General features: G+C 45.6%; 55 protein-coding genes (1 of these 55 only partly in view). 46 read left to right on the forward strand and 9 right to left on the reverse strand.

The window, feature by feature from the left end; translation table 11 throughout:
* The 8 genes from HI950_RS21240 to HI950_RS21275 form a co-directional block, all read left to right on the forward strand.
* A protein-coding gene (locus HI950_RS21240) for a type 2 periplasmic-binding domain-containing protein (protein ID WP_169086240.1) crosses the window boundary here: on the forward strand, positions 1-976 show its 3' portion. The gene continues 725 nt to the left of window position 1, outside the view; only the last 976 of its 1701 coding nucleotides appear in the window; the start codon falls outside the window, past its left edge; it ends in the stop codon at positions 974-976.
* A 97-nt stretch (positions 977-1073) separates the two neighbouring features.
* Complete coding sequence (locus tag HI950_RS21245; RefSeq protein ID WP_169086238.1) at positions 1074-2048, forward strand: ABC transporter permease; 975 nt, start codon at positions 1074-1076, stop codon at positions 2046-2048.
* A gap of 24 nt (positions 2049-2072) precedes the next feature.
* Entirely contained in the window at positions 2073-3008 is a 936-nt protein-coding gene (locus HI950_RS21250; protein ID WP_223285419.1) for a carbohydrate ABC transporter permease, read from the forward strand.
* Between the two features lie 21 nt (positions 3009-3029).
* Entirely contained in the window at positions 3030-4049 is a 1020-nt protein-coding gene (locus HI950_RS21255) for an endo-1,4-beta-xylanase (RefSeq protein ID WP_169086235.1), read from the forward strand.
* Between the two features lie 42 nt (positions 4050-4091).
* The gene (locus HI950_RS21260; RefSeq protein WP_169086233.1) at positions 4092-6134 is read left to right on the forward strand and encodes an alpha-glucuronidase family glycosyl hydrolase; all 2043 of its coding nucleotides are present in this window, start codon (positions 4092-4094) and stop codon (positions 6132-6134) included.
* Between the two features lie 108 nt (positions 6135-6242).
* Positions 6243-6419 (forward strand): hypothetical protein, encoded by a 177-nt coding sequence (locus tag HI950_RS21265; RefSeq protein ID WP_169086231.1) that lies wholly within the window; start codon positions 6243-6245, stop codon positions 6417-6419.
* Positions 6420-6469: 50 nt separating this feature from the next.
* Positions 6470-6619: a hypothetical protein gene (locus tag HI950_RS37055; protein ID WP_411268120.1), complete on the forward strand. Its 150-nt coding sequence runs from the start codon at positions 6470-6472 to the stop codon at positions 6617-6619.
* A gap of 55 nt (positions 6620-6674) precedes the next feature.
* Positions 6675-7118, forward strand: coding sequence for a hypothetical protein (locus HI950_RS21275; protein ID WP_169086620.1), 444 nt, complete (start codon positions 6675-6677; stop codon positions 7116-7118).
* 122 nt (positions 7119-7240) lie between these two features.
* Here the strand turns inward: HI950_RS21275 and HI950_RS21280 are convergent, their stop codons facing one another.
* Positions 7241-8437, reverse strand: coding sequence for an outer membrane protein assembly factor BamB family protein (locus HI950_RS21280; protein WP_317618422.1), 1197 nt, complete (start codon positions 8435-8437; stop codon positions 7241-7243).
* A 6-nt stretch (positions 8438-8443) separates the two neighbouring features.
* Positions 8444-8584, reverse strand: coding sequence for a hypothetical protein (locus tag HI950_RS21285; RefSeq protein WP_169086227.1), 141 nt, complete (start codon positions 8582-8584; stop codon positions 8444-8446).
* Positions 8585-8965: 381 nt separating this feature from the next.
* Between HI950_RS21285 and HI950_RS21290 the strand changes: the two genes are divergently transcribed.
* The 6 genes from HI950_RS21290 (at position 8966) to HI950_RS21315 (ending at position 13904) form a co-directional block, all read left to right on the forward strand.
* Positions 8966-9745 carry an SDR family oxidoreductase gene (locus HI950_RS21290; protein WP_169086225.1) on the forward strand — a complete coding sequence of 260 codons (780 nt, stop codon included), beginning with the start codon at positions 8966-8968 and terminating at the stop codon, positions 9743-9745.
* A 26-nt stretch (positions 9746-9771) separates the two neighbouring features.
* Positions 9772-10203, forward strand: coding sequence for an HIT family protein (locus HI950_RS21295; RefSeq protein ID WP_169086223.1), 432 nt, complete (start codon positions 9772-9774; stop codon positions 10201-10203).
* 323 nt (positions 10204-10526) lie between these two features.
* Complete coding sequence (locus HI950_RS21300; protein WP_169086221.1) at positions 10527-11663, forward strand: winged helix-turn-helix domain-containing protein; 1137 nt, start codon at positions 10527-10529, stop codon at positions 11661-11663.
* A gap of 61 nt (positions 11664-11724) precedes the next feature.
* A complete protein-coding gene (locus HI950_RS21305) occupies positions 11725-12987 on the forward strand; it encodes an MFS transporter (protein ID WP_169086219.1) in 1263 nt (420 codons plus the stop codon).
* Positions 12988-13004: 17 nt separating this feature from the next.
* On the forward strand, positions 13005-13289 hold the full coding sequence (locus tag HI950_RS21310; protein ID WP_169086217.1) for an HIT domain-containing protein: 285 nt from the start codon (positions 13005-13007) through the stop codon (positions 13287-13289).
* Between the two features lie 15 nt (positions 13290-13304).
* Positions 13305-13904 (forward strand): TetR/AcrR family transcriptional regulator, encoded by a 600-nt coding sequence (locus HI950_RS21315; RefSeq protein WP_169086215.1) that lies wholly within the window; start codon positions 13305-13307, stop codon positions 13902-13904.
* A gap of 113 nt (positions 13905-14017) precedes the next feature.
* Here the strand turns inward: HI950_RS21315 and HI950_RS21320 are convergent, their stop codons facing one another.
* Both HI950_RS21320 and HI950_RS21325 read right to left on the reverse strand, forming a co-directional pair.
* Positions 14018-14884, reverse strand: a complete 867-nt coding sequence (locus HI950_RS21320) for an NmrA family NAD(P)-binding protein (RefSeq protein ID WP_169086213.1) — start codon at positions 14882-14884, stop codon at positions 14018-14020.
* A gap of 27 nt (positions 14885-14911) precedes the next feature.
* Positions 14912-15310, reverse strand: a complete 399-nt coding sequence (locus HI950_RS21325; RefSeq protein ID WP_169086211.1) for a nuclear transport factor 2 family protein — start codon at positions 15308-15310, stop codon at positions 14912-14914.
* A gap of 499 nt (positions 15311-15809) precedes the next feature.
* Between HI950_RS21325 and HI950_RS21330 the strand changes: the two genes are divergently transcribed.
* From HI950_RS21330 to HI950_RS21345, 4 genes are all read left to right on the forward strand, one after another.
* Positions 15810-19307 carry an S-layer homology domain-containing protein gene (locus HI950_RS21330; protein WP_187768138.1) on the forward strand — a complete coding sequence of 1166 codons (3498 nt, stop codon included), beginning with the start codon at positions 15810-15812 and terminating at the stop codon, positions 19305-19307.
* A 212-nt stretch (positions 19308-19519) separates the two neighbouring features.
* A complete protein-coding gene (locus HI950_RS21335; RefSeq protein ID WP_169086207.1) occupies positions 19520-20263 on the forward strand; it encodes a glycerophosphodiester phosphodiesterase in 744 nt (247 codons plus the stop codon).
* A gap of 393 nt (positions 20264-20656) precedes the next feature.
* A complete protein-coding gene (locus tag HI950_RS21340; protein ID WP_169086205.1) occupies positions 20657-21166 on the forward strand; it encodes a hypothetical protein in 510 nt (169 codons plus the stop codon).
* A gap of 304 nt (positions 21167-21470) precedes the next feature.
* A complete protein-coding gene (locus HI950_RS21345) occupies positions 21471-22250 on the forward strand; it encodes an alpha/beta fold hydrolase (RefSeq protein ID WP_169086203.1) in 780 nt (259 codons plus the stop codon).
* A gap of 167 nt (positions 22251-22417) precedes the next feature.
* On the opposite strand, the gene HI950_RS21350 is transcribed toward HI950_RS21345, so the two are convergent.
* Positions 22418-22948 carry a hypothetical protein gene (locus tag HI950_RS21350; protein WP_223285421.1) on the reverse strand — a complete coding sequence of 177 codons (531 nt, stop codon included), beginning with the start codon at positions 22946-22948 and terminating at the stop codon, positions 22418-22420.
* A 247-nt stretch (positions 22949-23195) separates the two neighbouring features.
* Here HI950_RS21350 and HI950_RS21355 point away from each other — a divergent pair, with 247 nt between their 5' ends.
* From HI950_RS21355 to paiA, 13 genes are all read left to right on the forward strand, one after another.
* Complete coding sequence (locus HI950_RS21355) at positions 23196-24119, forward strand: ArsR/SmtB family transcription factor (protein WP_169086199.1); 924 nt, start codon at positions 23196-23198, stop codon at positions 24117-24119.
* A gap of 202 nt (positions 24120-24321) precedes the next feature.
* Positions 24322-25284: a glycoside hydrolase family 43 protein gene (locus HI950_RS21360; RefSeq protein WP_411268116.1), complete on the forward strand. Its 963-nt coding sequence runs from the start codon at positions 24322-24324 to the stop codon at positions 25282-25284.
* 327 nt (positions 25285-25611) lie between these two features.
* Complete coding sequence (locus tag HI950_RS21365) at positions 25612-27354, forward strand: type 2 periplasmic-binding domain-containing protein (protein WP_169086197.1); 1743 nt, start codon at positions 25612-25614, stop codon at positions 27352-27354.
* A 117-nt stretch (positions 27355-27471) separates the two neighbouring features.
* Positions 27472-28443: an ABC transporter permease gene (locus HI950_RS21370; RefSeq protein ID WP_169086195.1), complete on the forward strand. Its 972-nt coding sequence runs from the start codon at positions 27472-27474 to the stop codon at positions 28441-28443.
* A gap of 19 nt (positions 28444-28462) precedes the next feature.
* Positions 28463-29395, forward strand: a complete 933-nt coding sequence (locus HI950_RS21375) for a carbohydrate ABC transporter permease (RefSeq protein ID WP_169086193.1) — start codon at positions 28463-28465, stop codon at positions 29393-29395.
* A gap of 109 nt (positions 29396-29504) precedes the next feature.
* The gene (locus tag HI950_RS21380; protein WP_169086191.1) at positions 29505-31280 is read left to right on the forward strand and encodes a glycoside hydrolase family 2 protein; all 1776 of its coding nucleotides are present in this window, start codon (positions 29505-29507) and stop codon (positions 31278-31280) included.
* Positions 31281-31305: 25 nt separating this feature from the next.
* Positions 31306-32574 (forward strand): family 43 glycosylhydrolase, encoded by a 1269-nt coding sequence (locus HI950_RS21385; protein ID WP_169086189.1) that lies wholly within the window; start codon positions 31306-31308, stop codon positions 32572-32574.
* 497 nt (positions 32575-33071) lie between these two features.
* Positions 33072-34910 (forward strand): family 43 glycosylhydrolase, encoded by a 1839-nt coding sequence (locus HI950_RS21390; RefSeq protein ID WP_187768139.1) that lies wholly within the window; start codon positions 33072-33074, stop codon positions 34908-34910.
* 244 nt (positions 34911-35154) lie between these two features.
* Positions 35155-35829 carry a response regulator transcription factor gene (locus HI950_RS21395; RefSeq protein WP_169086187.1) on the forward strand — a complete coding sequence of 225 codons (675 nt, stop codon included), beginning with the start codon at positions 35155-35157 and terminating at the stop codon, positions 35827-35829.
* Positions 35826-37208, forward strand: coding sequence for a sensor histidine kinase (locus HI950_RS21400; protein WP_169086185.1), 1383 nt, complete (start codon positions 35826-35828; stop codon positions 37206-37208). Before HI950_RS21395 ends, HI950_RS21400 begins: the two co-directional genes overlap by 4 nt.
* Before the next feature lie 292 nt (positions 37209-37500).
* On the forward strand, positions 37501-38442 hold the full coding sequence (locus tag HI950_RS21405) for an alpha/beta fold hydrolase (RefSeq protein WP_169086183.1): 942 nt from the start codon (positions 37501-37503) through the stop codon (positions 38440-38442).
* Between the two features lie 257 nt (positions 38443-38699).
* Positions 38700-39152 carry a MarR family winged helix-turn-helix transcriptional regulator gene (locus HI950_RS21410; RefSeq protein ID WP_169086614.1) on the forward strand — a complete coding sequence of 151 codons (453 nt, stop codon included), beginning with the start codon at positions 38700-38702 and terminating at the stop codon, positions 39150-39152.
* Positions 39153-39176: 24 nt separating this feature from the next.
* Complete coding sequence (gene paiA, locus HI950_RS21415; protein WP_169086181.1) at positions 39177-39695, forward strand: spermidine/spermine N(1)-acetyltransferase; 519 nt, start codon at positions 39177-39179, stop codon at positions 39693-39695.
* A gap of 119 nt (positions 39696-39814) precedes the next feature.
* Here paiA and HI950_RS21420 read toward each other — a convergent pair whose 3' ends face one another.
* A complete protein-coding gene (locus tag HI950_RS21420; protein WP_169086179.1) occupies positions 39815-40519 on the reverse strand; it encodes a MerR family DNA-binding transcriptional regulator in 705 nt (234 codons plus the stop codon).
* Between the two features lie 166 nt (positions 40520-40685).
* Between HI950_RS21420 and HI950_RS21425 the strand changes: the two genes are divergently transcribed.
* Complete coding sequence (locus tag HI950_RS21425) at positions 40686-41537, forward strand: RCC1 domain-containing protein (protein WP_169086177.1); 852 nt, start codon at positions 40686-40688, stop codon at positions 41535-41537.
* Between the two features lie 332 nt (positions 41538-41869).
* Here HI950_RS21425 and HI950_RS21430 read toward each other — a convergent pair whose 3' ends face one another.
* Positions 41870-42028 carry a hypothetical protein gene (locus tag HI950_RS21430; protein WP_169086175.1) on the reverse strand — a complete coding sequence of 53 codons (159 nt, stop codon included), beginning with the start codon at positions 42026-42028 and terminating at the stop codon, positions 41870-41872.
* Positions 42029-42542: 514 nt separating this feature from the next.
* On the opposite strand from HI950_RS21430, the gene HI950_RS21435 reads away from it, so the two are divergent.
* The 9 genes from HI950_RS21435 to HI950_RS21475 all read left to right on the forward strand — a co-directional run bounded on the left by HI950_RS21435 (position 42543) and on the right by HI950_RS21475 (position 48075).
* Positions 42543-42818: a hypothetical protein gene (locus HI950_RS21435; RefSeq protein ID WP_187768140.1), complete on the forward strand. Its 276-nt coding sequence runs from the start codon at positions 42543-42545 to the stop codon at positions 42816-42818.
* A gap of 433 nt (positions 42819-43251) precedes the next feature.
* Positions 43252-43581: a PadR family transcriptional regulator gene (locus tag HI950_RS21440; protein WP_169086171.1), complete on the forward strand. Its 330-nt coding sequence runs from the start codon at positions 43252-43254 to the stop codon at positions 43579-43581.
* A gap of 14 nt (positions 43582-43595) precedes the next feature.
* Positions 43596-44459, forward strand: coding sequence for a pentapeptide repeat-containing protein (locus HI950_RS21445; protein WP_169086169.1), 864 nt, complete (start codon positions 43596-43598; stop codon positions 44457-44459).
* A gap of 300 nt (positions 44460-44759) precedes the next feature.
* Positions 44760-45068, forward strand: a complete 309-nt coding sequence (locus HI950_RS21450; protein ID WP_317618423.1) for a PadR family transcriptional regulator — start codon at positions 44760-44762, stop codon at positions 45066-45068.
* A complete protein-coding gene (locus tag HI950_RS21455) occupies positions 45065-45412 on the forward strand; it encodes a DUF1048 domain-containing protein (RefSeq protein ID WP_169086167.1) in 348 nt (115 codons plus the stop codon). Before HI950_RS21450 ends, HI950_RS21455 begins: the two co-directional genes overlap by 4 nt.
* 9 nt (positions 45413-45421) lie before the next feature.
* A complete protein-coding gene (locus HI950_RS21460; RefSeq protein ID WP_169086165.1) occupies positions 45422-45772 on the forward strand; it encodes a DUF1048 domain-containing protein in 351 nt (116 codons plus the stop codon).
* Between the two features lie 15 nt (positions 45773-45787).
* On the forward strand, positions 45788-46546 hold the full coding sequence (locus HI950_RS21465) for an ABC transporter ATP-binding protein (protein ID WP_169086163.1): 759 nt from the start codon (positions 45788-45790) through the stop codon (positions 46544-46546).
* Positions 46547-47314: an ABC transporter permease gene (locus HI950_RS21470; protein WP_169086161.1), complete on the forward strand. Its 768-nt coding sequence runs from the start codon at positions 46547-46549 to the stop codon at positions 47312-47314. It begins immediately after the preceding gene.
* Between the two features lie 266 nt (positions 47315-47580).
* Positions 47581-48075, forward strand: a complete 495-nt coding sequence (locus HI950_RS21475; RefSeq protein WP_169086159.1) for an NUDIX domain-containing protein — start codon at positions 47581-47583, stop codon at positions 48073-48075.
* A gap of 982 nt (positions 48076-49057) precedes the next feature.
* Here the strand turns inward: HI950_RS21475 and HI950_RS21480 are convergent.
* The gene (locus HI950_RS21480; protein ID WP_169086157.1) at positions 49058-50230 is read right to left on the reverse strand and encodes an MFS transporter; all 1173 of its coding nucleotides are present in this window, start codon (positions 50228-50230) and stop codon (positions 49058-49060) included.
* A 273-nt stretch (positions 50231-50503) separates the two neighbouring features.
* Between HI950_RS21480 and HI950_RS21485 the strand changes: the two genes are divergently transcribed.
* The 4 genes from HI950_RS21485 (at position 50504) to HI950_RS21500 (ending at position 53952) form a co-directional block, all read left to right on the forward strand.
* Positions 50504-51094: a TetR/AcrR family transcriptional regulator gene (locus tag HI950_RS21485; protein WP_169086155.1), complete on the forward strand. Its 591-nt coding sequence runs from the start codon at positions 50504-50506 to the stop codon at positions 51092-51094.
* An 886-nt stretch (positions 51095-51980) separates the two neighbouring features.
* Positions 51981-52556, forward strand: a complete 576-nt coding sequence (locus HI950_RS21490; RefSeq protein ID WP_053435337.1) for a dihydrofolate reductase family protein — start codon at positions 51981-51983, stop codon at positions 52554-52556.
* 212 nt (positions 52557-52768) lie between these two features.
* The gene (locus tag HI950_RS21495) at positions 52769-53266 is read left to right on the forward strand and encodes a DUF1579 family protein (protein WP_169086153.1); all 498 of its coding nucleotides are present in this window, start codon (positions 52769-52771) and stop codon (positions 53264-53266) included.
* A 233-nt stretch (positions 53267-53499) separates the two neighbouring features.
* Complete coding sequence (locus HI950_RS21500) at positions 53500-53952, forward strand: DinB family protein (RefSeq protein WP_317618419.1); 453 nt, start codon at positions 53500-53502, stop codon at positions 53950-53952.
* A gap of 247 nt (positions 53953-54199) precedes the next feature.
* Here HI950_RS21500 and HI950_RS21505 read toward each other — a convergent pair whose 3' ends face one another.
* Positions 54200-54613 (reverse strand): hypothetical protein, encoded by a 414-nt coding sequence (locus HI950_RS21505; RefSeq protein WP_169086151.1) that lies wholly within the window; start codon positions 54611-54613, stop codon positions 54200-54202.
* A 127-nt stretch (positions 54614-54740) separates the two neighbouring features.
* On the opposite strand from HI950_RS21505, the gene HI950_RS21510 reads away from it, so the two are divergent.
* Entirely contained in the window at positions 54741-55184 is a 444-nt protein-coding gene (locus HI950_RS21510; protein WP_169086149.1) for a cell wall hydrolase, read from the forward strand.
* The last annotated feature ends 325 nt before the right edge of the window (positions 55185-55509 follow it).

Genomic DNA, 55509 nt, shown 5'->3' on the forward strand with positions numbered 1-55509 from the left:
AGGCTATCCGAATGACGGCAATGTCATCGTCGATATGACGACCTTCGACGCAAAGACGTATGCAGCGGATGACAATACAAAGCGCTGGCTGCAAAAATTGAATGAAATCAATGCCGCAGGCCTGTTCGATAAAGCGTCCTTCGTAGACAACTACGATCAATATTTGGCGAAATTGACTTCTCATAAAGTAGTCGGCTTCTTCGATTACGGCTGGCAGTTCTCGAATGCGCAAAATGCGCTTAAGGACGCCGCTAAGCAAGATCCAACGCAAGACGATTTTGTTTATTTCCCGCTGCCCGTTACGTTTGATGGACAGAAGGATCAGTACCTAGACCCTCCAGGCTTCGTTAAAAACCGCGGAATGGGCATTACCGTCAGCGCGAAGGACCCTGCTCGCATCATTCAATATTTGGATAATCTATTGACCGACGAAAACCAAATTTTGCAAAAATGGGGCATTAAGGGCGAAACGTACGAAGTGGATGACAAGGGCCGGATGTATCGTACGGCTGAGCAAATCGCGAAGATCGACGAAGCGTTTAACGAAAAATTCGGCTTCAAATATTATTCATGGAACTGGCCGCTGTACGGCAACGGCTCCTCGCTTCCGGACGGCAACTCCGTTGCTCCTGGCTTGCAGCCTGAAGTGTTCCAAATGAGCCTGACGGATGCGGATAAAGAAATTTTGGGCAAATACGGCGTGAAAACCTATTCCGAAATGTTCGCGGCGCCAGATGACCGTCCTTGGTACCCTTCTTGGGGCATTCCGAAGGAGCAAGGCTCCGAGCAGCAAATTTGGGAAACGAAGAAAGATGAAATTACGAAAAAATATTTCCCTAAGCTTGTCCTCTCGAAACCAGCCGATTTTGAAAAGGTATGGACCGAGTATACAGACGCTTTCGGCAAGCTTGATACGGCTGCCTACGAGAAATGGACGACAGAAGAAGTGAAGAAGCTGATCGAAGCGGCAAAATAATCGATACTTAGGTTATGGCGAAAGGCCGGATTAATGCTAGCATTAGCCGGCCTTTCCTTCTACACAGCCCGATTCAGTCCGGAAGGAGAGAGATAAGATGGACAGTAAACCAACAATGTCGACGTCAAATCTGGCGTTGCCAAAGAAGCCGACAGGACTGAAGTATTTTGCGAAAAAGCTGGTTGAGCAGCGCGTGCTTGTGCTCATGTCTGTACCGTTTCTAGCATGGTTGTTTATTTTTAAATACATGCCTCTATGGGGGTGGACGATCGCCTTCCAAGACTATAAGCCAGCCAAAAGCTTTAGCGAGCAGAAATGGGTCGGATTTGACCATTTTCAGTTTTTGTTTCAGGATGAACGGTTTATCCGCGTCTTAAGAAATACGCTTGCGATGAGCGGAATCAATCTGATTCTAGGCTTCGTTACGGCGATTACGCTCGCATTGCTTCTAAATGAGGTGCGCAAGGTCGCTTTTAAACGAGTTGTTCAGACGGTAAGCTATTTGCCGCATTTTATCTCTTGGGTCGTTGCGGCCAGCATTATTCAGACGACATTATCGCCTGATGGCATCATTAACCAATTGCTCATTTGGGGCGGCTTTGTCGAGAAGGGCGAGGAAATATTGTTTCTCGGCATTCCAGAATATTTCTGGGGCATTTTTGGAGCAAGCTCGGTGTGGAAAGATGTGGGCTGGAATACGATCGTCTATTTGGCGGCAATGACCATGATTGACCCCGCGCAGTATGAAGCGGCAGAGATGGACGGAGCAGGACGCATTAAACGGATGTGGTATGTTACACTGCCAGGCATCAAGCCGGTTATTATCGTATTGCTGATTATGAATATCGGGTATTTGCTGGAATCGGGTTTCGAGCCGCAGTATTTGCTGGGCAACGGCATGAACATCGACTATTCGGAAAACCTTGACATATTTGTTCTGAAATACGGCATTGCGCAGGGCAATTACTCGCTCTCGATTGCGGCGGGCATGTTCAAAACGATCATCAGCTTTATCTTATTGTTCGCAGCGAACAATCTTGCGAAGCGAATGGGCGAGTCCAGACTGTTTTAGAAGGAGGGGTACAACATGGATAATATGGCAGCAGAAGCTTTGTCCAGAAAGTCCAGCCGAGTTCGCTCGTCACGCGGCGATCTGATTTTTGACATATGCAATTATATCTTTCTCACCTTGCTCATGATCGTAACCTTATATCCGTTCTTGAACACGGCCGCCGTTTCGCTGAACAACGCGACCGATTCGATTAAGGGCGGCATTTATTTGCTGCCAAGGATATGGACATTAGACAACTACGCCTATGTGCTAAAGGAATCGACGATTTTCCATGCGACGCTGATCTCGATTCTTCGTACCGTGATCGGAACGGTAGCTACCGTTTTTTGCTCAGCGATGGTCGCCTATACGATTACCAGGCAGGAGTATGTACTCCGTAAGTTCGTTACCATTGCGTTTATTTTGACGATGTATTTTAACGGCGGGCTCATTCCGAACTTTCTCTTAATCCGCGATTTAGGGCTGCTGAGCAATTTTTGGGTTTATATTTTCCCGGGCTTGATCGGCGTGTTTAACTTGATCATCATTCGTTCCTTTATCGAAGGGCTGCCGGAGAGCATTTTGGAATCTGCAAGAATTGACGGAGCGGGCGATTTTAAAATGTTTTACAGCATCGTGCTGCCGCTATGCGTTCCGGTCCTTGCAACCGTTGCTTTGTTCTCGGCTGTCTATCAATGGAATCAATGGTTTGACGTATTCCTGTACAATTCATCGAATATCGAGCTTAGCACGCTGCAATACGAGCTGCAGAAAATTTTGCAAAACTCGAACGCGTCCTTGACGACGAAGACCGCCGGCGATGCGTTCGCCAATGCCAATAACTCGGGAGCCAATACGGTGACGCCGTTCGCGATCCGCGCAACGATGACCATCGTGGCATCCCTGCCGATCATTATGGTGTATCCGTTCTTGCAGAAATATTTTGTAAAAGGAATGACGGTAGGCGGCGTGAAGGGTTAATCGAATATAGGGGGAAGAGTCATGAGCAGAATGGAAGACGGCAATATTCCTAAGCTTTACGAAGCATTTAGTGATTCATTCGATATAGGCGCCGCAGTTAATCCGCGTACGATCATTCAGGCTGGCGATTTAATTGCAAAACACTTCAACAGCCTGACCGCCGAAAATGAAATGAAATTCGTAAGCGTACATCCGGCAGAGGATACGTATACGTTTGAAGCGGCAGACAAAATCGCTGCTTTCGCAAGAGAGAACAATAAGAAATTGAGAGGGCATACGCTCGTTTGGCATAATCAGACTTCGGATTGGTTATTTCAAGAAGCGGATGGCAGCCCCGTTAGCCGTGAAAAGCTGTTGGACCGTTTGAAATCACATATTGATACGGTTGTGAAGCGTTATAAAGAGGACATCTATGCTTGGGATGTCGTTAATGAGGTCATTTCGGACGAAGGCTCGGGCCTGCTGCGCCCTTCGAAGTGGCTGGATATCGCGGGACCGGAGTTTATCGCCAAAGCGTTCGAATTCGCGCATGAAGCAGATCCGAAAGCCCAGCTTTTCTACAATGATTATAACGAGTCCAACCCGCTGAAGCGCGATAAAATCTATCAGTTGGTCAAAAACCTGCTTGAACAGGGGGTGCCGGTCCATGGCGTCGGCCTCCAAGCCCATTGGAGCCTGTATAGTCCAGGCTTGGATGAGATCAGGGCAGCTATCGAGAAATATGCGTCACTTGGCCTGAGATTGCAATTAACAGAGCTAGATATATCCATGTTCCGTCATGACGATTTGCGTTCGGATGTCGTCAGCCCGACAGATGAGATGCTGGAGCTGCAGGAGCGGCGGTATGAAGCGGTATTTCATTTGCTGTCGGAGTATCGGAATCATATTGATGCCGTCACCTTCTGGGGTGCAGCGGATGATTATACGTGGCTGAGCGACTTTCCTGTTCGCGGACGGAAAAACTGGCCGCTGCTGTTCAATGAGAGCCATGAGCCCAAGGGCTCGTTCTGGCGTGTCATCAAGCAGACCTCGCTGTCTTAAGGCAGCTAAGTTAAGTCAGCGTACAAGGAGGCACTATGTTTAATGAATAGTCATGCGTATAAGGCTTGGCTGAATGATTCGCCGCTTGAGGATGAACTGCTGAAAGCTAAGTATTCAGCTCTAGTTGGACAGCTTGTCTTTGACGGTGAACCGTCCGGCGTATTGAATACGGCAATAAAGGAGCTTCGCAGCGGCATCCAAGCTCGCATCGGCATAACGCCAGCCCTCAACAAAAGGAAGGAACCGGGCGGCTTCCTTCAGATCATCGTTTGTACGGATGAAGAGCGTTTAGAGGAATGGCGGCTGGGGGAAGAGGGATTTAAGCTCCGGTATACGCAAGGTGCCGCTCATGGCTATTTGACGCTTACCGGCGGCTCGACAGTCGGAGTCTTGTACGGCGTTTTCCATCTGCTGCGTCTCATAGGCGCAGGCAAGCCTGTTGAGGAGCTGAACGCGGAAGAGTGTCCAAGAAACCGGCTGCGAATGATTAATCAGTGGGATAATGCGGACGGTTCGATTGAGAGAGGCTACGCAGGCCGTTCTATTTTTTATGAAAATGGGAGCATCACTACCGATTTGCAGCGGATAAAGGATTACGCGCGAATGCTAGCTTCGGTCGGACTTAACGCCATCTCCATTAACAATGTGAACGTCCATGAGATCGAGACGAGATTCATTACCGATGAGCTGCTGCCGTCTGTAGCGGGCGTTGCGGACATTTTCCGCGAATACGGGATTAAGCTGTATCTGAGCGTTAATTTTGCAGCACCCTTGCAGATTGGAGGCTTGCCCACGGCAGACCCGCTTGACGCGGGTGTGCAAAGCTGGTGGAAGGAAACGGCAAAGCGGATCTATTCGTTCATACCTGACTTCGGCGGCTTTGTCGTTAAGGCAGACTCTGAGCATCGACCTGGGCCATTCGCTTATGGACGTGACCATGCGGATGGGGCAAACATGCTTGCTGACTCGCTTGCAGCACATGATGGGATCGTCATTTGGCGCTGCTTCGTTTATGACTGCATGCAGGATTGGCGTGATCGGAAGACGGATCGTGCTCGCGCGGCATTCGACCATTTTAAACCGTTGGATGGGCGCTTTAGGAGCAATGTGCTGCTGCAGATCAAAAATGGGCCAATGGACTTCCAGGTTCGAGAGCCCGTTTCCCCCTTGTTCGGCGCGATGAAAAAAACGAATCAGATGATGGAGTTTCAAATCACCCAAGAGTATACCGGGCAGCAGAAGCATTTGTGCTACTTGGTGCCGCAATGGAAGCAGGTGCTGGAATTTGATACCTTTGCGGAAGGCTCAGGGACGGAAGTGAAACGAATCGTCGATGGAACGATATACGGGATGAATAATAGCGGAATTGCTGCGGTTTCGAATATTGGGAATGATGAGAGCTGGACAGGACATATTCTCGCGCAGGCTAACCTTTACGGATATGGCCGGCTCGTCTGGAATCCAAATCTAACAGCCGAGGAGATTTCGACCGAGTGGACGATTGCAACGTTCGGAAGCGATCCTCTAGTCGTATCCACAATCAAGGGGCTGCTGCTGGAATCGTGGCCGATCTATGAAGGGTACACCGCACCGCTTGGCGTCGGCTGGATGGTGGCGCCTAACCATCATTATGGGCCTGATGTAGACGGCTACGAATATTCAAGATGGGGAACCTATCATTTTGCGGACCGGGACGGTATCGGCGTTGACCGGACTCAGGAGAGCGGAACGGGATATACATCGCAGTATGAGGAACCGAATCGTTCGCTGTATGACCGCATTGAAACTTGTCCGGACGAGCTGCTTCTCTTTTTTCACCATGTACCCTATACCCATCAGCTTCATTCTGGAAAGACGGTTATTCAGCACATCTACGATACTCATTTTTGGGGCGCCGAGGAAGCAGAACGAATGCTACAGGAGTGGGCGGGTTTAGCCGACAAAATCGATGAAGCAAGGTTTGTTCATATCGCTAATCGGTTGTCTGAGCAGGCTAAGCATGCCACGCAGTGGCGCGATATCATTAATACGTATTTTTACCGAAAGTCCGGCATTGCTGATGCGTTTGGCCGCACGATCTATTAAAACTTTAACAGCCCTTTACCGTATGACGGTAGAGGGCTGTTTGTCTTTGGCAACATGCAACCTTCACAGATTTGTAAACGTTTGTAAACATGAGGTGATGGTATGTTAATGGCGAGGGTGAGGACTGCTCTCCTATTGGCTATATGTTTGACGGCAGCTGCGGGCTGTACGTCAAAATCGGAACAGCCGCTTCCTGCATCGGGAAGCAATCCTGCGAGTACGATGGACCCAAATGCTGGTGAAAGGATTGATGCCGATCAGGTTACGGTAGGAAGCTATTCGTAGAAAACGTTAAAGAAGGCACAGCGGATGCTGTTCATGTTGTCTCGTACACGATTGAGGGTGATCCGATCTTTGAGGATTTAATGTTCGATGGAGAAAGTATTGAATATACATCTGATCATACGCATGGCGCGTTTGGAAGCCCGATGAAGCGGGTCACTTTCTGCAAGGCAATTTATACCGTAGTCTGGAAATTTTTCTAATGTAAGGAGTGGGATTTTGAATTTAAACAGAGGGTTAGGCAGGTTGGCCATAGTCATGAAAATGATTATGGTCTCTGCAATATTTGTTCTGGTAAGTGCTTGCAGCGAGGCTGTGAAAATCGAGCAAATAGAAGCTTTCGCCATAGAAACCTTAGAGGAAAATGAAGAGGGGATTCATGAACGAACAGGATATAAAAAGTCGAATTCCATTTCGCATATTGTAGAAGGCAAAAATTTTATTAGATCTGAAATTAAATCGATTGAGGACTTTTATGATAAAGAAGGCAACTATATTAAAACAGAAATCATACATTCCAAAGGAGGCAGAACGCATGTCACTGAGGTTGAAGATGGAGATACCCGGAAAAAAGAGCTGCATGAGCCTTCGACTATTTTGATTCCTGATGAAAACATAGAGCGTTTTCGATCTTATAAACTGAATGACGATGAAAAACAGCAGGTTAAAGCGCATGTGTTAGCTTTTATGGATAAGCTGTAGGTTCGAAAAAGTCATAAAGCGTGCTTAGGCCCATATGGAGTTCAGCGATCAAATAGATCACCGACTGCTCCCCCATTGGGGGAGGCCGGTGGAAACAGAGGCAGCTATTTGTGATTGCTCGATTACTTCAATGCCGCAGGCAATCGCACGCCAGTCAGCTTTCCGTTCGTCTGTATGATAAGCGAGCCACCTTCCTTAAGCGTCGGACCATAATTGCGAGCGCCCGTTTTCACCCGGAATAGCGGCTTGCCTGAATCAAAATCGATCGCGTGCAGGATGCCGTCGGTTTGGGCAAGATAGACACCCTTTCCATAGATGTCCGTCATAGAGGAAGGGTTGTCCCCGGCCCAGCTCATTTGCTGTCCGTTGGCTGTCTTGATGCCAGTAAGCGTACCATTACCGGAGCTAGCGAACAAAATGCGGCCGCGATGGACTTTTTGAGCAGGGTAGCCATACGAATTTGAGGCGGGCTCATAATAGTTACGCAGAGGTTTGTCATTAGGTTTGTAATTTGAAAAATCATACCTCGCTATAATGCCATTCTGATGGACATAAAAATCATTTCCGTCCAAATAGCACGGTCCGCCGGTCTGATATTCAACGCCGGGACCTTCCTGTACGCTCCAACGATAAACACGGCTGCCTTTTAATTCACCTGTTTTCAGATTGATCACGGACACCGTGACGCTGCGCTCTGGACCTTCAATTATCGGACTATAATTATCTTTAACGGAGTATACCAGCCCGCCTTCGATCTTGAGCGGTGTGTTTTGGCGAAAAATACCCCAAAGCTTCTTTCCTGTTTTCTTATCGATGGCGTTAAGTTGAACGGAGGTAAGTGCGCCTTGCACGGTATAGGTGCGGAATACGACATCACCCGCATCGATGAGCCCCGCGTGTCCATATTCGGATTGCAGCTCGGTGTTTGTCCAAAGCTGTTTTCCCGTCTTCGGATTAAATGCATACATAGCCTTTCCTTTCAGGATATACAACGTATCGCCCACAACCTCGATAGCGTCTGGACTCGGCAGCTTGATACTCGACAGCCACTTTCGTTTCCCGTTCGATGCAGAGAGAGCATAGATGCTCCCGTCATTTGCAGCACCATAAATAGTCCCCTCCTGATAAATAATGCTAGGCAGCAGACTAGCTCCGTAAGTCCAAACGGTCTTGCCTGTTTGAACGTTCAAAGCAATCAGCCTCTTGCCGCTTAATGAGAAAACTTTGCCCTCACCTGTCACTGTAAAATTCGTATTAGCGTAAACCTCCCATGTATCGACCTTAGCAGACCAAGCGGGCTGGACATATGGCGACTGAATCTCTGGTTACCCTCCAGCAAAGGATACGACGGCTTTCTCTGCATACACTTGGTTCATTCCATTGTTGTTTGCTGTCCGCCCTGTTTGGAGAGCTATGACCAGGGCGGAAGCGGCAAGTAGGGTTCGAGACATCCATTTTATTTGCATAAATGACCCTCCTTTTATTCCCATAAATTTGCTTTATTTCCTTATAGACGATTAGTCCAAGAAAAGGTTGCAATGGTTCGCTGGAGCTCTTCGTGTTGAGGCTGCCGCTTTTCTTGTAGAGGGGATGCTACTCGACAATTCCAATTTTTAGATTCGGATAGTTTGTTCTCAGCTCAGCGATCTGGTTTTCCAGTACGGCTTTGTCAAAGCTGGCTCCAAAAATATGCTGATCCGGCAAATAATCAGGGCATATTTTAAGTGTTCATTCCTGTCTGCCCACTTATCTTGCTTGACGTATAAAAGGTTAAGGTAGGAGAAGTGTAGAAATGATAGGGATCGGAACAAATCAAGCAAATAGTCAATAACTGGAGGGGAACAGCAATGATCTCATTGAAAAATAAAATAGCGATCGTTACAGGGGCTAGCCGATCAGCGGGAATTGGAACAGCGATATGCCGTTCATTAGCACGTTTGGGATCTGATATCTTTTTTACGCATTGGCATGCTTTTGATGAATCGGAAGGCAATGGCGGGGAGAAGGATTGGCCGGAGCAGCTGCGCTATGAATTAGAAGGCTTAGGCGTAAGGGCCAGCCATATGGAGGCGGATTTTGCAAATCCCGAGACTCCTGCTCTTCTTATGGAGCAAGTCGAAAGCTCATTAGGCAGCGCTTCGATTTTGATCAACAATGCCACCTATTGCGTACCAACAAATTTTCGGAGTTTAGACATTGATCTGCTGGATCAGCATTATGTCGTGAACAATCGCGGACCGATTTTGCTTAGTACGGAATTTGCAAAAAGATTTGAGAAAAACCACGCCAAAGGAACAGCAGGAAGAATTATTTTTATGGTTTCAAAAGGGCCGGACCCGGATAACTTAGCGTACATCGCAACGAAGGGTGCGCTGATCGGTTTGATCGAGCCGCTCTCCGTAGGCTTGGCGCCGCTCCAAATTACCGTTAACGGATTTGATCCAGGGCCAACCGATTCAGGCTGGATGGATGAAGAGATGAAAGCAGGCTTTCTGCCTATGTTCCCGATGGGACGAATCGGATTGCCGGAAGATGCAGCGAGAGCGATCAGCTTCTTGGCGAGCGATGAATCGCAGTGGATAACGGGTCAAGTGATAAAATCCGAAGGCGGATTTTTAGGGAAATAGCTTTCATATATAAGGAGGAGAAGGAGATGGAGGACCAGCAATGCTTAGGGTGTAAACTTGCAAATAAAAGAGTGGAAACGCATATCGTTTATGAGAACGAGCTGGTTACTTGCTTTCTTGATCATGCCCCGCTGAGTGAAGGGCATATCCTCATTCTACCTAAACATCATTATCATGATGTCGATGACCTGGACGAAATAACCGCATTTGAAATAATGAAGACATCTGCTATGTTGTCGAGAGTACTGAAGTCGCAGTTCCAGCCTGATGGGATTACGGTTATTCAAAATGGCGGTATATTCAATGATTTGAACCATTATCACATGCATATTTTTCCGCGCTATGAGTCGGATGGTTTTGGGTGGGTAGAACCAGCGGACACGGCAAATGCGAAGGGGCGTTTAAGCGTTACTCAGGAGCAGATGATTACGTTCGTTAATCGGCAATTGTCTGTTTAGCTTCCTCAATCCTATTGGACGGAGGTAAATAGAGGCATAGATCTAGTTTTTAGACTTATTGATATAAATTTCAGTTTTTAAAATGAAATAGATCTAGTTATTAAAGCTAATGTCCGATTAATCGGGCATTAGCAGGCGTATTCAGGGCCAACGGCTGAAATAGATCTACATAGTAGATTTATTTTTTTGAAAACCGAGCAAAAGAGGAAATTAGGTCTAATTTATAGACTAATCCAAGTGCCGCGGCGTCCGCGCTTTATGCACAGTCAAGTGCTTCGGCAAGCAAAGCTAGAGTTAAAGATTGAGGTGAAAATTTAAAGCTTATGGAATGGGATGCTGGTGCGTACACGGTCACATGGAAAGGACAACAAGTCGTGCTGCTTCCCAAGGAATATGCACTGCTGCACTACTTGTATGTTAACGCGGGGCAGACGCTTTCGCGCGAGCAGCTGCTTGATGCAGTCTGGACGATGGGATCACCGGTGGACCGGACTGTTGACGATCACGTCTACCGGCTTAGGCGGAAGCTGGCGAGATGGTCGCCTGCCATTCAGATCGATACGATGCGCGGAATTGGTTACCGGTTAAAGCTGGCGAAAGAGAACTTGGGCGCTAATCCTCTGCTTAAGCTACCATCTTTCTCAGAGGATCTCAAGGGGATAGCCGGCACTTATTTGCGATATGGAAGAGGGGATGCTCTACTCACGCTTGCCCGCAATAAGGATGTGCTAGGCTTTGAGGTCGATCCGACTTTTCAAATGCTGATTCGCGTAATGGAAGGAGATGTACGCTTTATGGTGCGGGAAGAGGAGGGCTCCTTTGTCGATCGGGCCTTCCTTCTGCTGTACTTGAATCAGCTCATCGATCCGCAGAGCAACCGCGAGTTTGTAGAAAAGGCGCTGCGCCACAATTTGCTTCCATCGTTATGGCACAACGAGCTTGCGACGATGTCGATTATCAGCATGCTGATGGTTTGGGGAGAGCTCGAGGTAGCGAAGGTGAAGCTTGATTCACTCCGTGCAGAGGTTGAGCGCAATAACTGGGAAGGGCTTATCCCCTATACGGCAAATCTCCAGTTGGAATTTGTACTGCGTGCTGAACGATGGACCGAGGTCGATGCGGCGATAGAAGCGGTCGAGGAACGGCTAATACAGTATCCCTATCAACGTGAGGAAGGCCAATATCGGATATTGAAAGGATTATTTGTGTACCGTTCGGATCCAAAATTAGGTCTAGCGCTGATCGAACAGGGACTGGCGCTGCTGAAGCAGTCGCAGTTTGTCCCGAATTTGTTGAACGGCTATCATACGCTTCTTACTATATCCAAGCAGTATGGGTGGGGAGGAATAGACCGGGATATTTACGAAAAGGAATGGGGCAGGTTAACCGCTCAGATTGGGATTGATGAAATAAGCAGCCAAGTCAGGAAGCAGCTTCAGCAACATCTGGGCTCCCTCTGATATTGCTCTGATAATGGTTCGGTAAAGTTGTGTTTATCAACGCATACCGGAGGTTATCAAGATGAAGCAACAACAAATGCATGATCCAATTTGGCGTCCGCTGCGGGCAAAAAATTTTCGCCAGCTGTTTATTGGGCAGCTGCTGTCCGACTTTGCGAATTGGCTCGATTTTATTGCGCTTAGCGTATTGGTTGTTTACGCATGGGGTCATGGCTCTTTGGCTCTGGCTGCATTATCGATCTGTATCGGTCTGCCTTATGTCATCGTGGGTCCGTGGATGAGCGTGCGTCTGCGTCATTTGCCTGGCAAAAGCCTGCTAATTACATGTGATCTATTGCGCGCCGTTTTTGTGTTGTGTATGGCATGGGCGCCGTCTCTGCCAATTCTGCTCATACTAGTGCTGCTGAAAAACAGTATGAGCGCCATTTTTGACCCCGTTAGACAAAGCGCTGTAAAAAGGATCGTCGATACTTCATTGCTTGCTCAGGCCTCTTCTCTAAGCCAAATGTCGGTTAACCTGACGAAAATTTTAGGGCCGATGGCAGGAGGTGCGCTTATGGCAGCTCTCGGAACGTCGGTTCCTTTCTATACGAGTGCTGTGCTGTATGCATTGTCGGCAGTCATGCTTAGCGCAATGCCCTCTTGGAGCGGGCAACGGCAACAGACAGGGAAGCCAACCAGCGGATTGCGCGGAGCTTGGGAGCATCTGATGCGCAAACCGCTTCTCAAAGCCGCAATTATGTATGCCGCGACTTTATTTTTTCTTATTTTTTTGTATGACGGGTTGTTTGTTCTGCTGGCAAAGGAAGCGGGAATGGATGAAACGAGGTTCGGATTGCTTATTGGCGCAGTAGGCGCAGGCAGCGTAGCTGGCGCATTAATGGCTGGACAATGGCAAGGATGGAGACAGCGTCCGCTTGCTCATATGACGACGGCGGGCATTGCCTCCGGTTTTCTCATCATTGTGGTAGGCTTCACCGGCATGGGATTTTTCCATGCGGGGCTCGCTTTGTGGCTGCCATTATGCGCAGCGCTTGGGTATTGCAGCGCGCAAAGCGCTGTGCCTTTTGGCTATGTGTTGCAAATGGAGACGACGGATGATACGGTCGGTCCGGTATCTGCGTTAGCCAATGCGCTACAGACGAGCTCGATGCTCATCGCTCCTGTGCTTGGCGCGGTGATGGCATCATGGTGGAGTGCTGGCAGCGTATTCCTTGGCGTTGGCATCGCGACAACTGGCGTGGCGGCAATCTATCGTTTTCACAAAAGGCAGCCTGCCAATGAGCTGCTTCAGGTCAAAGAGTTGCAAAGAGATAGCTTTTAACGAGTGGGTGCGCGTGTATGCCAGAACATTTTTATTGCGAAGAGGTGTTAAGCGGTCGACCTGTGGTAAAGAAGGTAATGGAGACGGAGCATGCGCTGGCCTACCACCATACCCGTCCATTCTATCCTGTGCACATTGTAACGATACCGAAAAAACATATTTCATCGCTGGTTACTTTAGAGGATCATGATAACGACCTGCTTCTTGAGATGATGGATATAGTCAAAAAAGTAGCGTCTCAGCTTGAGCCGAATTCTACCGTCGTTGCGGCTCTTCGTTATTTGTCCTATGATAAAATATAAAAAGGGGCGCTGAGGGTGGCAAGAACAAAAGCATTTGATACAAATGAAGTACTGCATAAAGCCATGAGCGTCTTTGGTAGCCGAGGCTATGAAGGCGCAACGCTGCCGGACTTAATAACCGGGCTCGGCATTGCCCGCCAGAGTTTATATGACACATACGGCACTAAGCGCGATCTATTCCTTACGGCTGTAAAATACTATATGGATCGAAAAAATCGCGACCTGCAGGAACTGATGGATCAGCCGGGAACGGTCATAGACAAAGTGGAGCAGGCTTTCACTACGATGATCAGGGTTCTCGCGGATCCAAATTTGCGCCGGGAGTGCTTCATTATCAGCAGCGCAATTGAGCAGGCGCCTCACGACGAGGAGCTGGCCGCCTACATGCACGAGAATACCGAACAGGTGGAGCAGGCCTTTTATAAGATGCTGGAGAGCGGGATGGAACAGGGTGAGCTAAGTCTGGATTTGAATATCAGAGACCTGTCCCGGTTTCTGGCGCATGAGCGAATAGCCTTGGTATTCGCGGCGAAACTGGGAATGGATGAACAGAAACTAGTCAGCATCATGCAGATTGTGCTATCCGTCATGAAGCCGGGTAAAGGGAAATTCTAATAGAAGTTGTACCAAAGAAAGGGCTGTCCCCTGGTCATCTGTGATGACGGTTGGGACAGCCCTTCTGTATACTTGCATATGAAATAAGGATTGGTGAGACCTGGTTCTGGCTGTTAAGTCGCTTGGAACCAGGTCCTATTTTCCTGAATGAAATCCTCAAGTGAACGCGGCTCTCGTCCGGTTACACGCAGCACAGTGTCTGTAACCTGATCTTCGGATCCTTCCACACGGATACGGTGATCCAACCTAGCTAGAAAAGCTGCATACGGTGCAGGTACTCCTGCAGCAGTCAGCGACTCCACTAGTTGATCTTCTGTAATGGTGAGATGCTGTACGGTTAGGCCAGTAAGCTTGTGGATCAAAGCCGCTACTTCAGCATAGCTAAGTGATTGAGGTCCGGTAATCAAGTGATCCCTGTTATGCGGTACCTTGTCGGTTAGCGCATGAAAGCCAACCGCGGAAATATCTTCTGCATCCACGAAGCCCACTTTGCCTTCACCGGTAGCTGTAAAGATTTGCCCTTGCTGACGTATGGTATGCCCGTGTCCGCCTTCGGTGAAATTTTGCATGAAATAAGAAGGACGCAGCACGGCCCATTCAGGCGCGTGCTCTCGCAGGTACTGATGTACAGTGCCGAAAACCAGTCCATGCTCCGACACCGATGCGCTGGACAGCAGAACGAATCGTCTAATGGAAGCGTCCAGTGCTCTACGAATGAAAGGAATCATGACTTCTTCGGGATGTAAATCCGGCGGCGCAACGAGATAAATTGCGCTAATGCTTTGCAAAGCTGTTTCGTGGGTGGAGTCATCATACCAGTCAAAGAGCACATGGTCAGCTTGTGCTTCGTTCATCTTGGATGAGCTACGTCCTGCACTTCGGATGAGATAGCCTTGGCTTATTAAAAGTTGAGCGATACGGGAGGAAGTTTTTCCTTGTCCCCCGGTGAGCAAAATGCGATTTGATGGTTCGGTATACATGAGAACATCTCCTCCATAATTAATGGATTACATCAGAGCTAACGGATTCCAGTAGTCCTGATACCGCATAATCTTGCCATCTTTAAGCTCTACGACAGAAATATATTGCTGTTCATAGGGCTTACCATCCGCAAGGATGGTGCCATTTCCTTCGAACTGTGCAAAGAACATCGGTGAGTCAGCCGAAACATGAACAATCGGTGTCGTGATAGAAGTAATCTCAAGCATTTTTTCTAACATCTCAAGGTGCTGCTGAAGTGCTGCTTTGCCTTCCAATCGTTTTGGCAGCGGTTTTGGGGCATAGGGAAATTCAAAAATTACATCCTCATCAAACAATTCCAGCATGGCATCATAATCTTTGCGAATAAAACGATCTACGAAAAGTTGCATAATTTGTTCGGCTTGTTCGGAAGAAACGGTACTCATTCAGATGCCTCGCTTTCTTTGGTGGAATAGACCTCTTTAGAGAAAAGTCGTAAGGTATAGACCTACTATATATATTCCGGATCGTTTAGTCAAATATATTCGGACTAATTGGTCTTGAATGTTGAACGAAATTTATAAAGCTCATCTCAGCGTTCGTCGTTTCCCGCAATCACCTTGCTTTGCAACGGTTTTCCTGCGATTGATATCTTTTGCAAAGGGCTGTGACTATGAGAATTTCGATTGATAGCGCATAACGCACAAAAACCCCTTATCCAGTTCGACAGAGGGTTTTGCCTATAGGCCGATAACATTACAGCCATGAATGTAAAAAGCCCTAAGGGCTTTTTAAAAATGAGATAAAGTAATGTTGTTCCAATTATACTATTAATATCATTTATCTTAGATGATTAGCCGATAAATACTGTTGTGCAATATAATTTATATCCACCTACTAGGAATTATTAATCATCTGAAAATTAGATCATCTAAGGAGAAAAGTATGAAGAAAAATTTTAAATTGAAATCATTATCCATCCTATCTACGGCTGCTTTACTCAGCGCCCTGGTACCACATGCATCCGCAGCGGTATCTTTGACCGATATTTCAAACAGCTATGCCAAAGATGCCATTATTGAGCTGGTAGAAAAAGGGATTATTAATGGTACCGGTGACGGTAAATTTGACCCGACAAGTAATATCCAACGACAGGACTTTGCTATTATACTGGCAAGGGCTCTTAATCTGGACCTTAGCAATCCTCCAGAACTACCTACTTTCAAAGATGTCTCAAAAAACAGTTATGCCTTTGCTGCTGTAGAAGCCGCTGTTAAAGCAGGCCTGTTTAAAGGCATGGGTAATGGAACTTTTGGAACCAATCAAAACATCACCCGTGAGCAAATGGCCGTCATTTTCGTGAACGCACTAGGTGTTGACAGTACAGGAAAAGGTCAGAATTTAACGTTTTCTGATGCAGGCTCAATCGCAAGCTGGGCCAAAGACGCAGTTGGTGCTGCCGTTGAATTCGGACTTATGAAGGGAAATCCCGATGGCACTTTCAGCCCAGTTAGTCAAGCAAGTCGTCAGGATGTAGCTTTGGTCGCTTCTAAATTTTTGGTCGAAAAGACTAAGGTCGATGAACAAAAATCCGTGCCATCTGCGACACCAACGCCAACTCCGACACCAACGCCAACTCCGACACCAACTACACCATCAACTGGCGGTCCGACGGGTGGGGGAGAAGACCAAGCAGCAGCAAACCTGGTGAGAGCCGAAATTGCAGCTTTGCCCGTAAAAGCGGATATAACTCTAGTGAATAAAGCAGCTGTAACTAAAGCACGTACGGATTTTGACGCTTTAACCGGAGCTCAAAAGACGTTGGTAGGAGATATCGCTAGATTGACGGATGCGGAAGCAGCTATTGTTGAACTAGAGGCTCAAGCAGCAGCAGACCTAGCAGCAGCAAACCTGGTGAAAACCGAAATCGCAGCCTTGCCCGCAAAAACGAATATAACTTTTTTGGACACAGGAGCTGTAAGTTCAGCACGTGGTCATTATGATGCTTTAACCGCTACCCAGAAGACGTTGGTAGGAGATATCGCTAGATTGACGGATGCGGAAGCAGCTATTATTGAACTAGAGGCTCAAGCAGCAGCAGACCAAGCAGCAGCAAACCTGGTGAAAGCAGAAATCGCAGCATTGCCCGTAAAAGGGAATATAACTCTTTTGGACAAAGCAGCTGTAAGTACAGCACGTGGTCATTATGATGCTTTAACCGCTACCCAGAAGACGTTGGTAGGGGATATCACTAAGTTGACGGATGCGGAGGCAGCTATTGCTGAGCTGGAGGCTCAAGCAGCAGCAGACCAAGCAGCAGCAAACCTGGTGAAAACCGAAATCGCAGCCTTGCCCGCAAAAGCGAATATAACTCTAGTGGACAAAGCAGCTGTAACTAAAGCACGTACGGATTTTGAAACGTTAACTGGAGCGCAGAAGACGTTGGTAGGAGATATCACTAAGTTGACGGATGCGGAGGCAGCTATTGTTGAGCTAGAGGCTCAAGCAGCAGCAGACCAAGCAGCAGCAAACCTGGTGAAAGCCGCAATCGCAGCCTTGCCCGTAAAAGCGGATATAACTCTAGTGGACAAAGCAGCTGTAACTAAAGCACGTACGGATTTTGAAACGTTAACTGGAGCCCAGAAGACGTTGGTAGGAGATATCACTAAGTTGACGGATGCGGAGGCAGCTATTGCTGAGCTGGAGGCTCAAGCAGCAGCAGACCAAGCAGCAGCAAACCTGGTGAAAACCGAAATCGCAGCCTTGCCCGCAAAAGCGAATATAACTCTAGTGGACAAAGCAGCTGTAACTAAAGCACGTACGGATTTTGAAACGTTAACTGGAGCGCAGAAGACGTTGGTAGGAGATATCACTAAGTTGACGGATGCGGAGGCAGCTATTGTTGAGCTAGAGGCTCAAGCAGCAGCAGACCAAGCAGCAGCAAACCTGGTGAAAACCGAAATCGCAGCCTTGCCCGTAAAAGCGGATATAACTCTTTTGGACAAAGCAGCTGTAACTAAAGCACGTACGGATTTTGACGCTTTAACCGGAGCTCAAAAGACGTTGGTTGGAGATATAACTAAGTTGACGGATGCGGAAGCAGCTATTGTTGAACTAGAGGCTCAAGCAGCAGCAGACCAAGCAGCAGCAAACCTGGTGAAAGCCGAAATCGCAGCCTTGCCCGTAAAAGCGAATATAACTCTTTTGGACAAAGCAGCTGTAACTAAAGCACGTACGGATTTTGACGCTTTAACTGGATCGCAGAAGACGTTGGTTGGAGATATCGCTAGATTGACGGATGCGGAAGCAGCTATTATTGAACTAGAGGCTCAAGCAGCAGCAGACCTAGCAGCAGCAAACCTGGTGAAAGCCGAAATCGCAGCCTTGCCCGTAAAAGCGGATATAACTCTTTTGGACAAAGCAGCTGTAACTAAAGCACGTAGTCATTATGATGCTTTAACCGCTACCCAGAAGACATTGGTAGGGGATATCACTAGATTGGCCGATGCAGAGGCAGTTATTGTTGATTTGGAAGTAGTAGCAATTGCTATAGGGAATTTAAATGTAACGTACAATGGAACCGATGATAAAGTCACATTGCCAGTCATTCAAGATGGTGCCGCTGTTACTTGGTCGTTAAAAGATTCATCGCAATCATCCATTGTAGATGTTTCGAATGGGAGTATTATACACGCAGGATTAACAGCTGATACTGACATAGTACTCATAGCGACAATTACCTCAGGAACCATTTCTGACAAAAAGGAATTTGCAATTAATGTCAAAAAACAAATTAGTGAAATTACAAGTAACGTCATAACAACTTTTGACTTCTCAACCGTCTATGCTACCCAAGCCAGACAAGAAAGCAAAATAATAACCTCAACAGATTTCAAAAGTAACCCTAAGCATTTCACTATAAGTGATGGGACTATTACAATACCCGTTGCTCTGAACTGGAATATTCCGTTGAATGGATTTACCACAGGACAGGTTGTAGGCTCGGCGATAGATAGTTTTATCCAAGACTACTGTAATGCACATGGAATCAACCTAGGGAACCGGACAGTAGGTGGATACGGGTTTGGAGATACATTCTTTATTTCTACCTTCAAAACCGGATCAGCTGCTTCAATTACATTAGGTGGGAATGACTGGTCATTCTTCTTTCAAAATAACCAATACACCGGGACGGACGAAGATCTCAGCAAGAACCGTACTTTCATCATTAGTGATGGTGTGAAAACAGCAACTGTTTTGTTAGAATGGCAGTATACCGACATGGCTGACTTGGTTAGTGATCTAAATTATCAACTAAATTCTGCAGCAGTGTCTGCCACTGCAGAATTAGTAAACGAGAATCAATTCAAACTTGTCTCAAACTCTGCAGATATAACGTTATCCATTACTGGCACAGATAAAAGTGAGTTCTTCGGCAATTAGGAACTTAATTACAGAAAAAACAAGAGCAGATCCTTATTATTGGATCTGCTTTTGTTTATCTGGAACGATTTCATTGATGCTGCTTAGGGGGTAAGTTAATGGAGGGACATTGGCTTGATTTCAAGTTGCTCAAACCAAAAATTTGGAAAGGGTTTCTTCGTTTTTTACCGAACATATAATCTCTGTGATTATAAACAAGGGGTGAAACGGCAATGACATTTCCTCTGATTACGGCACATACCGGCTGCATGGGCGAGCCGGATAATACGGCGGGCTCCGCTCTGGCAGGAATCGCGCTTGGCGCAGACATTGTCGAGGATGACATTCGCGTTACGCGGGACGGCGTTCCCGTGCTGTTCCATGACGAATTTGTATCGCTGAAGGACGGTAAGCGGCTTGGCATCTCTTCTTCAACTTACGAAGAGCTTTGCCAATTGGAGATTATTCCGGCGCATGCCCGAAGCAGCATGACGATCCGTCTCGTAACGCTCGACGAGCTGCTCGCGGTCGTTCGCGACGCCGGCTGCCGTGTGAATCTGGATATCAAAGTAAACGATGCCATCGCGCCAGCGGCGGCAGCCGTGCGAAAATACGGGCTGGAAGAGCGGGCATTTCTGAGCGGCTGCGGCGCGAACCGGGCGCTTCTGGCGGAAGCCGAGGCACCATGGCTTCCGAGACTGCTCAATGCCGACGCGGAATTGTTCCTTAACCTGGCTTATTCGGAGGCGGTCAAGCAGACCGTCGATGCCGCGATGGCCACATCCTGCTTCGGCATCAACATCCATCACCGCCTGATTCGGGAAGAGCTGCTCGCCTCTGCGGGCGACTGCGGACTGTTGATCTATGCGTGGACGGTCGACGAGCCGGACCTGATGGCGGCTTTGGCTGCGATGGGCGTCCGCTCCATCACGACCCGCCGCGTAGATCTGGCAATGGGGCTTAAGGCGGGCCGTTGAAGGGAATACGGCGATCCAAGATTGATTTTCGGCCTGCAAACGAAAGACGAGCGCCACCTTTTCGACTTCCTTAGGCGTTCCGGCATAGAAGCAATGATTAGTGTGCAAAAGGCTATCCTATTAGGTCATAAAGTGACCGGAAGGTCAGTCCTGCTCGTCTAATTAAGCTAACGGCGTGTTTGCGTGGCGGCATCCCGCCTTTTTGTTTCAATAATTTGGATTGTTTTATAGGATTGAGGTAAAAAAGAGGCTATGAAATGAATCCTATAATGATCGATTTTCCAGATGAGTTTGATCGTTCTCTGGAATTTTCCAAAAGCAGGTCGGTTCCTCGCAGGCTCAATCATGAATATGAGGAGCAGCAATTGCGCCGAAAACAAAGGGAGGAAACTAATGGATTCGATTATTATTACACCAAAAGTCGGAATAGGTCCTTTTAAACTAGGAATGAGCGAATATGAGGTGAAAGAAACATTTAATGCTCATGATCATTGGCGTAGAACAAATAATGCATATAACCATAGTATTCTTGAAGAGTTATTTATAAAATTCGAGTATGATTCGAATAATACAGTGAAATTTATCGAGATGGTGAATCCTTCATATGCTGGCGTTTTCCATATTCCCTGTCTTTATAACGGTATAGATGTATTCACAACGAAAGCGAGCGATTTGGTTAGTGAAATCAATAAAGAAACCAGCTATAACAGAGATTCCGAATCGGAAATGGGATTTATGTATGTTTTTCCAGAACTCCAATTGGCTTTTTGGAGAGAAAATGTAATAACTGAGGATCTCATGAACTCCGAGGACTTTTTACAAATGAGTCAAGAAAATCAGGAACTTGAGAAGAGGTATTTCTACTTCACTACAGTTTCTATTGCAGTACCAGGATACCGATAACCGCAGGATTTAACATCGATGTAAGCTGAGCAAGTCGTTGTTATGAACTAGCGGGTTATGATAGTTGAATAAATACGATGAAACGGCAGCCGACATAAGGTCTGTCGTTTTCCCACCTAAAGGGCAAGTTATATTCAAAGTAGCAATCCATAAGAAACGCAAAAAGTGTAATAAGCATATAATAAGTTTGTACAATTGAAAACTCAACTTGAAAGGAAGTTCGATCAATGGGAACACCGCAGCATGTTGGCGATTCTAGAAGAGTTAAGTTTACGCAGGTTCGAGGAATTTAAAAGGAGGTAACATGAAAACAACCCGATCAAAAGACGGCACTACCTTAGCGTACGATGTCTACGGAAGTGGGCCAGCACTCCTATACATTACGGGAGCGAGCTGCTATCGCTCATTTAAGCCGATAGTGCAAGATGCCAAGGTATTCGCTACTGAGTTCACGGTTTATAGCTATGACCGCCGTGGACGCGGTGATAGTGGCAACACACTTCCTTATTCTATAGAACGTGAAATTGAAGATATCGAAGCCATGATTAATAAAGCCGGCGGCATGGCTTATTTGTATGGCCATTCTTCTGGTGCCGTGTTAGCACTTGAGGCTGCGCTGCTACTGGGCAGCAAAGTACAAAAAGTAGTTATGTATGATGCGTCATATGTGCACGATGAAAAAGAAAAGGCCGAATATAAACATTTAAGCCAAACCATACATAAACTACTCGATGATGGCAAAAATGCAAAAGCAATGAGCACCTTTTTGAAGGGTATTGGCATGCCAAAAGTATTTGTTTTGTTGTTGCCGCTATTTCCTGGCTGGCGAACGATGAAAGCACTCTCTCCGACACTTGCGTATGATATTGCTCTAACTCAGGACATGCCACCCGTTGAACGGGCTACTAGGGTTTCCGTACCAACGCAAATCATCGTTGGCGAAAAAAGCCCCGCCGCAATACATGATGTCGGCCGTCAACTAACGAAGGCAATTCCAAGCGCAAAGTTCGCACATCTTCCAGGACAAGACCACATGGTTAATGCGAAAAGCCTGCTGCCTCTTCTTTCGGACTTTCTCAAGTAATTTGCTATTGATTAATATTTCTGATGCTTTCGATCATTGATAATAGAGGCAGGATAACGCAACAATGGTTCTTAAAATCCGTAACTACTAAACCTATTTTATGGTAAAATGGAGCGAGAAAGGCCATCCTACAAAGAATGGCCGTTCACAAACTTGTTGGCTATTTACTACCTCGATTTCTTTCTGTTCTTGCTAATCCATTTATTCAAAGCAGTTCCGCCTCCACCGACAGCGTGCTGCTGCCTGGTTCCTGCACTTTCAATTGCAGAGTTAGTCCCGCTCGTACTATATCTTCCGCCTCCGCTTGCCACCTGGGTAGCCGAGGCGTTCGCCGCATTTCTGGGAAGCTTGACGATCTGATCATTAAAGACAATGACAATTTCTTTGCCGCAACGACGCGTTCCGGGCCAGGTATTGCCATGATAAAGTCCGCCATTGGCGCCTTTCAACCATTTGTTCTTGGCTGTTCCTCCTGCCCCGACGCTCTGTTGCTGCTGCGTATTCGGGGATTTAATAGCGGCGTTGTTGCCAGCAGCGCTGCTGCGGCCTGCACCGCTTGCAATTTGCGTCGTGTTGGGGGCGTTGGTAAATTGATGGTTTACGACGAACACCAGTCTGTCCATTCCAGTGATCGGCGTTCTTGCGATCATGCGTTTATTACCATTTTTAATAATAATCGTGATCCGGTCTGATTTCATAACCACATGCATCCTCCCCATCGGGTTTTCTTAAGTATATGTCTATATCAAGAATCCGTAAGGGACATCTGTCGGGTAGTTAAATAAGATGTGATGCCAATAGGCGAAAAAAAGGGAACAAACGCAGGCGCACAAATTAGTGTTCTAATATTATTCGCTATCATTATTGTTTTATTACAAAAAAAAAGTATAATTACACATAATATAAAGATTTTTTTGTAGAAATAAGATAAGAAGGTGGCTATTCTTGCTGGAACTCTCGATAAATGATTCTGATCGGTTGGTAAAGGTGGCACACGCACTCGGTACTCATACGAGAGTGGACATAATTAAGCTGCTGTTGACGAAACCCAATATCAATATCGTGGAAATTGCTGAAAAGCTTGGTATTCCCGTATCTACCGCGGCAAACAATGTCAAAGTGCTTGAAGAGGCTGAACTTATTGTAACAGAGCTCCAACCCGCGACAAGAGGAGCAATGAAGGTGTGCAGCCGGAATTTCGATGATGTTCGCATCATTTTGAATCCAAACGGCTTTGAACAAAATACGAGCAAGGTTCTGGAAGTCGAGATGCCTATTGGTCATTTCATTAATTTTGACATTGTCCCCACCTGTGGAATGGCAAATACGGTTGGAGTGGTATTCCAAGAAGATCATCCGGACAGTTTCTATCATCCGGACAGCAGAACGGCGGAGCTTATTTGGTTCCGTAAAGGCTGGATTGAGTATCGCTTTCCGAGAAATCATCCTGCAGGGACTAGGATTCGGTCCCTTGAATTCTCTTTGGAATTGTGCTCCGAGGCTCCCAATTATAATAACGATTGGCCCTCTGAAATTACGGTTTGGGTTAATGACGTGGAAGTTGGATCATGGATATCACCCGGGGATTTCGGTGGACGCCGAGGTAAGCTTAATCCCTCTTGGTGGTATGGGAATGGTACTCAATATGGAATGCTTAAAACCTGGTCGGTTGACATCAACCGGAGTTTGATTGATAAAGAGGAATGTTCGGCTACTACGTTGAATGACCTCCAACTGGCGGACAAACCCTTCATAACCTTCAGGATCGGAATCAAGGCCGATGCCAAGCATCAGGGCGGCATAAATTTGTTTGGAAAGGGATTCGGCGATTACCCGCAAGGCATTCTAATGCGCTTGGTGTACGATTAATTCTGCAATAAAAAGTTCCAGATGTATGGTTACATACATCTGGAACTTTTTTATTGCTTTAAAAGCAAAAATATAAATGAAAACGTTGACATCTCAGTCGAAAACAATTATTCTTTTGAATGTAAACATAAAAACTGTAATAAAACAAATTGTTTGGTTCTTTTTAATTAAAGAGCAGGAGAATTATTAAAGGAGGGCAATTGTGAGTCAATTCAGAAATCCTATACTCCCCGCAGGAGCAGATCCATGGATTATTAAGCATGAGGACGGCCATTATTACATGACGGTTACGTTAAGAAATCATATTGCACTGTGGCGATCCCGGACAATGACGGGACTAGCGGCTGAGAAGCCGACAATCATATGGAATCCTGCCCCTTCAGGACCATATTCGTATAATCTATGGGCACCGGAGCTTCATTATATTGAAGGTCAATGGTACATCTATTATACGGCGAACGATGGCGGCGGCGACGATACGAGAAGGATATGTGTGCTTCAGCTCCTGGGAGATGATCCGTTAAGCGGCGAATGGATCTTTAAAGGGGCAATTAATACGGAACATCCGGGATTGGATGGAACAGTGCTCCCGCATAAGGGTGAATTGTATTTTTTCTACTCTGGATATGGCTATTTTCCCGATTATGGCTCCGCTATATATGCAGCCCGCATGGTCAATCCTTGGACATTGACAGGACCGAATGTGCTTATTACAGCGCCGACGGAAACCTGGGAGAAGCAAGGTGGGATGGCGATTAACGAGGGACCTGTGTTTTTGCGGCGCAACGGAACCATATATCTTATTTTTTCGGCGAGTGCGACCTGGTCTGATGATTACTGTTTGGGGATGGCAATGATTTCCGAGTCCGATGATCTTCTGAAGGCATCAGCCTGGGTCAAGCATGAGGGACCGGTTTTTGCCAAAAATCCCGAACAGGGTGTATACGCCCCCGGACATAATAGCTTTACCATTTCACCGGACGGTACGGAGGATTGGATTGTCTACCACGCATATCCGTACTCCGAGGCTGAGCAAAAACGCTCAGACGGTTCGCCGCGCAGCATGCGGATTCAACGCTTCGGGTGGACAGAGGAAGGTGCGCCGGATTTTGGTGTACCATTGTCAACAGAGACGAGTATTCCTGCTCCGTCGGGTGAATGCTAAGCGGCTTTTTTTCTGCTGAGAGCGCCTTAACAGGATCATTATATTTATAAAAAACATGAAATGAAAGCGTTGACAAAATTGATTTGTTTGCATATACTTCAACCAATTGTACAATTTTTTTGTATAAAAACAAAAATTTAATTTATATCACGAGATCGAAGTGAGGGGCACACGTCAAATGAAGGGAGTGAAAATGCGGCTTAAAGCTTTAGAGAAAACCTTCAATTGGCGATGACATGAAGCTATTCTGAGCTATTGCTTGGTCGCGGCGAAGGGGCTAGAAGACGGTTTCAATTAAATTGTTTTGTAACATAAAGGAGGAGAAATATGAGTAATACGGCAAAACGATTTTTAAACATCCTGGCTTCATCGATACTGGTCGTTTCGGTTCTATCCGCTTGCACTAACAATGCCGGTAATAGCGCGAACAATGAACCTACCAATAATGGAAATGCTACCAAGGTCAATGAAAGCAGCAATGCCCCAGTTACTGATATAAGCAGTGATATACGTGGGAATACAGAACCAACGCAAGAGCAGATTGATATGGTAAATAATACGTTGAATGATACATATCTAGGTGATGTTTTTGATGAAGTAATTCCAAATGATTATTCTGCTTATCCCTTTAAAGATGTAACGTTGGATGTGTGGTTGCCTGCTAATTCCGATATACCGGACATGAACAATCATGCTGTCCAGAAGCAAGTGGAAAAATTAACAGGAATTAAAGTGAATTTTATTACGCCGCCGGTGGGGCAGGAAGCGGATGCCTTCACTTTAATGATTTCGTCCGGTGAATTGCCTGACATCATCATTGAACCTAATCGTTATCCAGGAGGACTGGAAGCAGGTGTACAAGACGGTGCCTTTCTGGATATGTCGGATTTAATGGAAAAACACGCACCGAATTATACAGCTTGGCGTAATTCGGATGATACGAGAAGAAAAACGACTGTCACCGATGATGGTAAGCTGCTTGGCTTTTTCGGCATCGCACCTTATTCGGAGTGGACCTGGTTCGGGATGTTAATCAAGCAAGAAGCGTTGGACAAAACAGGAATGGAAGTTCCAACCACCATGGATGAGTGGCATGCATTCTTAACCAAGGCGAAGGAAGTCGGCTATTCTGAGCCGCTCAACTATGGATCAAACTACGGTCAAGTATTTACCGGAATCATTAACGGCGCTTATGGCGTATGGGATTGGACCTTCCTGGATGAGAACGGGAAAGCTGCATGGGGACCGGCACAGCCGAAAGCCAAGGAATACCTGGCAACCATGCAACAATGGAACAAAGAAGGATTGCTTAATCGTGACTGGGCAACCGCAGACTTTAATCAAAGAATGTCCAGCGCAATCTCTAGTAAAACGGCTGCAATGATGGATTCTCCGGATACGATGTGGAGCTTCTGGAAACAGCAAAATAATATTGACTTTGTAGGCGCTTTGAATCCTGTGTTGAATGAAGGAGACAAATCGGCCACCACGTATAAGAATTTTAAAAGAACAGGTAACATTGCTGCCATCACAACCCAGGCCGAAAATGTAGAAGCAGCTATGGCATGGCTGGATTTCAACTATACGAAGAAGGGCTGGGAACTTTTAAACTATGGTGAATACGGATCTGTACATTTGATTGATGACAAGGGCATGCCTTACTACCCTGCAAATAGTAATATGTACAACGACCCGGAAGGCCGGCCTGTATCTGTAGCTCTTAATAATTACCGTAGACACAGTTGGCCGAATATCCGCGATGAGCATAATTCCAATCCATTGATTGTTGCAGAAGGAAGCTACTCTGGAGATATCCGTAAGTTATGGACCGAAAGCATGGATACAAGCATGGCTATGCCTCCGATTTCATTTACAAAAGAAGAAGCGTCGCGGGAGGCGGAGCTTGGGAATCAGCTGTCAACGCTTAGAGGCGAATATTTTGCCAAAATTATTATGGGCGAAATGCCGGTAGATGCATATGACAAGTTCCTAACAGAAGCCAAAAAAATAGGCTTGGACGAGTTCCTCAGCATTCATCAGTCGGCGTTGGATCGGTATAACAATAGATAGGTTCCATACAATCTGTGCAAGCGCAAGAACGGGGGGACCCAGAAGGTCATGACCTTCTGGCCCTAGTTATCATTTGCACATCAATTTGGAACACGAAGAAAAGCAGGTGATCGGATCATGGAGATCCTCCAAAAGAATACGAAAATGGACAGCGTTAAGGTCACCCCAAGACCCAATAACAAGAAAATAAGGATTGTCAAAGACTTTAAAAAGAACTGGTTTGCTTACATGCTTGCCATCCCGGTGGTCGCCTGGTTCCTTATCTTTTGTTATGGGCCTATGTGGGGCGTTCTGATAGCCTTTAAGGATTTTAAACCGCTGTTAGGATTTGCCGAAAGTGATTGGGTAGGCTTCAAGCATTTTATCGATTTTTTTCAGGGTCCCTATTTTTGGCGTGTAGTCAAGAATACGCTTCTTCTTAATCTGTGGGGCCTCGCATTCGGCTTCACGGCTCCAATTTTATTAGCGTTGCTGTTAAATGAAATTCGTGCCGGCATATTTAAAAAGACCGTACAAACCATTACTTATATGCCTCATTTCATTTCCCTTGTAGTTGTCTGCGGTATCATCCATATCTTTACTGCGGATGAAGGAGTAGTCACACAAATTCTTCAATTCATTACGGGGAAGGAATATACTTCACTCCTTGGTTATTCCTCATTCTTTAGAGGGATCTATACCTTTTCCGGCATATGGCAAAATATAGGCTGGGACAGTATTATTTATCTGGCAGCGATGAGTACAATCAACCCTGCATTATATGAAGCGGCCGAAATTGACGGTGTCGGACGTATTAATAAGATGTGGTATATTACACTGCCGCAGATCAGTCCTGTCATCATCATTTTATTTATTTTTGCTGTCGGCGGCATGATGGCTTCCGGACATGAGAAGATCATTCTGCTTTATAATCCTTTGACCTATGAAACAGCTGATAATATAGCATCCTATGTTTATCGTAGAGGCTTGAGGGAAGCCAGTTTAAGCTTTTCCACTGCGGTCGGATTATTCAGTGCCTTGGTTAATTTTGCGCTTCTATGGATGACCAATAGGATAGCCAGACGCACTTCGGAAGTTAGCCTATGGTAAGAAAGAAGGAAGGCGGGCTATGATACAACATACACTTATTAAAAAGAGAAGATGGAAAGCGAAACCTATCGGGGATAGAGTATTTGATTTCTTGATTTATACGGTTTTAACGGCAATCACTTTGACCAGTATTTATCCTTTGCTGCATATATTGTTTGCTTCCGTAAGTAATCCTAATGCTTTAATGTCGCACAGTGGTATATTGCTGAAACCATTGGGATTCACATTGGACGGTTATAAACTGGTTTTTAAAGATAACAGTCTATTGGTCGGATATAAGAACACGATTATATATGTAGGTTTGGGAACATTCATAAATATGCTCATGACTATTATGGGCGCATTCGTATTGTCGAGAAGAGAATTGTACTTCAAAAATTTCATCATGATCCTGATTACGATTACGATGTTTTTTGGCGGGGGATTGATTCCTTGGTTCTTATTGATGAAGGATATTGGCTTATACAATAATATGTGGGCTATGATTCTGCCAACCGCTTTGAGTACGTGGAATATCATTATATTAAGAACGAGTTTTCAAGGGCTTCCGGTAGAGTTGGAGGAAGCGGCTACCATCGATGGCGCAAGCCAGGCTAATATTTTGTTCCGAGTTATTTTGCCGCTTTCCAAAGCCACCCTAGCCGTTATTTTCTTGTTTTATTTGGTTGGCAATTGGAATGCATGGTTCAACGCGATGGTGCTATTGAGAGACCGGGAACTATTCCCGCTGCAGTTATTGATGAGGGAAATATTAGTGGCCAACGATGCTACTGCTACCACAATAGGCAGTGCCGGTGGCGTAGTCATTGACAGTGCCGAGAGCTCCACCGCTTTCCGTGAGCTGGTAAAATATTGTGCAATTGTAGTATCTACGTTGCCTATTTTGTTGGTATACCCTTTCCTGCAAAAATATTTTGTTAAGGGCGTATATGTTGGCTCCATTAAAGGGTAGTCGCATGATCGAATTCATCTATCGATGATATTTAATAGAGATAGGCCTAGTCATAAGTCATAGGCGATAAAGAGAATATAAATTTCTGATATTGGAGAGAAAAACAACAATGATGAGACCAAACGACGCTGTAATACCACGCTCGGAATATCCAAGACCTCAGTTCCTTCGCAAGGAATGGTTAAGCATAAATGGGGAATGGGATTTTTGTTTCGATGATACAGACACAGGTGAGGAAGAACGATGGTATCTTGAAGGTGCAAATGCTCCCTTCATACAAAAAATCAATGTACCCTTTGCCTTTCAAAGCAAGCTGAGCGGCATAGAAGATCCTTCTTTTCACGATGTGGTATGGTACCGCAGAACCTTCGAGACTCCTGATGGATGGAATGGGAAGCGGATTGTCCTTCATTTCGGCGCTGTCGACTATTTGGCCAAAGTCTGGGTTAACGGGCAATTGGCGGCAGTGCATGAGGGAGGACATACGCCATTCCAGGCAGACATTACCACTGCGCTGGTGGGAGGCAGGAATACTATTGTGCTGCGAGCGGAGGACTTCAGCCGTGACGTGACCTTGCCACGGGGGAAACAGTACTGGCTGGAGAAGTCGGCAAGCATCTTCTATACCCGTACGACCGGAATATGGCAAAGCGTCTGGCTGGAGCCGGTGGCTCCAGCACATTTGTCGAAGACCATAATTACGCCGGACATTGACCGGAACGAAATTCAAATTCGGACGTTTCTAGGGGGATTTAAGTCCTCCGACGATCTCAAGCTGGAAATCGTGATATCGCATAAAGGTGAGCTTATTGCCAAAGAGCAGATTGCGATCAGAAATGCTGAGCAAATTCGAACAATAGGCTTGAGCGATTTCGCGGAGCACGGTTTAGGACGTCTATGGAGTCCGGAGCATCCGAATTTGTATGACATCGAATTCCGGCTTGTTCGGGGGGGAGATGTTATCGACGAGGTTTCGAGCTATTTCGGCATGCGAAAGGTATCGGTTGAAGATGGGATGCTGTGCTTGAATAACCGTCCTTACTTCCAGCGGCTGGTATTGGATCAGGGATATTTTCCCGAAGGGATTCTTACTGCGCCTACGGATGATGATCTGAAACGTGATGTTGAACTGACGAAGCAGCTAGGATTTAACGGGGTAAGAAAGCACCAGAAGACCGAAGATCCCCGGTTCTTATATTGGTGCGATACACTTGGCTTGCTCGTATGGAGCGAAGCGGCCAATGCTTATGAATACTCCGAGGAATATGTTCGACGCTTCACCAAAGAATGGCAGGAGATCATCGAGCGTGACTACAATCATCCGTGTATCGTGACATGGGTCCCGCTGAACGAGAGCTGGGGCATTCCCAATGCCCAAATCGATAAACGCCAGCAACAGCATGGGTTGGCGATGTACCATTTGACAAAGTCTTTGGATGACACCAGACCCGTTATATACAACGATGGATGGGAACAAATGACCACAGATCTGGCAACCATCCACGATTATGAGAGCCGTCAAGAGGTGCTGGAGAAGCGATATGCGTCAGCAGATTCTGCGGTTCGCGCGATGCCTGCCAACCGAAGGTTATTCGTTGGTGGTGCTTCTTATCAAGGTCAGCCCATACTGGTATCCGAGTTCGGCGGTATTGCATTCAAGAAAAGCGAGTGGGAAGGCTGGGGATACTCAGGGGCGGTAAACGAGGAGGATTTCTTAATCAAGCTTAAGGCTGTCGTTGATCCGATGTTTTCCTCACCGGTGATCCAGGGATACTGCTACACGCAGCTGACGGATGTCGAACAAGAAATCAATGGCCTGCTTACGTATGACAGGCAGCCCAAAGCGCCGATTGAAGCCATTCGCAATATCATGACGGGTAAATAAACCACCTGTAAAGGACTAATCAGACATGGCACATATAGGTTCAAGCATAGACAACTTTTATAACGTAGTGATGCAGGACGGAGCTGATCCTTGGGTTTATAAGCACACGGACGGTTATTACTATTTTACAAAAACGACTGGCAGTGACGTGACCATATGGAAGTCTCGCCAGCTCACCACAATGGAGGCCGCTCCTAAAAGCGTGATTAACACAGGCGGTTATAATATATGGGCTCCTGAGCTTCATTACATAGACGGCGCTTGGTTTATTTATTATGCCAAGGACGACGGAGATAACGTCAATCACCGCATGTACGTAATGAGGAACGATTCGGCAGATCCTACTCGGGGAACATGGGAGTATAAAGGTCAGATTACGGATTCGACAGACAAATGGGCTATTGACGGTACTGTCATGCAAGTAAACGGTCATTTGTATTTTATTTGGTCCGGTTGGGAGGGAGATATCAATGTGAGGCAGAATTTGTATATCGCCTACATGAGTAATCCTTGGACAATTGACTCAAATCGAGTGGAAATCTCTAGACCGACCTACAACTGGGAGATAAACCATTCTCCTCACGTTAATGAAGGTCCTCAGGTTATCATAAGGAATGATGTCATTAATCTGGTATACTCGGCAAGCGGAAGCTGGACCGACGACTATTGTCTCGGGCTGATTACCGCAAGCACGACCAGTGATCTGTTGAATCCTGCTTCATGGAGCAAGCGGAATTATCCTGTGTTTCAGTCAGGCAACGGGCTATACGCGCCAGGGCACCATTCGTTTACCAAGTCTCCAGATGGCAGCGAGGACTGGATCATTTACCATGTCGCCAAATATAGTCATGCGGGCTGGAATCGTGAAGTTCGTCTACAGCCATTCACATGGCATGCTGACGATACCCCAAATCTTGGTGTTCCGGCCGATCCGAACGAACCGATAGCTTTGCCATCGGGCGAAGCGGCTGGTATCCGTTATGGTGCTGAGTATAGTCAATTCAATATTGCAGAAAATTACGTGGAATTTTCAGTTGAAGCAGCTGCTGCCGGCGAATACATTTTATTGGCGCGCACTGCGGATGGTACTGACGTTGGAAAATCTTCTTATCTCTTACTTAGTGTAAATCCAGGTCCGCCCAACCGTCTCTGTATCGCTAATAAGGGATGGGAGAACTGGGGCCTGTCCACCGCCAGAATTCAATTAAAGGCTGGATGGAACAAGATTCGGTTTTCAAAGGGTGAAGGACATGGAGAGATAGATTGCCTTGACATCAAGCCGGCAGTAACTTGATCACGTAAGTATATCCTGAGGCCTAGTTGCTTCGGAAGAGGAAATCAGTCGATTCTGCGGCATCAACCAAGCGATTTAGAACGTCGAGTATAAAGCGGGTACTACAATACGCATCGTACCGACGTACAGCCGGAAATCAACGAGCTTCTGATGGAGGATCACAAGCCGAAAGTTCCATTGAATACGACTAAATCCATTAATTTAGCTTTAATGAACTGATACAGCATTAGATTCGGACTGCGCGGGCTGCGCAGTCCGACTTGTACGGCCAGATATAAGGTAGTTCGAACCCTTCTGGAACCGAAGGCAGTTTAATGAGCAGTTCCTGTGAGCTGAGATGGCTTGAAAAGCTGTAAGAGTTTCTTTCCGCGGAAGATGTTAGTTTCAGCGCGCGCTCAAGCGCCGAATGGAATTTGACCACCCAGTAAGAGATTTATCGTCGCTGTGATTTCATTAAAGCGTTTTTGAAAGCGCTTAAAAAGCAGAGAGGAAGATAAATGATGAGCGTGAAGATCAAACGGTTAGGAATCGGAGGGATCGCGCTGCTACTGCTCATGCTAATAATTCCGTACAATTCCGCGGATGCCTCTACCCATCAGGGCAATTTCTACAATGTGCTCATGCAGGACGGAGCGGACCCATGGGTGTACAAACACGTAGACGGCCAATATTACTTCACCAAGACAACCGGCGGCAATGTAACGATATGGAAAAGCTCCACCCTCACTGGAATCGATGCGGGATCGTCCCGAGTTATCGAGACAGGTTGCTGCGGCATCTGGGCGCCGGAAATCCACTATATTAACAACGCCTGGTACATCTATTATGCCAAGGACGACGGCGACAACGTCAATCACCGGATGTACGTGCTCGAGAATACATCCCCCGATCCGATGCAGGGCACATGGGTCGACAAAGGTCAAATTACCGATCCGACTAATAAATGGGCGATTGATGGCACCGTGTTGCAGGTGGGCGGCCAAATGTATTTCATCTGGTCCGGCTGGGAGGGCGATACAAATGTGAGACAGAATCTGTATATCGCCAGCATGAGCAATCCGTGGACGATCGATTCGAACCGGACGGAAATCGCAAGACCGGTCTATGGCTGGGAGACGAACCATTCGCCGAACGTCAACGAAGGTCCTCAGGTAATCGTGCGAGGGGATATCATCAGTCTTGTCTATTCTGCGAGCGGAAGTTGGACCAACGACTATTGCCTCGGACTGATTACTGCGAACGTAAACAGCGACCTGCTGAATGCCTCTTCCTGGAGTAAGCGCAACCAACCGATCTTCCAGTCCGCGAACGGTCTCTACGGACCCGGACATCATTCTTTCACGACATCACCTGACGGTAAGGAAGACTGGATCGTCTACCATGTCGCCAAGTACAACAATGCCGGCTGGAATCGGGAGATTCGCGCTCAGCGATTCGGCTGGCATAGAGACAATACGCCGAACCTTGGAGCACCCGAACCGTCAAACATTCAAATAGCTGTCCCTTCCGGTGAATCGAAGAGAGTCCGCTACGAGGGCGAAGAAGGCAGTTTCGGCGGGGGGGCGTATGCAGCCTCGAGCCCGAATGGGTCTGGAGGCAGCAAGGCAGGGCACATTGATACGGCCAGCAGCTATGTAGAATATACGGTCTACGCAGCGTCGGCAGATGAGTATATCCTCTCGGGGCGTACAGCGAACGGAACAGCCGGTGGAGGTTGGTCGACGCTCACTCTCACAATCAACGGCGTTACTTCACCATTCCACGTCACCAACAAGGGTTGGGAGAACTGGGGCACCTCTACGAAACGAATCCTACTAAATGCAGGCTGGAACACGGTCCGATTCAGTAAAGGTAATGGCTTTGCCGAACTGGACTTCTTCGACCTGATGCCGGCGTATCCCGCTGCGCTTACGGGCTCCGTCTATAAACTGGTGAACCCGAGCAGCGGCAAGGCGTTGGATGTCGACGGCGGCTCGACGGCGAACGGAGCCAACGTGCAGCTGTGGGAGGATAACAACACCACGGCGCAGGAATGGAGAATCACTAGCCTCGGTGACGGTGCCTACACGCTCGTCAATACGATAAGTGGTAAGGCGCTCGACGTTGCCGGCGGCGGTACGGCTGACGGCACGAACGTGCAAATCTGGGAGGACTTCGACGGAAGTCCCGCTCAGCGCTGGACAATCATCCGGAACGGGAACGGCTATAAGCTAGTCAATCCTAACAGTGGCAAAGCGCTGGACATCGCAGGCGGAAGTAAGGCAGACGGCACAAACGTGCAGATCTGGCAGGACAACAATAATGCTGCGCAGGAATGGCTTTTGATTCGCAAATAAAAAAAAGTGATGAACCTCCCTGTTCTTCCGGACGGGAGGTTTTAACATTTGCAGAGCAATTTACTGGGATCGCCGCCGTATTGCGAAATATTATCCTATACCCATTTCAGGGCTTGAAAAATGCCAACAGCCCGTAATTCCCAGCAAAAGGTTATAAACTATTCACGTTATTTTATGTTGCAAATCTATTTATAGTATAATGGTTGCTACTAGATGGGATGAAAAACAGGGAAAGAGGGAACGGATGCATACGATACTGGTTGTAGACGACGATGCTAACATTCGTGAACTCGTCTGTTTGTTTCTACGCAACGACGGATTCGCTACAGTCGAAGCCGCGGACGGCAAGGAAGCACTGGCCGTCTATGCCTCGATGCATGTCGATCTTGTCGTGCTTGATATTATGATGCCGAATATGGATGGTTGGACGTTATGCAAGGAGCTTCGAAGAGGCAAACCTGATCTTCCGCTACTCATGCTGACGGCTAGAGGCGAAACATGGGAGAAGGTGAAAGGCTTCCAACTTGGGACGGATGATTATTTGACGAAACCATTCGATCCGTTGGAGTTGGCGGCTCGCGTTAAGGCATTACTGAAAAGATACCGGATTGGCTCCACGCAGACGATCCGGCTAGGCAACGTCATTCTTGATCGGCATATCTATAAAGTGATGAGCGGGACGGAGTCGCTCACATTGCCACTTAAAGAGTTTGAATTACTTTATAAGCTAGCTGGAACACCCGGACAAATCTATACGCGCGAGCAGCTGATCGATCAAATTTGGGGGATCGATTACGCAGGAGATGATCGAACGATAGACGTACATATTAAACGTCTTCGCGAACGGTTCGCGACTACACCCGATTTCCGTATCGAAACGGTGCGTGGACTTGGCTATCGGCTTGAGGTGTACGAATGATCAAATCCTTATATACACGCGTTGTCTTGACCTTTCTAGTCGCCGTAATCGGGGGCACTATCATTGCATTTTTTGTGGCAACTTGGGTGTTTAATGAAAAATTGAATGAAAACTTGCATAGCGCCCTACTTAACTTTGGCCAGGACGTCGTCCGAATTTACGAGACAATTCCGCCCAGTGAAGCGGATTCTTTCGTAAGTGGAATGAATCAGCTCGATTCCTATCATATTCGAATTTACGAAGAAACGGGTCAGTTCAAGTCTTACGGAACGCTTAACAGACACCATATTGCCACTGTGACTATGGAACAAATAAAGAAGGTACTAAATGGAGAGGTTGTTCAAGTCAATACGAAGGGTATTGCAAATATCCTATTAGGGTTGCCGTTGAAAACGGAAATGGGAACGAAAGCGATGTTTGTGGAGCCGCTCGCCCCCCCTTCCTCCACTTTTCTAAAAAAATGGGTATATACATTTTTGACATATTCGTTGATAACAGGAAGCCTATTGATTTTGATTGCCGCCATGTTCCTAGTAAGACCAATCAAAAAGCTGACAAATGCGACTAGACGTATAGCAGCTGGAGATTTCAACGTCAAGCTGAATATTAAGCAAACGGGTGAGTTAGGCACTTTGGCTCGCAGCTTCGAAGAAATGACGCGCGATCTGCAGCAACTTGAGCAAATGCGCCGGGAATTCGTAACGAACGTGTCGCACGAAGTTCAGTCGCCGCTCACCTCGATATCCGGTTATGCAATAGCGCTCAAGCAAGCAGACATCGCACATAACGAGCGAAGCCGTTATCTCGATATTATCATTGCTGAAGCGGAACGCATGTCCAAGATAAGCGATAGCCTGCTAAAGTTGAGCATGCTTGAATCGCAATCACAGCAGATGCGACTGGTCACGCTCCGTCTTGATGAACAGATAAGGCGAGTAATCGTTGCGATGCAGCCGCAATGGTCGGCTCGTAACGTCCGCTTCGAGCTCAATTTGAAGGCAGTTAACCTATCGGCTGATCATGACCAGCTAAATCAGGTATGGACCAATATATTCGGCAATAGCATTAAATTTTCCATGGATGGCAGCATTATTAACGTCAGTATCAAACAAGATATCAAAAATGTGACAGTCCGAATATCCGACACTGGCATTGGTATTTCACTAGAAGATCAGAATCGTATATTCGAGCGTTTTTTTAAGGCCGATCGTTCCCACAGCCGTAAATATGAAGGCAGCGGTATGGGGCTTGCCATCGTTAAACAGATCGTATCGCTTCATCAGGGTGACATCCGAGTGGAAAGCGAACCCGGCCGAGGAACAACCTTCATTGTCACCTTGCCAATTAAAACGCCGACAGAGTATTTAGATTCCTACTAAATCATTCAAAATGTCTAAACGCTGTCCCCTTATTTTCCATGCTACGGCATCATGTGTAAGCTTCCTTGCATGTGACACCGTAGCATTTTTTTTGCCTGTTCATGCTCCGTTCATATTGCCGTCATAGGGAGTACATCTTCGTCGGATAAGCTTATTTTAGCTAAGATAGCACAATAAACAGATGAAGACAGGAGAAGATACGAATGAAACAAAAAGAGGTAATGAATAGTAGGAGAGGCACGAGAACAGGTATAAAACAATTTTCAACAGTCGCTTTAATCGTGGTAAATAAATGATGAAAAAAATACTAAATTTTATACTTAAATCGTTAGCAGTATTAGTTATAGCAATAGGAGTTTTTATAGTCATTGTTTTTATAGTTAATTTGATCAGCAACAAGTCGGAGCAAGGGAAAATACAACCCTATGGGCAGCTAGTACCTGTAGACGGGAAAAATATGAATGTTTTGATTCAAGGAAAAGGCGAAGAAACAATCGTGCTACTGCCAGGTTATGGAACAGCAGCACCAGCACTCGATTTTAAGCCGCTAGTGGAAGAGCTATCTCCCTTTTACAAAGTAGTCGTGATTGAGCCTTTTGGTTATGGATTAAGTGATAGAACCGAAAAGGAACGAAGCACAGAAAATATTGTAAATGAAACTCATGAAGCTTTACAAAGTCTTAAAATTGATCGATATATTCTAATGGGCCACTCTATTTTTGGTATTTACGGACTAGATTATGTGAATAAATATGGAAACGAAGTGAGTGCATTGGTAGGGATCGATAGCAGTGTTCCTACGCAAGGGGGTATGGATGTTGAATTTCCAATAAAAACGTTTAAAATTCTCAAAAAATCGGGTTTCGGTAGATTGATAATGAAACTAAGTGCTGATCCATACGCCACACTACCGTTTGATGATGAAACAAAAAAACAAATGAGAATTATTGCTCTCAAAAACATGTATAATTCTAGCCTTTTGAATGAATTGGAAAACATTAGTAATAATTTCAAGGCAGCTAAAAACTTAACATTCCCAAAAAATCTTCCTGTTATTTTCTTTATACAAGCGAATAATACGGACAATGAAGGTTGGATACCACTGCATGAAGAGCAAGTGAAAAATTCTGTGCAGGGAAAAGTAATGACATTTGAAGGTGGGCATTATTTACACCATACCAGATCAAAAGAGATCGTTGAAAACTTCAGGGAATTTATGAAAGAAATAAAATAAGATATGATGTTTTTTAAAAGAAGACGTTAAAAATGAGTGTGCTGAAATGCACCACCACTGTTTTTTATTTATGTAAAAACCGTCCTTTGAGGCGGTTTTTCACTGTTTGTATATAACCTTCCAATGTTCAGATTTTTTAAGCTAACGGGCAGGTTAGTATGGAAAAACCTACAGGAATTTTTGTTGTAAATACAACAAAAATGAGGTACTATTTTTTTACCACGTTTGAAAAATACAATATTAGTGGGGTTGCAAATATGAAGGAAATTCTACGTGAGGTTGGAATGATTTCTAGGTCATTGGACTCTATAAGCAATATAGAATTCAAAAAATATGACCTTACAAAAGGACAGTACTTATACCTCGTGCGAATATGTGAAAATCCAGGAATTATTCAAGAAAAGTTAGCTGAAATGATAAAGGTAGACCGAACAACAGCAGCTCGTGCCATAAAGAAATTGGAGATTAATGGGTTTATTGTAAAGGATGATGATCACTATAACCAAAAAATTAAAAAACTATTCCCTTCAGAGAAAGGGAAGACTGTTTACCCTTTTATAAAAAGGGAAAACGATTATTCCAATATGGTCGCACTATCTGGATTCTCCGAAAGTGAATTAGAAACGATTTTTAACCTGCTGCAAAGAGTCAGAAAAAATGTAGAAAAAGACTGGGAGTTTGTAAAAAAGGGAAACAAGAGAGATTATTGATTTAGTAAAAGGAGGACAAATAAAATGACTATAAGTATAAAAAAGTGCAAATTTGAAGATCTAGGATTACTTCAAGAAATTAGTGTTGAAACATTTAATGAGACATTTATGAATCAAAATTCATCTGAAAATATGAAAGCCTACTTGGAAAAAGCATTTCACTTAAAACAATTAGAAAAAGAATTATCAAATATCTCTTCGGAATTCTATTTTATTTATTCTAATGAGGAAATTGCCGGGTATTTAAAGGTAAACACCAATGATGCTCAATCTGAAATAATGGGCCATGATTCGCTTGAAATCGAGAGGATTTATATAAGGAAAAAACTTCATAAACAGGGGCTTGGTAAATATCTATTAAATAAAGCTATAGAAATAGCGATAGAACGGAATAAAGAGAAGATCTGGCTAGGGGTTTGGGAAAAAAATGAGAGCGCAATTACCTTTTATAAAAAAATGGAGTTTGTTCAAACAGGAGCCCACTCTTTCTATATGGGCGATGAAGAACAAATAGATTTTATAATGACCAAAACACTCATATAACATTTCTCTGAAATGATATTCAGCTAACGGGCAGGATTGCGGAATGATAGTTGAGTAAACAACTTACGCTGCAAGATGGAAGCACGATTAAATTCGCTGAAAAATTGGGCAGGATAGCTTTACTTTGCAAAATTGTCTATGTATCTCATCATTTCTGATATGCCCTTCAATTGATTTGCCAATTGCTCATTTAGCTTCTGCAGAGTTACCTGGAAAGAGCGTTCAATAGCAGTTAAATCTTGTGTCTCCAAGGCTTCAAGTAACGGTTTCATTCTCTCGATAGAATAGACTGTCTTCCTTAAACTGCTGATAATAATAATTTTTTTTAATTCTTGCTGTGTAAAGACCCTGTATCCGTTTTCCGGATTCCTTTCAGAGCGTATTAGCCTCTCCTTTTCCCAATGTCGAATAGCGGATGGATTAACACCAGCTATAGCGGCAACCTCCCCGATTCTCATCTCTTCCGTAATCAGTATGTTTCTATAACTAGAGAAATCGGTTTTTCGAATCAGCCTTATGACCTCTTCGATTCGTTGCTTTTCTGTTTGAATGTTGTATTGCTGTAAATTGACTACCCATAGAGCCTGTTCTCTGTGGCCTTTCTTTAATAACCTCATGACATCGTAGACGATAGGAATATCGTATCCCTTAATTAAAGCACGTAAGGCAACGAATGCTTGTACATGGAACGATGTGTAACATCTTCTTTTACTTGCTGTTCGAGGTACGTCGGGTACCAAGTCGAGTTCTTCATATCGTCGCAAGGTGGTCGTGCTAACGCTAAGTTTCTTGGCAATCTGCTTCGGCGTATAACTTATTTCCATTGTCGATCACCTTTCCTTTAAGTTAAACCTTAAACTTCTACAACAATATTAAACGAAATATTGGGTTTCTGCGCAAGGGTTCAAGGAATACGAAACGAAATCTTGCATGAATGTTGTATGATCAAATATGAGCGGACGGAAAGAAAAGAATACGAGGAGGAATGACATGGTGAAAAGGTGGCCTAAAGATACCATAGCGGCGGGTTATCGTCATACCGTCGGGCTTAAATTGGACGGCACGGTAACAGCTGTGGGTGATAATAAATATGGCCAATGTGATGTAAGCGGCTGGCGCGATATTGTGGCGGTTGCGGCGGGTAATGCTCATACGGGTAATGCTCATACAATCGGGCTTAAATCGGACGGCACGGTGGCGGCTGTGGGTTGGAATAAGCATGACCAATGCGATGTAAGCGGCTGGCGCGATATTGTGGCGGTTGAGGCGGGTTGGCGTCGTACCGTCGGGCTTAAATCGGATGGCACGGTGGTGGCTGTGGGTCGAAATAATGAAGGCGAATGCAATGTAAGCGGCTGGCGTGATATGGTGGCGGTAGCGGCGGGTGACTGGCATACCGTCGGGCTTAAATCGGACGGCACGGCGATGATTGTGGGTAATAATCGGTATGGCCAATGCAATGTAAGCGGCTGGCGCGACATAGTGGCGGCAGCGGCGGGTTACCTTCATACCGTCGGGCTTAAATCGGACGGCACGGTGGCGGCTGTGGGTTTGAATAAGCATGACCAATGCGATGTAAGCGGCTGGCGCGGTATTGTGGCGATAGCGGCGGGTAGTAATCATACCATCGGGCTTAAATCGGACGGCACGGTGGCGGCTGTGGGTTGGAATGAGCATGGCCAATGCAATGTAAGTGGCTGGCGCGATATTGTAGCTGTTGCGGCGGGTTGCGCTCATACTCTCGGCCTTAAATCGGACGGCACGGTGGTTGCTGTGGGTGATAATGAATATGGCCAATGCGATGTAAGCGGCTGGCGCGGCATCCAACTGCCCGGCTATTAGTTTTCAATATTAATAATACATATAATGAAAGCCATGCGCCGATTTCCCTCGCATGGCTTATATTTTCTCGTCCAAGGCTACCGCTGTTTTTATTTTTGGGTCAGTCTAATACTTATTTCACGAAATCTGACGGTTTTCTAATTTAAAAAACAGCTTGGATCTGCATATCTAGTCTAATACTTTATTTTCTTTTTCCAAGCGGTTTTCCTTAGCAAATTAAAAAGCCCATGCTATCAAGGCATGAGCTTTATCAACGATATTTCACTGGCATCCTTTGCTAGGCAAATGTTTTCTTTTTAGGATAGGCGTGTGTTATTTACTATCGGTCTCATTTAAAAGACTAGAAAAAAATTAAGCGATACAACAGCAACAGAAGCATGAAGCAACACATTCATCCACCTCTTATGGGATACCTTTAAATCTTGAACCAACATAACGATCGACCATACGAAAATAATTAAAAAAGCGATTTGAACTAGAAAACTAGGCATTTTATAGTACCTCCCAACACTATTCTTAGTTCAATATATTATGAACATGCGGGATTTGTGTTTCTTTCTCTCTACTATTTTAGCTAACGTTTATTTTGATTTATTCACGTTTTTTTTTGTTTCGTATCCATTTTTCCAACCATGATGACATCGCACACATTGCATAACATTTATGAGAATCTTTAAATCTTAAAGATTGTTTTATTAGTTACTACGTGTATCCAGGAAAGGTATCCACAAGAAGCACGGAACTATAAGATTTTGTTTAATCAAAGATGAACGGCTGAACTAAACACCGAAAGGGCTGCCATGTGGTAGCCCTTCATTACGCTAACGGGCAGGATAACGCAACTTTCCAAGATAAGGGGGCGTTAAAAGAATATACGACGGCGGAGGTGTAAATGTTCTGAAACAAAAGCGATTGATTATTTTAAGCCTCTTGTTATTTTGCACAATGTATATTTTGTTTTCTGTTTGGATTGCACGGGACGTCCGAAATATTCTTCGGGTGGGGATGCAAAACGAAGTGGAATATAACAATATCATGCATTCAGATGTCTATAAAGGTATTAATCCATTACAACGGCATTTAACTTCCTCTAATTATACTTACAAACCTAAATCCCATGGAATTGGGACTCCATTTTCTTTACATTTTTTTGGTTATGCAAAAGTTTGGGTAAAACAGCGGTACACTCCAGGAGACTTTGGCTTTGAAGAACCTGTTACTTTGACGATAAAATTGAAGAAAGGTCAATGGTATGCAACAAATGTTCACACTGAACCTTGAAAGAGGGCGGATAACGAGAGTTGAGGATCTTGACTGGAGGATAAATCCTTTTAAAGGTTACGCTAACGGGTACGATAGTTGAATAACAAACATTAATGAGCAGGCGCTGCGGCGGCCTGCTCATTGTATTAAGCTAACGGGCAGGATAGCGTGGGAATTAGCATTTTAATATGTATCACTAAGGTCAAACCGAATGGAAAATGAACTTGGGACATGTCGGATGAAAAGGAAACGATTTAGAGTGACACTGCATTATCAAAGGACAAGAACATACTTCCAAGAAGCTCCGCGCATAGCGCGGCTTTTTTATTTTTGTGATTCCTCATTGAGGACGGCCAAAGAGCTTTCACTTATAGGCAAAGTAATTAATTAGAAATACTACCTTGACGGTCATGGTAATTTGTCGTATTATACAAACATGGAGGTTGATTACATGAGCGAGAACAAAATTACATCCGACCTGCTGCGAGGACATACCGATACGATGATTTTACGGCTCTTATCCGAAGCTGACCGCTACGGCTACGAGATCGTAAAACTGATTGCCGAGCGCTCGGATGGCGAGTATGAATTAAAGGAAGCCACGATGTACTCGAGCGTCCGGAGGCTTGAGGCCGACGGTGATATCGAGTGGTATTGGGGCGATGAATCACAGGGTGGTCGTCGTAAATATTTTAGGATTACCGGAAAGGGTATGACTGCTTACGCCCGCAACAAAAGCAATTGGGAGTACGCAAAGCGCGTGCTTGAAAACTTATTATAAGGAGAGATGATGTTATGAATCAGAAATTGACGAATTATTTGAACGGCGTATTTACGCCATACGATGGAGTAAAAAGCGTCACCGAATTAAAGGCCGACCTGCACTCCGATTTACAGGAGCGGTTCCGTGAACTCAAAGCTGAGGGCAAGGACGATGAAACAGCGTTTAAGATAACCATTGAAAGTATCGGTGACATTGAGCAAACGGTACGGGAGGTCGCTAACCTCTCCCGCTCACTGGAGCGGCAGGTGGTGACGAACTTTAGCGCGAGTAACCTGTCGAAGAGCGACTTTGTGGGCGTTACCGCGCATAAGGGAAAATTTACATCAAGCGCGCTGCGAGGCTCCGACTTCACGAACGCGGACTTGACCGGCAGCTCGTTTGCCAGCAGCGACGTGCGAGATGCCCGTTTCGACGGCGCAAACCTGACCGACTGCAACCTGTCCGTCCTTGACCTTACGAATGCGAGCTTCAATAAATCCATCCTTGTGCGTACCAACTTCAGCAAGTCGGGACTATTCGGAACAACATTTATTGATGCAAAACTGACCGACGTCAACCTGACTATGACCGATCTCAGAAAAACCGTCTTTGAAAACTGTATTTTCGATGGGGTGGACTTCACAAATGCCGATCTGACAGGGCTGCGTCTTGACGGCCAAACCTTCATCGGCGTCAAGTTCGACAAAGCGGCGTTGAACGAAGTTTCATTCAAGGGCGCGACACTCAAGAATGCGTCTTTCCAAGGGTCTTTGTTGTCCAAGAAGTACTACCGTGCCATCAAAACCGTCTGCTTTGACGGCGCGATGATGGATAAGTTGACCTATGCTGCGCTCAAAGGCATAGAGGCCGATTTGTCAAAGGTTACGGTTATATAAGAAGGGAAATATGCCAAACAAATCAATTCAAGTAAAAGGACTGCAAAAATCCTAGATTTGAACGCAGGGCAAATTATAAAAAATATCGTGATTGTGGCCACAGTCCCATTGCTTGCCGGCTAGCAACTTGCGTTTTAGTTGAAATTCATTATCACAACAACAAATTAGAACAACCGCAATTGACAAACCAACTACTACGTGTTACTTTATAGAGGTAGTAAGTAATACTGGATATCAGTCTTACTGAATATCGGTCATACAGAATAGCAAGGGGTGATTGTGCTGGAAAACCTAACGGAAATGCTCAAAGGGGCGCTTGAGGGCTGTGTCCTTGAAATTATAAGCCGCAAAGAAACCTACGGCTACGAAATCACGCGGCGGCTGAACGCCCTCGGCTTCACAGATGTTGTGGAGGGAACGGTATACACCATCCTGATCCGGCTTGAAAAAAACAAGTTGGTGGAGATCACCAAGAAGCCCTCCGACATGGGACCGCCGCGAAAGTTTTTCGCGATCAACGACGCGGGGCGCAAGGAACTACGGAAGTTCTGGGAAAAATGGGAGTTCGTATCATCAAAAATTAATGAGTTAAAGGAGAAACAAAAATGAATTTTTGGGAAAAAATCACCGGCAGCGACATGACTAAAGAATTGAAAAGTTTTGAATCGCGAGCCAAAAAGCTGCCGGCTGATTATCAAGCGGCATGGAAAAAAATTAATGCCAATCTTTGGTCGCACTCAGATTTCACCGGTCGCAACCTCATGCCAATTCTTGACGGTGTGCTTGGCCTGCTCGAAGAAACAGCGGCGGACGGTCAGAGTGTCCAAGAGGTTTTGGGTGACGATATCAAAGGCTTCTGTTCAGCGCTGGCCGGCGAAGAAGGGGCAAAGTCTTTTCGCGACAAGTGGCGCGAGCAACTCAACAATAATATCGCTAAAAAATTAGGTAAATAGGAGGATAAAATGAGAATACGAGATATCATCGAAGGCAAAAAAGAGTGGCGAGCGCACGTGGCGCGTGTCAAAGCGCTCCCGCAAGATTATCAGATTGTTTATAAAGAGATTCAAAAATATCTCTTTAAGGTCGGCCCTGTTGAGCTAACAAACGGGACGGGTTTGCTCTCGGGGATTATCGATCTTTTTGAAGAGGGCGCGGCCTTGGGGAAAGGCGTGCTCGAAGTGACGGGCAGTGACGTTGCCGCTTTCTGCGACGATCTAATCAAAGATTCAAAAACTTATGCTGACATCTATCAAGAATCTGTTGACCAAAAAGTTAACAAGGCCATGAAAAAGGTTACGGATAAAAAAAAGTAAAAGGGGGATATCGGGATGGAAAAAGCAATTGAAGTAAAAGGACTGCAAAAATCCTACAAGCAGCTTCAAGTCCTAAAAGGCGTGGATTTCGAGGTGGAAAAGGGCAGTATTTTCGCCCTTCTCGGCTCCAACGGGGCGGGCAAGACAACGGTTGTCAAAATCCTCACCACGCTGCTCAAACAAGACAGCGGAACCGCGACCGTAAACGGATTCGATGTTGCGTCAAAACCCGAGAACGTGCGGCAGGCGATCAGTCTGACCGGGCAATTTGCCGCCGTGGACGAAATTTTGACCGGACGGGAAAATCTGATCATGATTGCAAAGCTAAGATACCTCAAAAATCCGCGTCAGGTTGCGGACGACTTGCTTAAACGCTTCGGCTTGACAGACGCCGCCGACCGCAGGGCGTCTACTTATTCGGGTGGTATGCGCCGCAGGCTCGACATCGCCTTGAGCCTTGTAGGAAAACCGCAGATCATTTTCCTCGACGAGCCGACCACTGGGCTTGACCCCGAGGCACGCATCGAGGTTTGGAAGATTGTGAAAGAGCTTGCAATCGGCGGAACGACTGTACTCCTAACCACGCAGTATTTGGAGGAGGCTGAGCAGCTTGCCGACCGAATTGCCATTCTGCATGAGGGTAGGATTATCGCTAGTGGCACGCTCTCGGATCTTAAAAAGCTGTTCCCATCCGCAAAGGTGGAGTATGTTGAAAAACAACCGACATTAGAAGAGATATTCCTCTCCATCGTCGGCAAAAAGGAGGCAAAGTAAATGGAGACGACAAAGAATCATTTCTTCACCGATATTAGCGTTATGCTTGGTCGTTCCATGCGCCATATTTTCCGCAGTATGGACACCATCATCACGGTCTGCATCACTCCGATTGCGATGATGCTGCTGTTCGTCTATGTGTTAGGCGGTGCCATTCAAACCGGAACGGATAACTATGTGAATTACCTGTTGCCAGGCATACTGCTTATGGCGATCGCAAGCGGAATAGCCTATACGGCTTACCGCCTGTTTATGGATAAGCAGCGGGGCATATTCGAGCGGTTTCACACCATGCCGATTTCACGTTCCGCCTTGCTTTGGGGGCATGTGCTGACCTCTCTGGTGTCCAACGCCATTTCGGTGATCGTCATCATTCTCGTAGCGCTCGTTATGGGTTTTCGTTCGTCCGCGGGAATACTGCCATGGCTTGCCGTAGCCGGCATACTCGCGTTGTTTACGCTGGCCTTAACTTGGGTAGCGGCGATTTCCGGACTGTCCGCAAAAACGATTGAAGGTGCAAGCGCGTTTTCCTATCCACTTATTTTCCTGCCGTTTATCAGTTCGGCGTTTGTGCCGACTGAGTCGATGCCGTCGGTCGTTCGCGCATTTGCCGAAAACCAGCCGGTGACCTCGATCGTGAACGCTATTCGTTCGCTACTGTCGGATCAGCCGGTGGGTAATGATATATGGGTCGCTCTTGCGTGGTGCGTCGGGATTTTGATCGTAGCCTATTTCTTTGCAATGAAGGTATATAAAAAGAAAGCTTGAAAAAGGACATCATTGTCCGGATGAAGTCCGCGGAAACCGCGGGCTTTATTTTGTTCTTTGTTTATAGTGAAGTGAAGGATGATATTTTTTGGCATGGCCAGGTGAGATTATATCCGACTTATTACGTTAACGGAGAACGATAGTTGAACACCGAAAGGACTGCCGCGTGGTAGTTCTTCGTTACGCTAACGGGCAGTATAGCGTAATAAATGTTAAGGAATCAACTGATCTCTGTTATAATCTGGAAGGGTAAAGGAGGGAGAAAGTTGAGAATTCGAACCGCAGCGAGGGCTATAATTATTAAAGATGAAAAATTACTTGTACTACGAAGAACTGGAGTTCAAGGGGAATTTTATGTTCTCCCTGGTGGTGGTCAAGAACATGGCGAAAGCATTCAAGAAACTTTGGTTAGGGAAGTGCTTGAAGAAGTAAGTTTGGTGGTTGAAATTGAGGAACTTCTCTTTATAAATGAATTCATTGCTAAAAGAGATTCTCTTTTCCCTGATTTAGAACCCGATGTCCACCAAATTGACTTTACATTTTTATGCAAGGTTATTTCGATAAATGAAGCAAAGGTTGGAGACACTCCTGACGTGCACCAGGTGGGCATTGCTTGGATTCCACTGAATGAAATAACCGATTATAATTTGCATCCCAATAATGATGTCAATTTTATACTTGGTGCACTTTCGAGAAACGCATTAACAAAATGGATAACAAATAAAGAAAGCGTAAGAACGCCTTCATTTATTGCTGGCTAAACTAACGAAGAACGATAGCTGAATAACCTTAATTGCAGCCCAGCCAACACGATCTGCCATTCCAAATGAAGTTTCATACTAAAACTATAGAAGAGTTGATTTATGTTCACTGTTACTGTGAAGGTGACTCGGTATCGGAAATACCAGTTGCTTGAATGGATAACCTCACAGGCTCGATTTGTTTATTATATCAGCGGAAATCTTGATCATTTAGGTAAGTATAAGTTAGATGAGTAACAACCTGATCCCGGCTGAACGAGGCATCGATTTGAAAACCTTCTTCATCGTTCGAAAAGGACTTCTTGCTTCCAGAACGTCCAATCCCGCACAAAACAGCAAGATCGAAAAGAGAGAAGTAATATTTGACATTTCCCTAGCAGGCATTCTAGGTGAGGCGGGAGATTTCTCATATAACGGTTGTACCAGGAGCTAAAGATGAGAAATCAATAAGGATATCTGCTCGTTCTGCCGGTGCAATCGATTACCGACCACGATCCCTCGAAAGTTAACTGCACGAGCAAAGCAAGTGATGTTTGGTAGGCCGGATTAAAGATCAACGGCAATAACGAAACAACCCTGAGCATTTCTTCACAGGGTTGTTATCGACTGATTCTTTTCGGATTTGTAATTTTTATATGCGAGTGGACTATATAAGGAGCGTAACACTGCTATCCTAGTTAATTTAATGGTGCAGGAGACGACCGATTATATCGTACTACGCTATCGTTCCACTTTTGCTTAATACTTCCTCCTGCGGAGTCCTAATCAATCCCGATCACCCACATAAGCTGCTTTATTTCTCGGCGTAATCCGAGAGATTGGCTAATACGTCGTTTACGTGACCCGTGTCGTGATGCTCGTGGTAGACGGCGATTTTATCGCCCCGGAGCTCAAAGAGAAAATGATAATGGTTCTGATAGCGACTGAAAGATCAACTTAGTGAGCAGAGTTCTTTATCAAATATTCCATGTTTAGCATACCCTTAATTCGGTGACTGCACCGCCGAATGCCGTGATGCCATGCTGGACAATACAAACACGGCAATGATGGCGATGAGTACACCGAGTACCCCGAACCAGGTAATGGATGCCAAAGAAACACGGTTAACGATCAGCCCGCCGATTCCTGCGCCGACAGCCATGGCAAGCTGCATCATGGAACTGTTCAAGCTCAGCATGACGCCCGAGGATTCAGGAACAAGCTTGACCAGGTTAAATTGCTGCGCCGGAGCGGATGACCAGGCGGCAAAAGACCAGAGGATCAAAATGGCGAATACGGCAATGACCGACTGTCCGACTAAGGATAGCAAAATCAACGAAATGACGTGAAGCACCATACCTGAAACGAGCGTGAATATAATGCCCCGTTTATCCGCGCTGTAGCCGCCGACTTTTGAGCCAATTAAACTGGCAATGCCGAACACGAACAGAGCTGCGCTAATCAATGATTCATTTAAATGAGTCACCTCTAGCAGAAAAGGGGATATGTAGGTATAGGCGAGGGAATATCCTCCCAACCAGAAAAAAGTAATCGCTAGAGCAACCAAAACCTGAGGTTTTTTTAACAAAGCAAATTGTTTGATCAAAGGGACAGGCTTGTCGCCCTGCATACGTGGAATAACTGCAGCAATGACAAGCATGGCGATGACCCCGACAATTGCGATGGCCAGAAATACCGCTTTCCAGCCAAAAGCCGAGGCTACCATTCTGCCGAGCGGGACGCCGATGATGAGCGATGCGGTAATGCCCATGGTGACGTTGGCGATGGCGCTGGCCTGCTTGCCTGGCGGAGCGATTTTGGCGGCGATGCTAAGCGCGTTAACGGTGACCACCCCGGCGCCTAACGCCGTAATGATTCTCGCGGCAATGAAGAGACCGAAGCCGGGCAATATAAATGTCAGCAGATTTGCGGCAATAAAGAGGCCCAGCGAATAAAGGAGGAGCTTACGCCGGTCCATTTTGGCCGTCAGCGCCATCAAAATAGGCGTGCCGACCGCATAGGCCAGGGAATAGACTGTAATGAGCTGTCCTGCTGCCGCAACGCCTGTTCCCAACGTCTCTGCGATCCGGTCCAATATCCCGGAAATGATGTAATTGGATGTTCCAACTAAAAAGCTGACCAAGGCTAGAACGTAAATTTTCCATGTGCTCTTCATAATTCACTCTCCTGAAGTGTTTTAAGTAACTATGTTTTTAAAAATATCGAAATATAAATATAAATCGAACTTTGTGCCAACATGGTTCTCTCCTCCTTTTGAAAAAGCGGCATTCTGCATTTTGTTTCAATACAACATTAGTTGTTTGTACAACACATGTTGTATTTATATGTTATAATACCAACCGAATGGTACGCAATCATCAATAACCATAAACCGTTGTATAGACAACACCATTTCTATAATGTCGTTTTATTAGGGGAGATTTTAACCATGACAATTAAAAAGAATGAAGCTGATCCTCGTGTGGTACGTACACGGCGACTCCTTCAGGACGCTTTTGCTTCATTAATTCAAGAAAAAGACTTTGAATCGATAACCGTTAGGGATATTGCAGAGCGGGCTACTGTTAACAGAGCGACTTTTTATGCGCACTTTGTAGATAAATTCGAAATTCTTGAGGCCAGACTAATGGAATCATTTATGACAATCATAAATCGTAGAATAAGCGGTCACGAAGTATTAAATGAAGAAACCATTCAGAGTATTTTTCTGGGTGTATGCGATTTTCACAAGAGTCTAAGCACTATGTGCAAAAGAAGGTATACATCGCTTGGAGCTGTATTCGAAATTCAAATAAAGGAAAAAATTCAAACGATACTTCTTTCCTTTATAGACAAAAACAAGATGCTATCGAGTCCAAACGCGCAATTCTTAATAAATACAGCTTCTATCATGTTAAGTTGGGGGATGTATGGGGCGGCTTGCGTTTGGAACAATGAGGGGCGTCTAATAAGTGCGGAATCATTCGTTAAACAGACTATGCCCTTAGTGATGAACGGAGCCAATGAACTGCTGGGCTAGGTCCTGTAGCTATTACTCTATCCTGCGGAAGAAACAAGATGCAATGCGGACAAATTGCGAATCCTTATTCAAACCATATTCGATTTTCTTTTGCGGGTTCAACAATGTAGTTCGCCGGGAGACAAGCAGTTTGAAGCGATGTTTGAAAATGCCATGCATCAGGATCTTCATCGACTCCTGCTTAAACGGTTAAATGAAGTGGACACACAGGGCTTTTCGCAAGACAAATTGAAAGCTACGGCACTCGTTATCAGTTGGGCATATTCGGATTGGCTTTGCAGTGGAGCCGGAACCCTGAAAGATCGCTCAGTGGAACGATTTTTGAAGAAGCCATTGAGGTGATATCGGTCAATCTAGCCCCTTTTGGGAGCAAACAACCAGCTAAATGAAAGCCGCGTAACTGCAGATTTTTTTATTATAGGTACCCAAGTTATTGTCCTAAATCAATGACAAGAACTTGCACACTTATCCGATTAGATGATTGTCTAATCTAAAGTTATTCTACATCGGCAGCCTGTTAAGCTAACGGGCAGGATAACGCAACTTGAAGTGATTTCGCATCGTCTAATAGAATAGACATTATCCGCTGATGATGCTAATCCTGTTTCAGGATTAATCATAAATGCAGGTTTATTACTATACCCGTTTTTATTGGTAGGAGTTAATGCTGTTGCTCAGTATTCTAAGAGGCGCGTTGCGTTAAGCTAACGAGACACGATAGTTCAATGAAACCACGGAAGCAGCCGACCACAATGATCGGCTGCTTAATTACGCTAACGGGCAGGTTTGGGATTAGCAATCCATAAGAAACAACCCAAGTTGAATTATGCTAAAATGTAGTAAATGTATATGGTAGATATCTCTGATGAACAAAGGAGAACTGTAAATGAGAAAACTTGTTCTATTTCTGCACGCATCGCTTGACGGTTTTGTAGAAGGGCCGAATGGTGAAATGGACATTGGCTGGGTTTCCTACGATGCTGATTTGGAGAAACACGCGAAAGAAATTCTGAGTACTGCCGACACTGTCATTTGGGGGCGAGGGACTTATCAGATGATGCACAGTTACTGGCCATCTGTGCCTTCGAACCCATCAGCTTCGCAGCATGAACGGAATCATGCCGAGTGGATCGAAAAGACAGCCAAAATCGTTTTTTCCACGACGCTGGAGAAAGTCGAATGGAATAATTCCAGACTCGTGAAAGAAGATGTCGAGGAAGAGATCAATAACCTCAAACAGCAGCCAGGCAAGGATATGGTCATCCTCGGCAGTCCTAGGTTCGCACACCACCTTATGCAGCTTGATTTAATTGATGAGTATAAAATTACGGTTTCTCCCGTCCTGATCGGGAAGGGATTGCCGTTATTCCAAGGTCTCAAGGAGAAGATCAATCTTAAGCTAATCGAAAATAAGACCTTTGATTCTGGAGCCATAGGTCTCGTTTACCAGACGGTAAGATGACCTTGTCACTTAAGGTGATTACGCTAACGGGGAACGATAGTTGAATACCAAAAGGGCTGCCGCATGGCAGCCTTTCGTCGTTACGCTAACGGGCAGTAATGGTTAATAGGTAATTTGGTTTTCCTAGGTAATAAAATGAGCAATTGATAAGAAATCATAACATTTGTTACATGCTATGATATAAGGAACTTCGCATGAAAGGAGAAATCAAAATGGCAACAGACAATATCAGTGAACCAGAGAATGATAATGCCCTTACTCCACAAAATCCGTCTAAACCTGATCCTGCAATGGGTCGCTTGAATGTCTTCGTAGGGAAATGGAATACAGAGGGTGTGATTAAAGCGAGTCCATCCGGGCCAGCTGATCAGTTGATAGCAGTAGATACCTACGAATGGTTGCCTGGGGGTTATTTTCTTATTCATCATGTTGATGGCCATATGGGGAAAGATGAGGTTAAGGCTATTGAGATCATTGGCTATGATGCTTCCAGTCAGAACTACACCACACACTCATATGACAACCAAGGCAATTTCAGTGCATACCAAGCGAACTTACTCGACCGTGCCTGGACAATTTTTGGGAAATCGGAGCGATTCACAGGAATGTTTAGTGAAGATAGCAACACCTTAACAGGTAGTTGGGAGCTGTCAAACGACGGTAAGAATTGGGTACAATGGATGGACATCAAGTTGACTAAAGTCATCTAGCTAAAAAATCCCCCTACTATTTATATTCTGTTGAGGTTCGAATACGAAATCAGTATCAATGGGCTGCTAAAAGCGGCACCCCTATCTACTTAACTAACGGGAAACGATAGCTCAACCAGACAAGACGGCAGCCGGCCAGATGATCGGCTGCCGTTTTCTCAACTAATGGGCAGATTAATGGAGAAAAGGTACGTACATCAATTATGCTATAATGTGTAAACAACAAGATAGGAGTGACTCCAATTAAATCAATTATAGAAAGTCTAAACCATTGGATTATCGAATTACCGTCAAAAATATTTGCTTTATCCGAATTTGATCTTTCTGATCGGACGCAGCCAAACAAATGGTCAAAAAAAGAAATACTAGGCCACTTGTCCGACTCTGCTCTCAACAATTTACACCGATTCGTTAGTGCTCAGTATGAAATTCAACCTTACACGGTGATTAAGTACGCCCAAAATCAGTGGGTAGAACTTATGGATTATCAGAACCTTCCAATTGATCATATCTTAAACTTATGGTTGAGTTTGAATAAGCAGATAGCCGAGGTTATCTCAAAAATTCCCGAAGATAAGCTAAAGAACTTATGTGAGATAGGCGAAGAACAGACTGTAACATTAGAATGGATGATTAAAGACTACATTGACCATTTGGAACACCATCTCAAGCAAATTTTTCGTTAGAAGAAGCCTTGCTTGAGCAAATTCAGGGTAATTCGTTACGCTAACGGGGAACGATAGTTCAACATCGAGAGGGCTGCCACTTGGCAGCCCATTGCTCAACTAACGGGCAGATTAGTGGAATAGAGGTATAACTCAACTGTTAGTACGAACTTGTCAGCTACCAGTAACATATATGGGGAATTAGTTTTAGTTGCGAGAGAATATTACTGGAATAGTACCAGCAAAGCTGAGACTACCCGCAAAGTGATTATAAAGCAGATTTACCGCTTAACACGATTTTCGGTGCGGCCCGCATGCCGATGTAGCAATATACTGAACCGTCCGTCAGTGTTGAGAAAACTACGGGTATCCAGTCCTGGCCTATGCTCGCCCCGGCAAATACCGTCTCTGACACGGGGCTGAGGGCTATTTCCATCGGTGGAGAGGGGGCTTGCCTACCTTCGAAGATTTCGTATAACAAATGCAACATTCCGTTTCGCTCCGTAACAGTCATTACGACTCCTTGACGCTTATAGACACCAACGAACGGCTTAATTTCAACCATTGGTGGCTGCGGTACCGGTTCGAACACGGTGTCCGGTATTCTCGCACCCGCCAGTTCCTCGAACAGTTCCCGAAAAAGAACCGACTGGAGCAGATCTGTGTTTCCGCCGTTAGCCAACAAGGCAACGGCTACGGGCAGAAGAGTGTGGTGGAACGGCTATTTATTTTCGCTCTCTCTTTTGCCAGAGTAACACATCCGCTTCACCTACAATATGATGATTCTAGAAATCTAAAGAGGTGAGCCAATGGCAGTCGTAAAAGCCAGGAAACAGGATATTGATATGTTGGCAAGGTTGCTTCGAGCTGAAGCTGAGGCCGAAGGCGAAATGGGCATGCTCCTTGTTGGAAATGTTGGCATTAACCGAATAAGAGGGAATTGCTCCGATTTTAAAGATATTCGGACAATTTCCCAAATGATCAACCAGCCGCATGCGTTCGAAGCGTTGCAACATAGTATGTACTATCAAAACGCAAGAGAGAGGGAACGCCGTCTGGCGCAACGGGCGGTGAACGGGGAGCGGAATTGGCCAGCCAAATTCTCCCTATGGTATTTCCGTCCAGGATCGTTCGAAAATCCCGGACCATGTCCGCCAACTTGGTATAATCAGCCGTTCGTAGGACGATGGAAGAAGCACTGTTTTTATGAACCGACCGCGAAAGAATGTGAAAATGTATATAATACGTTTTAATTTTATAAACGAAAAGAGCTCATTAGGATCTCTTAACCTGACTTGTCACAGCCATGTGTCGGTTGACAAGAACTTTATCTCATTAAGTGCCGCGTAAATCGCGGCTTCTTTGGGTTTAGTGGAATAAAGCTGTTGACGGTCATTGATCGGAAACTATACTTACGTGACAGGTCGTCCGATGTCGGATGACAAGAACATTAGCCGAATGAAGTCTGCTTGAATTTCGGGCTTTATGGACTTGCGTTACGCTAAACATTCCTGTTAAGGCTAAGAAATAGCCTTTGTCAAAAAAGGAGCGCCTCGGTATGATGGGTTTGTCGACAAC

This window comes from Paenibacillus sp. PL91 (genome assembly GCF_012935325.2).
Taxonomy (GTDB): domain Bacteria; phylum Bacillota; class Bacilli; order Paenibacillales; family Paenibacillaceae; genus Pristimantibacillus.

Coding starts and splice junctions, on each gene's coding strand:
- HI950_RS21375 (WP_169086193.1), top strand. CDS start 28,463: ATGATACAACATACACTTATTAAAAAGAGAAGATGGAAAGCGAAACCT.
- HI950_RS21380 (WP_169086191.1), top strand. CDS start 29,505: ATGATGAGACCAAACGACGCTGTAATACCACGCTCGGAATATCCAAGA.
- HI950_RS21480 (WP_169086157.1), bottom strand. CDS start 50,230: ATGAAGAGCACATGGAAAATTTACGTTCTAGCCTTGGTCAGCTTTTTA.
- HI950_RS21470 (WP_169086161.1), top strand. CDS start 46,547: ATGGAGACGACAAAGAATCATTTCTTCACCGATATTAGCGTTATGCTT.
- paiA (WP_169086181.1), top strand. CDS start 39,177: ATGACTATAAGTATAAAAAAGTGCAAATTTGAAGATCTAGGATTACTT.
- HI950_RS21345 (WP_169086203.1), top strand. CDS start 21,471: ATGAAAACAACCCGATCAAAAGACGGCACTACCTTAGCGTACGATGTC.
- HI950_RS21490 (WP_053435337.1), top strand. CDS start 51,981: ATGAGAAAACTTGTTCTATTTCTGCACGCATCGCTTGACGGTTTTGTA.
- HI950_RS21255 (WP_169086235.1), top strand. CDS start 3,030: ATGAGCAGAATGGAAGACGGCAATATTCCTAAGCTTTACGAAGCATTT.
- HI950_RS21440 (WP_169086171.1), top strand. CDS start 43,252: ATGAGCGAGAACAAAATTACATCCGACCTGCTGCGAGGACATACCGAT.
- HI950_RS21400 (WP_169086185.1), top strand. CDS start 35,826: ATGATCAAATCCTTATATACACGCGTTGTCTTGACCTTTCTAGTCGCC.
- HI950_RS21385 (WP_169086189.1), top strand. CDS start 31,306: ATGGCACATATAGGTTCAAGCATAGACAACTTTTATAACGTAGTGATG.
- HI950_RS21260 (WP_169086233.1), top strand. CDS start 4,092: ATGAATAGTCATGCGTATAAGGCTTGGCTGAATGATTCGCCGCTTGAG.
- HI950_RS21365 (WP_169086197.1), top strand. CDS start 25,612: ATGAGTAATACGGCAAAACGATTTTTAAACATCCTGGCTTCATCGATA.
- HI950_RS21435 (WP_187768140.1), top strand. CDS start 42,543: ATGCAAAACGAAGTGGAATATAACAATATCATGCATTCAGATGTCTAT.
- HI950_RS21510 (WP_169086149.1), top strand. CDS start 54,741: ATGGCAGTCGTAAAAGCCAGGAAACAGGATATTGATATGTTGGCAAGG.
- HI950_RS21325 (WP_169086211.1), bottom strand. CDS start 15,310: ATGAGTACCGTTTCTTCCGAACAAGCCGAACAAATTATGCAACTTTTC.
- HI950_RS21465 (WP_169086163.1), top strand. CDS start 45,788: ATGGAAAAAGCAATTGAAGTAAAAGGACTGCAAAAATCCTACAAGCAG.
- HI950_RS21285 (WP_169086227.1), bottom strand. CDS start 8,584: ATGCAAATAAAATGGATGTCTCGAACCCTACTTGCCGCTTCCGCCCTG.
- HI950_RS21350 (WP_223285421.1), bottom strand. CDS start 22,948: ATGAAATCAGACCGGATCACGATTATTATTAAAAATGGTAATAAACGC.
- HI950_RS21485 (WP_169086155.1), top strand. CDS start 50,504: ATGACAATTAAAAAGAATGAAGCTGATCCTCGTGTGGTACGTACACGG.
- HI950_RS21430 (WP_169086175.1), bottom strand. CDS start 42,028: ATGCCTAGTTTTCTAGTTCAAATCGCTTTTTTAATTATTTTCGTATGG.
- HI950_RS21250 (WP_223285419.1), top strand. CDS start 2,073: ATGGCAGCAGAAGCTTTGTCCAGAAAGTCCAGCCGAGTTCGCTCGTCA.
- HI950_RS21300 (WP_169086221.1), top strand. CDS start 10,527: ATGGAATGGGATGCTGGTGCGTACACGGTCACATGGAAAGGACAACAA.
- HI950_RS21275 (WP_169086620.1), top strand. CDS start 6,675: ATGAAAATGATTATGGTCTCTGCAATATTTGTTCTGGTAAGTGCTTGC.
- HI950_RS21330 (WP_187768138.1), top strand. CDS start 15,810: ATGAAGAAAAATTTTAAATTGAAATCATTATCCATCCTATCTACGGCT.
- HI950_RS21405 (WP_169086183.1), top strand. CDS start 37,501: ATGATGAAAAAAATACTAAATTTTATACTTAAATCGTTAGCAGTATTA.
- HI950_RS21450 (WP_317618423.1), top strand. CDS start 44,760: ATGCTCAAAGGGGCGCTTGAGGGCTGTGTCCTTGAAATTATAAGCCGC.
- HI950_RS21245 (WP_169086238.1), top strand. CDS start 1,074: ATGGACAGTAAACCAACAATGTCGACGTCAAATCTGGCGTTGCCAAAG.
- HI950_RS21265 (WP_169086231.1), top strand. CDS start 6,243: ATGGCGAGGGTGAGGACTGCTCTCCTATTGGCTATATGTTTGACGGCA.
- HI950_RS21290 (WP_169086225.1), top strand. CDS start 8,966: ATGATCTCATTGAAAAATAAAATAGCGATCGTTACAGGGGCTAGCCGA.
- HI950_RS21425 (WP_169086177.1), top strand. CDS start 40,686: ATGGTGAAAAGGTGGCCTAAAGATACCATAGCGGCGGGTTATCGTCAT.
- HI950_RS21410 (WP_169086614.1), top strand. CDS start 38,700: ATGAAGGAAATTCTACGTGAGGTTGGAATGATTTCTAGGTCATTGGAC.
- HI950_RS21370 (WP_169086195.1), top strand. CDS start 27,472: ATGGAGATCCTCCAAAAGAATACGAAAATGGACAGCGTTAAGGTCACC.
- HI950_RS21310 (WP_169086217.1), top strand. CDS start 13,005: ATGCCAGAACATTTTTATTGCGAAGAGGTGTTAAGCGGTCGACCTGTG.
- HI950_RS21495 (WP_169086153.1), top strand. CDS start 52,769: ATGGCAACAGACAATATCAGTGAACCAGAGAATGATAATGCCCTTACT.
- HI950_RS21305 (WP_169086219.1), top strand. CDS start 11,725: ATGAAGCAACAACAAATGCATGATCCAATTTGGCGTCCGCTGCGGGCA.
- HI950_RS21445 (WP_169086169.1), top strand. CDS start 43,596: ATGAATCAGAAATTGACGAATTATTTGAACGGCGTATTTACGCCATAC.
- HI950_RS21395 (WP_169086187.1), top strand. CDS start 35,155: ATGCATACGATACTGGTTGTAGACGACGATGCTAACATTCGTGAACTC.
- HI950_RS21390 (WP_187768139.1), top strand. CDS start 33,072: ATGATGAGCGTGAAGATCAAACGGTTAGGAATCGGAGGGATCGCGCTG.
- HI950_RS21420 (WP_169086179.1), bottom strand. CDS start 40,519: ATGGAAATAAGTTATACGCCGAAGCAGATTGCCAAGAAACTTAGCGTT.
- HI950_RS21460 (WP_169086165.1), top strand. CDS start 45,422: ATGAGAATACGAGATATCATCGAAGGCAAAAAAGAGTGGCGAGCGCAC.
- HI950_RS21340 (WP_169086205.1), top strand. CDS start 20,657: ATGGATTCGATTATTATTACACCAAAAGTCGGAATAGGTCCTTTTAAA.
- HI950_RS21320 (WP_169086213.1), bottom strand. CDS start 14,884: ATGTATACCGAACCATCAAATCGCATTTTGCTCACCGGGGGACAAGGA.
- HI950_RS21455 (WP_169086167.1), top strand. CDS start 45,065: ATGAATTTTTGGGAAAAAATCACCGGCAGCGACATGACTAAAGAATTG.
- HI950_RS21335 (WP_169086207.1), top strand. CDS start 19,520: ATGACATTTCCTCTGATTACGGCACATACCGGCTGCATGGGCGAGCCG.
- HI950_RS21295 (WP_169086223.1), top strand. CDS start 9,772: ATGGAGGACCAGCAATGCTTAGGGTGTAAACTTGCAAATAAAAGAGTG.